Origin of the sequence: Fischerella muscicola PCC 7414 (assembly GCF_000317205.1) — a bacterium.
GTDB lineage: Bacteria > Cyanobacteriota > Cyanobacteriia > Cyanobacteriales > Nostocaceae > Fischerella > Fischerella muscicola.
In genome coordinates this window covers 1-57,671 of sequence record NZ_AJLK01000078.1, presented here as the reverse complement: position 1 = coordinate 57,671, position 57,671 = coordinate 1, and the positions used below count along the sequence as shown (strand labels likewise).

Below are 57,671 nucleotides of genomic sequence, written 5' to 3'. Positions count from 1 at the left end.
TTGACTCTCCAGCAAGATGGAGATTTCAAAATGAGATTAGTTGATTAAATAGAGTACATTCAGATGAAACTTCACCTCAAAGTTCCTAACATGGCTTGTTCTGCTTGTGGAGAAAGCATCACAAAAGCGGTGAAAACAGTTGATCCCGCAGCCATCGTTGAGGCTGATACCAAAACTAAGCTTGTCCACATCGAAACTCAAGCAGCAGAAACTGCCATCACAGAAGCAATTACAGCCGCAGGTTATACGGTTACTGGTAACTATATTCTTTAAAAAGCAGTTCAGACAATCGTTAGGAGGTGTGACAATGGAAAACACGAATCTGAAACTGCGGGGTATGAGTTGTGCCTCTTGCGCTAAAACAATTGAAGATACGATTCGCTCTATTGATGGTGTAAATGAGTGTAGCGTTAACTTCGGGGTAGAGCAAGCCACTGTCACCTATGATCCCAGAAAAACTAACCCAAAAGCAATTTGCGATGCGGTAGATGCGGTGGGATACTCTGCTCAACCCCTACAAGACGATGATTTATTCACCACAGATGATGCAGAAGTGCAAGCACGCCAAGCCGAAAATCGAGCCTTAGTCAGAAAAGTTTGGGTCGGCGGCATTATTAGCGCCATCATGGTCATTGGTTCGCTACCGATGATGACGGGGTTGTCCATTCCCTTTATTCCCATGTGGTTGCATAATCCTTGGTTACAGCTTGTGCTGGCGACTCCAGTTTTGTTTTGGTGTGGTGCATCTTTCTTTGTCAATGCCTGGAAAGCTCTCAAACGTCACGCGGCAACAATGGATACCTTGGTAGCGATTGGTACAGGAGCCGCTTATCTGTATTCCCTCTTCCCTACCTTCTTGCCTGGGTTCTTCACCGAGCGAGGATTACCGCCTGATGTGTACTACGAAGCAGCTGTAGTGATCATTACTCTAATTTTACTGGGACGACTGCTAGAAAATCGTGCCAAAGGACAAACTTCCCAAGCAATTCGTAAGTTGATGGGTTTGCAAGCAAAAACAGCACGAGTCATTCGTAATGGACAAGAGATTGATCTGCCCATTGCAGAGGTAATTAAAGGCGATGTCATTCTGGTGCGTCCAGGTGAAAAGATTCCGGTAGATGGCGAGATCATCAATGGTTCTTCAACTATCGATGAGGCAATGGTCACGGGTGAAAGTCTTCCTGTGAAGAAGCAACCGGGTGATGAAGTGATTGGAGCCACGCTCAACAAAACTGGTAGCTTCAAATTCCGAGCAACACGAGTAGGTAAAGATACATTTTTGGCGCAGATTGTCAAGTTAGTGCAGCAAGCCCAAGGGTCGAAAGCACCAATTCAAAAGCTAGCCGACCAAGTTACTGGCGCTTTTGTGCCTGCCGTAATTGCCATTGCGATCGCTACTTTTATCATCTGGTATAACATCATGGGCAATGTGACGATGGCACTAATTACCACTGTCGGTGTGTTAATCATTGCTTGTCCGTGTGCCCTTGGCTTGGCAACGCCAACTTCGATCATGGTAGGAACGGGTAAAGGTGCAGAAAACGGCATCTTGATCAAAGGGGCAGAAAGTCTGGAACTCGCGCACAAGCTCAAGACTGTTGTTCTCGACAAAACAGGTACAATTACGCAAGGTAAGCCGACTGTCACCGATTTTGTAACTGTCAATGGTACAGCTAATAACAACGAGCTAAATCTTCTGCGCCTTGCAGCATCTATCGAACGCAATTCAGAACATCCACTAGCAGAGGCAGTTGTGAATTATGCTCAATCTCAAGGTGTGGAGTTAACAGATGCACAGGAGTTTGAAGCGATCGCTGGTAGCGGTGTGCAAGGGTACGTGTCAAATCAATGGGTACAAATTGGCACCCACCGTTGGATGAATGAATTAGGCATCGAAACAAGTGCATTGCAGGAACACTGGGAACGCTTGGAGTATCTTGGTAAGACAGTGATCTGGATTGCTGTAGATAGCAAAGTCCAAGGGATTATGGGTATTGCTGATGCGGTGAAACCATCTTCTGTAAACGCGATTCGCACATTGCAGAAAATGGGATTGGAAGTGGTGATGTTAACCGGAGACAATCGCCGCACTGCCGAAGTTATTGCTCGTGAAGTGGGCATCAAGCGAGTTTTTGCCGAAGTTCGCCCAGATCAAAAAGCCGAGACTGTCGAGAAAATTCAGTCGGAAGGCAAAATTGTAGCAATGGTCGGGGATGGCATTAATGATGCCCCAGCACTGGCTCAAGCCGATGTCGGGATCGCAATTGGCACAGGAACAGATATAGCGATCGCAGCTAGTGACATCACCCTGATATCGGGAGATTTACAAGGTATTGTCACCGCTATCCAACTGAGTCGTGCCACGATTCGCAACATTCGTCAGAATCTCTTCTTCGCCTTTATCTATAACGTCGCTGGTATTCCAATTGCAGCCGGAATTCTCTTTCCTTTCTTCGGTTGGTTGCTTAGCCCGATTATTGCAGGTGCAGCAATGGCGTTTAGTTCCGTATCGGTAGTTACGAATGCACTACGTTTACGTAATTTCCGAGCAAAAACAATTGGTTGATAATTTACAAGGAGTAGTAACGATGCTGAATCAAGTAACATTTTTTGCAACCTTGGTAGGATTTGGATTTTTACTTGGAGCTATTTCAGGTGCATTAGCGTAGTAGTGGTCTATCGCAAAAGTTATGAGAAGTTGTGAGGGGTCAGATCCCCGACTTCTTCAAGAAATCGGGGATCTTGTAGCCCAGCAAAATTAATGCGATGAACCACTAGTAGTCTGGCAAGACAACTTTGCTAGGTGAATTAACTTCTCAAATTCTCTTTTTCTCTTGTTATTGGCGCACTTGGCGTCTTGGCGGTTTATGACTCTACCCCACAAAGTTGCCTTGACAAAGAAGTAGTTACATTGGCCAAAGGAGAGGTTTATAGAATGAACAAAATAGCAATCATTGGCAGTGTTGCAAGTTTGGGATTGGTGTTTGGAATTGCTTCTAACAAAGCAGTTGCACAAATGCCCCATGAACAGATGCAACCATCTCAAACGAAGCAAACCAGTCAGTTCCGTCGCATCGAACAACCCTTGTGGGCAAAAGCAGCCGTTACTACTGGCGGATTAGGATTGATAGGACTGGAGTTATGGTGGTTTCTGCTGAGTAAACCAAAGTCGCAAAAAGCACAATCAAAGCAGGGCGTTCAGGAGGTAACAATTACCGTTGATGGTGGGTATGAACCAAGTCAAGTGGTAGTTAACCCAGCTCAACGAGTACGGCTCAATTTCTACCGCAAAGATCCCAGCAGTTGCCTTGAAGAAGTCCGATTTCCTGACTTCCATATTGCCCAACAGCTACCCCTGAACCAAGTTACTCCAATTGAGTTCACTCCCAAGCAACCAGGAACTTACACCTTTACCTGCGGCATGAATATGTTTCGAGGCGAAGTTAAGGTTGAAGCGGGGCAAGTTCAATCTCCAAAGGAGGATGAAATTATGGCAGATACTCAAGCAACAATGACAACACGCAGAAACTAGATAAGTAGGAGTTAATTATGTTAGCCCAAGAAACACTGAAGCAGATTGGTTTAGTTGCTAAAGAAAGTGGCATTCCCATCAAAACAATTCGTTACTACGAAGAACTGGGCTTGCTCAAGGCTTCGGATCGGACTGAAGGTGGATTTCGGTTATTTAACTCAAATGTTTTTGCCCGCCTAAGCTTTATCAAACGTGCCCAGAGCCTTGGATTGAGCTTGTTAGAGATTAAAGAGTTGCTGGATGTGCATGACCAAGGGGACTTGCCCTGTGACCACATTAAAGCAAAACTGAATGATAAAATTGCAGCGATCGCACACCAAATCGAACAGCTACAAGTATTGAAGTTGGAGTTAGAAGGGCTGCTTTCAGGCTGGAAATCGGTTTCTGAAATACCTGAAAATACTATTTGTCCGATTATCGACCCGAGTTAGAAAATCAATTCTATGCAGTGCGTGACGCTAAGTTTTTTGGTTGAGCGCTAGTTGAAGATAACCAACCTGATTTAAATTCCTTTAACCCTTCCCCCTGACTTCTGCTACGAAGTCTAATGTCTTTTGTTTCAATAATACCAGCAGCACTAATTAATTCTACGGTGACGCCTGCTTGTAAATGTTGTAGCTTGAGTACGGAATTTGAATCTAGTTTAGATTGGATTGCAAAAGGTTGTATATGAGCGGATAATCAAGATAACACGATGGTTTTCAGGCATTTTCGACGGTTGATGGTTATCGAAAAAATATAGTATCATTTAGAACTTGTATCCAATGCTAGGAAAAACGCGAAGGTAAAAGGTGAAAGTAAAAAACCTTCCCATTACTTTTACCTTTTACCTTTTACTTTTGACTGATTGCGAAAGCCAGTCTCAATTGCAAGATTTAACCGCATTTCCCGTACCCTCGCAGACATTAGTGCAATTACTTTCACCTCTGACGAGTGGTATAGCACCTAATCGCAGACTACTATATATAATTCTAAATCAGTCAACAGTTATCAATGAAACGATAACTGATAACTGTTAAACCCGCCACCAACGCATTGTGGAATCGCTTAGTTATCAGTCCTGATTTCAGGATTACAAAATCTTCTCCATAAACACAGTACATGAGGCGATCGCTTATTTACTTCAGAGTCCTCTGTAATTATTCAGAAATCAAGACATCCTTCTTTGTATCTTCAATAAGTAATACTTGATTTCGGATAACACTTATGCATTATTACGTTCACCCGTTTCAACTCGAACTCCATAAATTGGAAATGATTTAGTGAGCGTTTTAACGCTCACTACGAACTTAAACGATTAAATACGACTATGAATATTTTAATTTTGGGTAATTCTTCAGATGCTCATGCTGTGCAGGCGGGAGCAACTGTAGATTATTTAGATACTCAAATGTTTCCCAGTCAACTAAAAATATCTTGGGAACCGAATTCTTTTGTTGGTTCTCTCAAATTATCTCCAGAACATCAATTAGATTTTCAAGATATTCACAGTGTTTATTGGCGTAGCTTGGGTAGCGTTGGTATTCCTTCTCTAGAAGATCCCCATCAACAGAACATCGCCTTCAATGATTCTATGAGTGTGCTACGGACATTATTCAAAGCATGTCCAGCGCGTTGGGTGAACTCTTGGGAAGCGTATCAATTTCATAAAGAAAAACCCCTACAACTTCGCCAAGTTCATCTTTTAGGTGTCAAAATTCCCCAAACTCTGATCACTAACGATCCACAAGAAGTAATCAGGTTTGCTAAATCTTACGAAAAAGCCATTTTTAAACCTGTATACGGTGGCGCTCATACTCAAATTTTAACCGCATCTCTGTTAGATCCGAAGCGACTAAATTTAGCTTTGAGTATTGCTCCTGTTACCTTACAAGAGTACATCCCTGGAACCAACATTCGCAGTTACGTAATTGGTAACTCTGTTTATGCGGCGGAGATTCGCAGTCATGATTTAGACTTCCGTACAGATATAGAAGCACAATTAATTCCGGTGGAATTGCCAAAACAAATTCAACAGCAGTGTAAAGACATGGCCAAAGCATTATATCTAGAATGGACAGCGATCGACTGGCGGCAAAATTCTGCGGGTGAGTATGTTTTTTTAGAAGCCAATCCTAGTCCGATGTTTCTCCATTTTGAAAAACAGACAGGTTTTCCAATTACTGAGAAGCTAGTGGAATTGTTGATGATGAGATCGTAGTTAATTGTCAATTGTGATTCGACTATTGAAATGAATCTTTCTTGGTGTCTTGGTGGTTCAAAAATTATCTTTTTCACCACTAAGACACTAAGGATTTAATTTTGTTTTGTGCGAGTTCGTTTTCCACTCCTAAATCAACGCCATCACCCCAGCAGGAGAACCGGAACCATCTCGTAATCTCAAAATTCCAATCACGAGAGTTGTACCCTTGGGTGGTAGTTGATCTAAATTGGTGAGATTTTCTAAGACAATACGTGGTTTTGCTAATACAAGATTGTTGGTTGTAAAATTTGTGTCTTGTCCAGAGTCTACGCCATGAGTATCAATTCCAACTCCGGCAATTTGACGCTCATTCAATAGAAACTCCGTTGCATCGCTGCCGAATCCAGGAAAATGCATGTTTCCTTGAGCATCCTGATTCATGAAGGCAGTGCGATCGCACCATTTTTCTTGCCAGCCTGTGTACAATAACACCAAATTTCCAGGCGAAATTTCACCGTGTTGCTTCTCCCACACCAGAATATCAGCAACAGTGAGGCTATAGTCTGGGTTAATTGCTACTTGCTGTTGGATGTTAATTACCACCGCAGGTATAATTAGTGATTTTGCAGGGTATTGATCAATGCCAGCACCAGAATTATAAAAACTTTTTGGGGCATTAACATGAGTAGCGCTGTGTTCACCTAAACAGAAGCGTCGGAGATAATAGCCGTCTTTTTCTATTTCTGCGACAGTCTCAAACTCCACCGCAGGATCACCCTGCCATTGGGGAATGTTGGTATCTATAACATGACTCAGATGGATGACTCGTGAATAGGTAATAGTTTTTGATGGAGAACATAAAAAAGAATTTTCTCCCCTTTGTCCACCCCACTCCTCACACTCCACCCTGCGGGAAGCCGAAGAAGGCGCGTCTACACACTCATCACTTCCCCACCTCCGACTCAACCTCTCCAGCGTCGCCTCCATCACAGCGCTTGTCTGTCCGGTGACGGTAAATACCAGTGCTTCTCTATAAACGCGCTGTGCAGGATGATGTAAATAATTGGCAGCACCACTAGAAACAGTGACGGCTGCATGAGCAATGCGTGTTGCTAAATCAATTGCCCAGGATCTAAGTTGTAGCTTTTCTAACAATTGAGCATGAGTATTTTTCTGTAAGCGACGAATGGCAGTGCGACAGTGGTTGAGTTCTTGTTGGAAAGCTGTCAAAGCATTAGCGATCGCAGGCAATGATTTTGTCTTTAGGGCAGATTCTATAATATCTAAACCAGCGAAGGCGCAACCTGTAGCTAAAAAGGTGGCACGAAGGACGTTATTTTTATCGTTTTCATGAATCCATCCGACTGGTTTAATGGAAACTACGCGCTCTTGAGGTAGAAAGTAGCTATTTAAGTTGGCTGTGACGGTATTGGTTGATGTCATTGCTGCTAGTTCAGTTGGGGAGGTAAATGTAATCTTGCTTGTTGAGTTTTGGTAGGTATCTTGAAAAGGAACTACGCCGAAAACAGCACGTCCATCGGGAAGGGTAGCAGCAACAATAAAATCATCAAACATTCCCCATCCAGTTACCCAAGGTACGACTCCATCTAATTGATACCCTCCTGGAACGAGTTTAGCTAGCGTTAGCGGTTCACCTCCCCGGCGTAACTGCGAAAAGCCGACACCGACTAAAAGTTCACCTTTACCTATACGTGGTAAATACTCCTGCTTGAGAACAGAATTACTACTAGCAGCTAGCATTGCAGCAGCGCTTTGGTGTTGAGTTTGCAAAAAAGCTAAAGCACCAGAATACCGTGCTACCAGTTCTTGAAAATCACTAAAAGTTTCTTCACTAACTTCTTTGCCACCCCAATTGTGGGGAACACGTAACGCCAGCAAGCCTAAATCTCTGAGTCCTTGCAGTGCCTGCATCAGTGTATCCGGGTTGCTGTCTATCTCGTTAGCTTTGACTGCAACTGAGTTGAGCAAATAAGAATGCGCTATTTCTAAAACAGAATGGTTTTCCTTAGGTGACACTTGGCGATCGCAATCCATCAGCTTTACGCTAGCTTAGCAAAAAAGTATGAAGTATGAAGGACCTTCACCCTTCATCCTTCAAAAAAGAATCCCTCCAAATCCTGTAAGTCACAGGTTTTAGAGGGTTCAAATGTTGCAGCAAAAAGTGAATTAGTAATAGGTTAGCAGCCTCTAAGTTAATTTTTGACTAAGCTTTAATTAAATTTACGTAAAAAGCTGCACTGGTTTACGTACAGTATTAATCCCCTAGAGAAAAATATAATACTTACCAAGCAGTAAAAATCACTATCAGTTCACTCGAGTGAGCTTTCGCTATTAGACCAGTACTTTAGATTGGGACGAGTTATAACAAGTTTATTTAAGATTCTGGCTGCTGCTGGGGAATCGCAACAATGAACTCAGTACCTTGTCCTGGTGCTGAAATACACCTAATTTTTCCTTGATGCTTTTCCACAATAATTTTGTAGCTAATTGACAAACCCATGCCCGTACCTTTACCTACGGGTTTAGTCGTGAAGAAGGGATCAAATAGTTTTTGCCGTACTTCTTCCGTCATTCCTGTTCCGTTATCGGCTATACAAACTAACACCAAACCATCTTTAATTTCGGTGCGGATGCGAATCGTAGGAATTTGGGATTGATGATCAGGAAAAAATAAGGGAGCTAAGGGAGAAATCCTTCTTTGTCCTCCTTGTCCTCCAAGTCGTCCCTCTTCCAAAGCATCGATCGCATTTGCTAACAGATTCATAAACACTTGATTGAGTTGTCCTGGATAACAATCTACCAGTGGCAGATTGGAGTATTCCTTAATAACCTGAATTTCTGGATGATCCGGTTTTGCTTTCAGGCGATGTTGTAACAACAGCAAAGTACTATCAATACCTTCATGGATATCAACCGCTTTCATCTCTGCCTCATCCAAGCGGGAAAAATTACGTAAAGACAGAACAATCTGACGAATGCGATCAGTACCAATTTTCATTGAAGCCAACAGTTTAGGCAAATCTTGACAGAGAAACTCTAGATCGATCGCTTCGATTTCCTCTGCAATTTCTGCTACTGGTTGAGGATAGTGCTGTTGGTAAAGTTCCACCAGATGCAGCAAGTCTTGGGCATAGCTACTAGCGTGAGTGATGTTTCCGTGAATAAAGTTCACTGGATTATTAATTTCATGGGCAATACCAGCAACCAACTGTCCCAAACTCGACATTTTTTCAGTTTGGACTAACTGTGCTTGGGTTGCTTGCAGTTCCTGTAAAGTTTCTTCTAATTGTTGCGCTTTTTCTTGGGCAGTTTGAGCGGCAATCCGGCTTTGTTTGTAGAGTTCTGCTTGATCAATTGCTATGGCAATTTGATCTGTAACTGCGAGTAATAATTCTACTTCACTATCTAGCCAAGCGCGACGATTAATGAACTGGTTGCAAGATAAACCCCCAATTTCACCAGATTGAGTATGAACTGGTAGGATGAGTGCGGCTTTGAAGCCCAAACTCAGAAAAAACTGTCGCGATACAGGATCGGATATTGCTTCGACATCATCAAATCTGATGATTGCTTTTTGCAAGACTTTTTCGGCGATTGGCCCTACTTCTTCTGTAGTAGATCGTAAATTTAGCAAACTTGGTATAGCAGGATTTCTTGCTTCTTGAACATTTTCCCAGTAGGGCGGTTGGGCTTCAGCACGATACCAGCTGAAAATACACATATCAAGCTGTAATAAATTACGAACTTCTGTGACGGCATTTTCCAGAATTTGATTAATATCCAAAGAACCCCGAATCTGACTGGCAAGACGATTCAGCAGTGTTTCTTTGGAAGCCAGTTCACGAAACTGGCGTTCCGATTGCCGCAATGCGTCTTCTGTACGCTGGCGTTGTAGTTCCGCTGTGGCACGGGCAGCAAAAATACTCAGAATTGCTTTAGCCCGTTCCTCTGCTAGTAGCGGCTTTGTATCAAAAACAGCAATGTGACCGATCACTACTCCAGAGGAATCGAGAAATGCTGCTCCCAAGTAGCTTTCTGCCTGCATAGCTGCTATGTCTTGGTTAAGAGGAAAAAGTTGCTGTAATCCACAGGGATAGTAAGCAAAACCCTCCTGAATCACAATTTCGCAAGGAGTATGAGCTAAATCAAACTCAAAATTTTCTTTGAGGTTGTCGTCTATCCAGAATGCTAAAACCCGGGCTTTAGTATATTCTGTGCCAATTTTTTCGGCCACCATCGCATACCGAACCCCTAATGCAGCTGCTAAATGACGTACCAGAACAGGAAAAAATTCTTCACCCGTTACAGAAGCAGTACCAGCAACAAGTGCTTGCAAAGCTGCTTCGGCTTTTTTGCGATCGCTAATCTCGCGGACAATAGCTAAAATTTCATCCTCACCGCTTGGTACTATCCGTGCTTCATAGTCGTGTAGTTCTCCTTCTATTGGCAGCTGGTACTCAAAAATCTGGATACTGCACTGGGTAAGAGCTTGTTCGGTGTAGTACATCGCCTGCTGTGCCAAGTTGGGCGGTAAGAGATCATGGATCGATTTACCGATGATTTCACTGGCAGGTGCTGCTAATTTTGCGTCTTTTGCTGCTACGTAATCTAGATAAATGCCTTCTCTGTTGGAGCGAAACATTAAATCTGGAATCGCGTTGAGCATGGCGCCATTTCTAGCCTCGCTTTTTTGCAAAGCTTCTTCGGCAAGTTTACGATCAGTAATATCTGTGAGCATCCCTAAAGTGCCAACATATTGCCCAGCAGCATCACGGATCGGATTAGTCGCAATCATTGCCCAGACTTCAGAACCGTCCTTGCGGCGGAATTTAAAATCATGTTGTTCAGCAATGCCATGTCGACGACGTTCTAATTGTTCAGTGGCGATCGCTTGCCCTTCTGCATCCATAAAGGCAAACAAAGGCATCCCAATCATTTCCTCTACTGTGTACCCAAGCATTTGGGCCATTTTAAGATTGACAAAACTCGTCTTACCTTCTGTGTCCAGTATCCATATACCCTCTGCTGCTGTCTCAATTAAGCGGCGATATTGGGCTTCGCTTTCACGTAAGGCTGCTTCGGCACTTTTACGTTCTGTAATATCACGGGCTATGCCAATTACGCCGATAATGTTACCTTGAGCATCCCGCCAAGGACTTTTGGTTGATAAATAAGTGCGTACAACTCCGTTATCGGGTATATATTCTTCACGTGTATCAGAAATACCAGTATTGATGATTCTGTTGTCTGCTTCTCGAAACTCAGCAGCAATATCTGCTGGAAAGAAGTCAGTGTCTTTCTTACCTATAATTTCCTTGATTGGTTTTTTCAAAAAATTTGCAAAACTAGAGTTAACCATCACATGGCGTCCCTCTAAATCTTTGGCAAAAATCACATCTAAAGTACTATCAATGACAGAATGTAAAAGACTATAGCTGGCTTGCAAAGCTTCTTCTGCCTGTCTGCGATCGCTAATATCAGTATGGATACCAATTAAACCAATAATTTTGCCGTTGGTGTCTTTGATAGCATCAGCACGCAGGTCGATTTGGATTAATTTACCACTGCGATTTTTCATCGTCAGCACACCACTCCAAGACTTGCCTGTTTGAATCGTAGTGAAAATAGTTTCTGCTTCTGTTACATTGACATAGATAGCGCTACGCCCTCCAACAGCTTGCATATCCTCAACGCTGTACCCGAATAAATCAATAAAAGCTTGGTTGTGATAAATCGGTTTACCTGTGATATCAGCAATCGCGATCGCATCACTAGTACTTTCAATGGCTTTACTAATGCGGATTAATTCTGCTGTCCGTTCTTCAACGCGAGTTTCTAGCTGTTGTTTGGCTTCTTCCACAGCTAGTTCTGCTAGTTTACGCTCGGTGATGTCTAAGAGTGTACCCATCATCCGGGTTACTTGCCCGGTATGATCCCGTAAAACATCTCCTTTGCCTCTGAGCCAGCGCACACTACCATCTTGCCGCACCCGGAAATCAGCATCATAGCTAGTTTTTGAGTGTAAAGTATTCCGAATTGCCCGGCTGACAATTGAGCGATCGCTCTTGTAAACGTAATTGAGAAAAGCTTTGTAGTTTGTAGGTGAATAATTGGGAGTCCAGCCCAAAATCTGCTCTACTTGCTCAGAGCAACTAACCTGCTTGGTTTTAAAATTCCAATCCCAAACTCCTATTTCTGCTGCATCTAATGCTAGCCGCAGTCTGGTTTCACTCTCTATTAAAGAAAACTTTTTTACTGTTACATCAGTAATATCTACACAATAGCCTATGTAACCAACAAAGCTGCCATTTGCTGTAAATCGTGATGTAATAGTATCTAAAATCCAGCGATATTCCCCATCAGTACGACGTAGGCGATACTGTCTGTGAAACTTTTTGTGTCTCTTCAAAGCTGAAATATACTGAGCCTGACACTGCTGTCTATCTTCAGGATGTACCCCTTCCAACCAACCTGTGCCTACTTCCGCCAAGTGCGATCGACCAGTAAATTCTAGCCAAGCAGGGTTAAAGTAATTACAAACTGCGTTACACCCAGCAATCCAAATCATTACAGGTGCTGTATCTGCCAGTACGTACAGCGGTTCTTCAACTCTTGGCATCGCTGTTACTAGCACGTTATCTTCTGCGCTTTTGCTGTGAGCAATGTCATCTTGCAGCTTTTCAGGGAACATTTTTACCTACCTGTAATGATTTATTCGCGAAGAAAGATACATCCCACACCCTTACACCTCCACACCCACTTTCAAGTCGGAAGGGATAAAGTTTTTTATAATTTTTTGTGTAATAAATCACATAAAGGTCTAGTGAATCAGCCTTCCCTGGAATTTTTGTAATTTATTTAACTCTATGATTGCCATAGTAAATTTACGGTAATTCTGGTATTAAGGTAAGGAAATTGACAGGAAAACAATCTAGATTTGAACAACCAACCACTAACCAATGTACAGACGTGCCATGGCACGTCTGGTACAACCAACAATCAACAACCAACAATCAACAACCAACAATCAACAACCAACAATCAACAACCAACAATCAACAACCAACAATCAACAACCAACAATCAACAACCAACAATCAACAACCAACAATCAACAACCAACAATCAACAACCAACCACTAACTAATAAGTACCTTTTCGAGTTAATTTGATTTATGGTGACTTAATTTTGATTAAATAAACTTGTATATGAACCATTCGTCGCAGCCTGTACAAGAATCTTCTGCGATTTGGTCTAACCTACTCCAACAACTACTAGAACGTCAGTCCTTATCTCGCACTCAAGCAGAAAAATTGATGCAAGGATGGCTAAGTGAGGCTATCCCCCCAGAATTATCGGGAGCTATTTTAGCTGCACTGCATTGCAAGGGTGTATCTGCTGAGGAACTAGCGGGTATGGCTGGAGTGTTGCAAGCTCAGTCTCTAGGAGGACACGGGGACAAGGGGACACAGGGACAAGGGGGACAAGGAAGTAATCTTTCTTCGTTATCTCCTCACACTCCCCCCATCTCCTCAACTCCCCTGATCGACACCTGCGGTACTGGAGGAGATGGAGCATCAACATTTAATATCTCTACAGCAGTTGCTTTTGTTGCTGCTGCTGGTGGTATACCTGTTGCCAAACATGGTAATCGTTCGGCATCTAGTCGTGTTGGTAGCGCGGATGTATTAGAAGCTTTAGGTATAAATCTTAGCTGTGATAGTGAGAAGGTAGAAGCAGCACTCAAAGAAGTGGGGATCACTTTTTTATTTGCTCCTGGTTGGCATCCAGCCCTCAAGGCGGTTGCTTCGTTGCGGCGGAGTCTCAAGGTGCGGACTGTATTTAATTTACTCGGGCCGTTAGTCAATCCTTTACGTCCCACAGGGCAAGTGATTGGTGTATTTGATCCTAAATTATTAGCAACAATTGCTCAAGCCTTACAGCAACTGGGTACACAAAAAGCGATCGTGCTGCACGGACGAGAAAAATTAGATGAAGCAGGTTTGGGCGATGTTACTGATTTGGCTGTGCTGTCAAAAGATGAAGTAACATTAACTACGCTAAATCCTGTAAATTTAGGTATAACTACTGCTCCCCTAACAGCGCTCGTAGGTGGTGATGTCGAAGAGAATGCCGAAATCCTGAAGGCGGTGTTGCAAGGTAAAGGGACACAAGCACAACAGGATGTAGTGATCCTAAATGCGGCGTTAGCACTGCAAGTGGGTGAGGCAGTACCACTGTTGGATCACGCTCAAGGCGTGCAATTGGCTAGGGAGATTCTCCAGAGTGGTGCGGCTTGGACGAAGTTGGAACAGTTAGTCCAGTTTCTGGAGGATTGAGTTGCCCAGAGTAGGAGGGTGGGCGAAATTCTACAACATCACGCTTGATTGTGATCTCGTAGTCACCAAAAAAATCGTGTCCCAAAAGTCCTGTTTCTAGTTCTGCGCCAGCGATCGCTACTGGAATTTTGTTGACTGTTACTCCAGCAACTTCTATTGAATTTACGTAACCAATAGGAAATTCCACTGCTTTCGCACTGGCAGTATTTGCTTTTGCTTTCCCAAAAGGCACTATCCCCAGGGCAGTTGCCATACCCTGGGTGATGACTGTACCACTTGCTCCCGTATCCAAAATCATCTCAAATTGCTGATTGCCATTAAAGGTAACATCAATAATGGGCGTACCCCCTATTCGTCGTTTAATAGGGGCGACAAACACCACAGGTTCATGGCGCTGCTGTGTAGTGGGTGCTGCAAATACCTGTTGTTGGTTGTTATTTGGTGGTTGGTAGTTGGTGGTTGTTGGTTGTTGGGTTTTTGGTACAATCGCTGGTTTGGTAGAGGGTTGAGGAACCACAAGCACTATTTTAGAAGGTTGTGCTTTAGAAGCTTGTACCTGTGTTACTACTTGTGGCGGTGGTTCCTTGCGAGAGTAAGCTTGCTGCTGGGCGTATTTGATGCGGCGTTGATATTGAATGATATTATCTTGAGCGCTGGGAAAGTAGGGACTTTGCCGATCTACTTGCTTCATCAACGCGATCGCATCTTGATACTGAGTGACTACTAAATTCCAATCTTCTGTTGATTGAGCAGATTGACTAATTGCATCAGCACTAGCTGCTTTATCTAGTCCCAGTTCAAATGTACTGGGTTGAATTTCAGAAGCTTGGTATTGCTGTGGTTGTGGACTTATTGTTGGTAATGGCGTGTTCTCACCAGAAGCGATCGCACTCTTTTGTGTTGCCTTTGGTTGTTGCTCATGATTCACAACAGCCTGTTTGTCTTCACGACAGGCAACAGCAAAAATCGCCAGTGTGGTGGAAAGAAATATTAGCGTAGCCTGGGATAAAAAAGACTGAAGCATAATTGTTTAGAACGCATACCTTCCCCTACACCCACGATATTTGGAATAGTGCCTGTATCCGGCTGGATAAAGTAGACACTATATCTTTATATAATGCCGTAGCCGATAAACATTCGAGAGCATTTCTATCTTTTGCTATTGTAATGCAAGCAGACAAAGCAATTCAAATAAAGTAGTACAGTACTCGACCAAATAAGTTTTGACTCTTTAGTGAGGCGTCAGATCCCCTACTTTTCAAAAAAGTCGGGGATCTGGCTCACGTATCAAAATCAATTTGGTGAACTAGTAGAAAGCAAAAGGAAAAAGGCTGTCAGAAGATTAACCTAAAATTTTTCTCATGGGAACTCTAATGAAAATACTGGTAATAAAGCTATGAATTACAATTCTTAATTATCTGGTAACGTCATATATAAAATAGACAAATCTAAATTTATGGGATAATGATCCTTCGCAGTGGACAGGATAGTAGTTGATTGTTGATTGTTGATTGTTGATTGTTGATTGTTGATTGTTGATTGTTGATGGGTACAGACGCGATGTTCCTCGCGTCTGTACATTAGTGGTTAGTAGTTGATTGTTGGTTGTTGCTTGCTGGTTTTCTCCCTTGTCTCCCTTGTCTCACCGATCCCCAATCCCCTATTCCTATTTTTTTGACTTATATAATCTATGGCTCTGTTTGAAGCAATACCTGCCTTACTTGTCCTTGCCGATGGAACCACTTATCGCGGTTGGTCTTTTGGTGCTACAGGCACTGCGATCGGGGAAGTGGTATTTAACACTGGTATGACTGGATATCAAGAAGTCCTGACTGACCCTAGTTATTGTGGTCAGATAGTAGTTTTTACTTATCCAGAACTGGGAAACACAGGTGTGAATCCAGAGGATGAAGAATCAAATCGACCCCAAGTGCGAGGAGCGATCGCACGCAATATTTGTACCCGACCTAGTAACTGGCGCTCTTCGCAATCGTTACCAGACTACCTCAAACAGTACCAAATACCTGGCATTTACGGCATAGATACCCGTGCCTTGACCCGCAAAATTCGCATCTATGGGGCTATGAATGGTGGGATTTCTACAGAAATTTTGGACGAAGCAGAACTGCTAGAACGGGTATTAGCAGCTCCTGCCATGAGTGGATTAAATCTTGTGCGTGAAGTGACTACCCAAACAGCCTATGAATGGTCAGAAACTACTGATCCTGTTTGGGAATTTAACCCAGAAGCAAAAGCTAATTCTGATGAAACCTTGACAGTTGTAGCCCTAGACTTTGGCATCAAACGCAATATTTTACGCCGCTTAGCGAGTTATGGATGCCGGGTTATTGTTGTTCCAGCCCACACCCCCAAAGAAGAAATTCTCAAATACAATCCAGATGGAATTTTTCTCTCTAATGGCCCTGGTGATCCGGCGGCTGTCACCGAAGGTATTGAGACTGCTAAGGCTTTACTGTCGGCTCAAAAACCAATGTTTGGCATTTGCATGGGACATCAAATTTTGGGTCATGCTTTGGGGGCAGAAACCTATAAACTTAAATTTGGGCATCGTGGCTTAAATCAACCAGCAGGTTTACAAAAGCGGGTGGAAATCACCAGTCAAAACCACAGTTTTGCTATTAACCCAGACACCCTACCAGAAGCAGTAGTAGAAATCAGCCACCTGAACTTGAATGATCGCACTGTTGCTGGAGTACGTCACAAGAATTTACCTGTATTTTCTGTGCAGTACCACCCAGAGGCTTCTCCTGGTCCTCACGACGCTGATTACCTGTTTGAGAATTTTGTACAGGCAATGCGCGCAGCTCGCCAAACACCAAACAGCTCTAATGAGGTAAAAATAAAGTAAAAATGGAGAAAGCGCGAGATTGGGAACTGGAGACAGCCAACAGTAACTCAGTGAACAGGCAAAGGAAACTGATAACTGATAACTGAATAACTGATAACTGATACCCAATCCCCAATGTAGACAACATCTACCAAAACCATCTATACTTGAGCGTTCAACATAAATATGAGGAGGGAATTATTGCTGAGCCACTGAACCTAACCGTTAGCCTGAGAGGTACTCGTGAAGTCCGGGATAACTGTCAGCTATTCCGCCTCACAGGTTTGTTAGACGCGTTTTCGGAACCGACGTTTCGCAAAGTATTAGGAAGCAAGATTGACGAGGGCCCCAAGCACATTATTTTGGATCTCTCGCAAATCGACTTTGTTGATAGCTCCGGCTTGGGTGCTTTGGTACAGCTAGCCAAGCAGGCACAAAATGCTGAAGGTACTTTGCAAATTGTCACTAATGCCCGCGTAACTCAAACAGTCAAGCTTGTCCGTTTGGAGAAGTTTTTAATGTTGCAGACATCAGTCGATGCAGCTTTAGAAAACCTCAAAAAGCCTTCTTGACTGCTTGACTGTGCCAATAAAATTAGCTATCCGATGTTTTTATCTGGATAGCTTAATTTTTGCCCGAAATATACCAATTTTGGATTTTACCCAACAGGATTTTAACTGTTGACTTTTCGAGAAGACAATCCCAAAAAAACTATGAAGAATGAGATAATGGTGCTTCACAATTTCAAAGTTCATTCTAATCTTAAATAAAGCTGGTCTGAAGGGAGAACACTAATCTGCCTAACAAACTCTAATTGCTCAATCATGCCGAGCAGTGTACAAGCCCCTAAATTCCATAAGTAGAACTAATCCAAAATCCAAAATCGAATGACGCCCTTAGCGTTACTTGATTGTTTACAATAGTTAACAAAAGGTTAGTAACTAACTAACTATAGTTGGATAACAAATTTTCTAGCCTGGATAATGCTTGTCAGAACTGCAACAGAGCCAACGCTCAGAAAAAATGCACCATTTCCCACCTCCCCAATATAGTCTGCAAGGAATCATCGCTTGTGAAATCTAAGGAGGAAATTTTATTGAATGAACAAGGTGAAACTAACGTGTTAGATTCATCTTGTTGGCAGTTTATGCAGGCAACCATAGAAAATTTGTCTCAGCAGCAAATTGACCAAGCACAACTACGACAACTTTCTCCTGCTGCTTTAGCATATTTAGGAGATGCAGTGTATGAACTTTATGTTAGGATGTATTATCTGCTGCCGCCGCAGCGAAGCGAAAGTTATCATCGTCTGGTAGTGGCGCAAGTAAGGGCAGAAACGCAGGCGCTACACTTGCGATCACTTACTCCTCATCTGCGACACAGCGAGTTAGAAATAGTCCGAAGAGGCCGTAACGCCACCACAGGACGTCCCAAACGATTAGATCCCGAAATATATCAACAAGCAACTAGCTTAGAAACTTTAATCGGCTATCTATATCTTACTGATCAGCCACGCTTAGCTGAACTATTACAAAGGCTGCAATTAGAAAAGTAATGACAAAATTGTCTCATGACAGGACAATTGCTTATTTTGTGTTCGGTAAACTATGGTGGTGAAGTTATGAGTTGAATCCGACTCTGACAGCTTATGGACAACGAAAATACTGTCACAGACAAAGCCTAACAACAAGATACCAAAAACCTAAATATGATTAATTTTTTTAGTAGCTGTGATGACGAATAATTTGTCACCAGAACACATGAAAATAATCTTACTTCCTTGTGCCTTCTATTTATTGGATGCCCGATCCTACGTATAACCTCAAAATCTCATGGCAAACAACACAAAAAAAATTATTACTTCTGGTGAAAAGAATCGTGGGCAAACCCTAAAACTTAAGGGCAAGCGAGTCGTTTCTCCTTCTTTTCGTCCTCCGATGAAAAAGGTGGATGGACAAAACCAGCACAAACCAACTCAAGATAGCGATTTGATTTATGGTCGCTATCCAGTCTTGAGTGCCTTGGAAAGTCAGCGCCTGCTGAATCGTATTTGGATTACTTCTCGCCTACGCTATGATCCCCGTTTTCACTCTCTGATTTTACAAGCCAAGGACAATGGCACGATCATTGATGAGGTAGAACCCAAGCGCTTAGATCAAATTACTGAAGGTGGTAATCATCAAGGTGTAGCAGCACAAATTGCTCCCTATGCCTACATCGAATTACACGAGTTGATCGAAAACAGCAAATCTGTAACCAATCCAGTCATTGTTGCTGCTGATGGGATCACTGATCCCCATAACTTAGGAGCAATTATTCGTACAGCAGAAGCGATTGGTGCTCAAGGGTTGATTATCCCCCAACGGCGGGCTTCTGGGATCACTTCTACAGTGATGAAAGTAGCAGCAGGTGCTTTAGAACACTTTCCAGTTGCCAGAGTAGTGAATCTGCATCGCGCTTTGGAAGAATTGAAAGCAGCAGGTTTCTGGATTTACGGTACTGCTTGTGAAGGTAGTGAACCAATAAACACAGTAGATTTTAATGGTGCGATCGTTTTAGTAGTGGGATCTGAAGGAGAAGGTCTAAGTTTGTTGACACAACGTTGTTGTGATGTCTTAGTATCAATTCCCTTACAGGGTAAGACTCCTAGCCTCAATGCCTCCGTTGCTGCGGGGATGGCATTGTATGAAATTTATCGTCGACGCTGGGAAAAAAATACGCTACATTTCGATAAACTACAAAAAACTACTTGGAAAAACAATAGTAACAGAGTATAAAGAAGTAAAAAGAAATGTAAAACCACAAAACAGCAGCAAACGTTTACAACCCAATACAACGTTAAAAAAACTGGCAAAGACCATGAAAACTATTTGGGAACAATCTAGGGAATTTTTGATTAATACATTTCAGACTTTGGGATTGGCTTGGTGGGTTGAAATTGCAACACAGAATCCCAAATGTACATACTACTTTGGTCCATTTCTCAACTCAGCAGAAGCAAAGGCCGCTATTAAAGGCTACGTAGAAGATTTGGAACAAGAAGGGGCCCAAGGAATCATCGTGAATGTAAAACGCTGCAAACCAGATGTCTTGACAATTGCTGAAGACCTGGGGGAACGGATTGACCGCAAAGTACAGCCTGCCTTTAGCGGTCAAATGTAATTACAAGGCTGGTCAAGAGTCAATTGTCAATTGTCCAGAGTTCTTACAAATGACCATTGACCATTGACCATTGTAATAACTATTGACTATTGACTATTTCTGGATGCCCTTCCAACCAACTATCTATATCACTCAATACCTGATCGGGAATTTCCCATGGGAAAAGGTGAGCAGTGTTTGCATAGCACTGCCACTGGCAATTTTTCAGGTGTCGGGCTGTTTCTATACTAGAGTCGGGTGTGATGTGGTAGTCTTGAGAACCTGCTAGTACTAAAGCAGGACATTGGATTTGTTCAAGGTCAGCAAGGCGATTGTAACCTGCTTTGATTGCCGTGTAGAGAGCCCGAGTTGCAGTCGCTGAAGTTTGTAAATAAGCTGACACAGCATCCCTGGCTATGTAGTTATAGGTAGTGGCAGTATGTTGTTGGATCAGGTAGCGAAATAGCGATCGCTTGCCAAATGTCTCAATATTCCACTGCCAACCTGGCTTAATCAAGTTCAAAACAGAAGCAACTCCAGTGTAGAGATTATCCTCCCAAGTTATAGGTGGATGGTTTCCTCTTGGTCTTGCAGCAGTTGCTACCAAAATCAACCCCGTGACACGTTCAGGTAGCCGCAGTGCCAATTCCATCGCTAAAATGCCACCCAAAGACCACCCTAATATCAGACATTTTTTTATCTGAAAACTGTCTATAAGGCTCTCTAAGTCATTTAAATGGTCACTCATATCAAAATTGTCATTAAACCGACTTTTGCCATAGCCACGTAAATCGGGGGCAAAAGTTTTGAAGCGTTTGGAGAGGTGATCGGTGAAAACACAAAGACTAGAACCAGAACCAGGATGACCGTGTAAACAAAGAATGGGGAAGCCTTCACCTTGAATGTAGACATTGAGAGGTATAGCTGGGGAATTTTGCAAATAAGAGCGATCGCTCATGATTACTTAGCCTTACTTTTGAATGACAATTTCAACTCGACGGTTCTGCTGGCGTCCTGCTGGATCATCTGTACCATCAGCTTTAGTATTAGGGGCAACTGGTTGAGACTCCCCATAACCTTTTATGGTCATCCGCGTTGCTGCTATTTCATGCTTTTCACTCAGCCAGCGCTTCACTGCATCAGCTCGACGCTCAGACAAATTTTGATTATAGTCATCATTACCCAAGGCATCCGTGTGTCCATAGATTTTTACAGGATTATTGGGGTAGCGTTTACTAAGAACTTGAGCAACTTGTGTTAATGCTTGAGCTGCATCTGGGCGAATGTTGTCTTTGTCAAAATCAAACAAAACATCAGCCGATAAAGTCAGAATCATTAATTCGTCATTTGCCTGAACTTTGACAGTAGGAACTGTAACTTCTGGAATTTTAACGGTGGGGATCAGTACCGTAGGAACCAATCGAGTCTTATTTATTTGAGTAGGAACCAGTTGAGTCTTATTTGTTTGAGTAGGAACCAGTTGAGTAACAACAGATGAAGTTTTAGATGATGAATTCGAGTCAGATTGATTTGGTGTGACAGAACTACAGCCTACAACTGAAATTGTAATGACTGCCAGTAAACCAGTTGAACTTAGCGATCGCATCTTCAACTCCTCAGACCGATTCTATATATCCTCCTGCATAATTAATAACGCACATCTGCCTGTAAGTGGGGTGAATACCAAAAGCTACCCCTGTAACTTTAAAAGCTGGGCTAAAAATATTGTGGCGATGGCCGCGATCGCCCACTCCATCATCGATAATTAGCTGCATAACAATATCTTGGGCTGTGTGCGAACCATAACTAATGTTTTCAGCAGCAGTACTTTGCCAAGTTCCGTAGCGACTCAGGCGCGTGAAGGGATCGCTACCATCACTCCCATCATGACCTGTTGCACCTGTGGAACCTTGATCTTTGACATGGTCTTTTGCTGCCAAAGACATACCCTGAGATGGCCTCAAAGCACCCACAGGAATGACTGATTTGAGGTAGGCGATCGCTTCATCAACAGCCGCCACACCTTCTTGAGTTTGTAAATAGACATTGTGAGAAATTCGGACTTGATTACCCACAAAGCGACTTTTATACTCTTCGAGTACAGCAACATAACTTTGGGGATCTGTCCTCGCTTGATTCATTTCCACAATTACTTGTTGTTCCAGTCGCGAGAGATAATCTGCCTGTATTTGGGGATCAGAAGTTGCTACAGGTGTCTCAGTAGCTACAGAATAAGGTTGTAATACTGGATTTACAGTACAGCCAGAGATGAGAGAAATAGGAGTAAATATCCAAGACAGCAGCCGATGCATTAATTACCTCAAAACTTGGCGGTGATGCGTCAATAATATTTTGAGATCCACAGAATAAGAGAAACTTTCCGGATTGAGGTTTTGGTGAAATCACACTGTTTGTGGATGCAGGGGAAGAGTTTTTTATCTTGTACTGCACCCAACTGCAAACTGCTATACTAACTCTGGAAAGTTTTTAACCGACCAACTACTAACAATCAACTATCAATAAAATTAACTGGATTTTTCCTGATAGCCACCTGCATAATCAATCACGCACATTGTTCGGTATTTGGCATGGCTTCCATAAGCAACCCCTGCAACTTTAAAAGCGGGGTTAAAGATGTTTTTACGATGACCGCGATCGCTTACTCCATCATCAATAATTATTAGCACGCGCTAAAATATCCTCTAAGTCAGATAGTTGTATAGCACCAGAAAAAGTTTCGCTGTTAATAATAAAAGATGGTGTACCAGAAAGACCTAATTTTTCAGCTAATTGTAGGTCTTGAGCGATCGCAGTATTAGCAATACGCCTATCTGTTTGAAATTTTGCTAAATCTAAATTCAATTTTTTAGCGATATTTACATATAAAGATTCACCTAATTTGTTTTGATTAGTAAATAACGCATCATGATATTCCCAAAACTTGCCCTGTTGTTGTGCTGCCCAAGCTGCTGTGGCCGCTGGCATTGCTTCGGCATGTATTGGAGTTAAAGGAAAATGTTTATAAACAAGCTTGACATCTTTTTGATGCTTTGCTAACAGTTTTTTTAAAGTTTGATGAGCTTCAGCACAGTAGGGACATTGAAAGTCAGAAAACTCTATCAATAGAGTTTTTGAGTTACTGGCTCCAGTTGTGGGAGAATCAGCAATTACTGCTTGAGGATTGGTTTTTAAATCCTCTAAAAATGCTTGCCGTTCTTTTTGTACTTTCTGTGCTTGTTGCTGTTGATAAGCCTGAACAGATTCGATAATGACTTCTGGGTGCTGGCGGATAACTTGTAAAATTTGTTCTTCTAGTTGTGGATTAATGCGAGTAGCAGCTTGTGCAGGCAATGACAAAGCAAGAAGCAGTAACGAGCATAATACCAACAAGGTACGGAGATATCGCAGAACTTGCCCAAATGCAGGTAAGAATTTACTCATAAAGTCATTGTGGTTGAAATTTTTACATTTTAATATTTTCTGGGCTGGGCAAGAGCGATCGCACTACTTAATTAATATCAAGTTTGGCTCATTGCTTACGATATTATGCTCATACCATTTCATATTAATTACAATACATTTAAATCCTGTACCAGACGTGCCATGGCACGTCTGGTACAACACAAATATGTTTCACGCTTAAAGGGAATTGGTATTAGTTGTTGGGCATTAGGCATGGGAAAATCATCAGTATCTTAATTACCAATTACCAATTACCAATTACCAATAGTTAATTTTTGACTGCGTTAATTAATTCCATTATTTTCTCAAACTGAAAGTTTTCAGCTAAATCACTCAGAAAGTTGATCAGCAAAGATTTTTCGGGAGGTATTTGCTCAAGTAAATCTAAAATTAAGTCATCACTACATTGAGCAGCAGCATAATGTACCTTTGTCAACCACTCACTTGACATTTCGGACAATAGAGCAACTATATCAATGGAATTTAAAAGTGTCTCTGTATTTGTTTGCTTTTGTGATAATTTTAAATGACTTTCTTGTTGGTAAAGATATTTCACTCCTAGATATTGGCTAAGTTTTTCTAGTAACAGTTCTTCACGGAAGGGTTTATTAATAAAATCATCACACCCAGCCGAGATCATTGCCCGTCGTTGTTCCTCAAAAGCATTGGCAGTGAGGGCGATGATGATCGTAGGGGAAGAAGATGCACTGAAGTGGTAAGTACTAGACGCAGAGAAATTATCAAAAACATTTCCCTCGTCCCCCTTGTCCCCCGTATCCTCCATACCAACCTGCTGTATACGTGTCCCCTTGTCTTGTCTTTCTCTGCGTTTAATTTCCCTGGTAGCTTCGTAACCATCCATAATTGGCATCCGCATATCCATGAGGATGAGATTGGGTTGCCAGGATTCCCAAGTAGAGATGGCTTCTTTACCATTTGTAGCTTCCCTGACAGAAAAGCCAATAGATGACAGCAATTTTACTAATAGCAAACGACTATCATTGGCATCATCAACTACCAAAATCCGGTACTCAGGTTGATTAGGTGCTATACCAATTACTTGATGATGTACAGAAGTGGTGGTTTGAATTTCATCCACGGAAGCGATACCAATCTGAATATAAAAGGAAAATACACTGCCTACACCCACAGTACTGCTGACGTTGATCTCACCTCCCATTAACTGCACGTACTTGCGGCTAATTGCTAAACCTAGCCCAGTTCCCTGCTGCGATTTTCTACCTGCTTCGGTTTGTCCAAAAGCTTGAAAAAGTAAATCAATTTCTTCTGGGGAAATACCAGGTCCGGTGTCTTGTATCTCGAAGCAGAGGTGGGGCTTCTGTGATGGGATGGTGGGGAGATGGGGAACTCGGGGCCCCCGCTCCCCCAAGGGAGTGGGGATTAGGGGAGGTGGGGTGAAATTTTTCTCCCCATCTCCCAATCCTCCAATCTCCCTATCATCTTTCTTTCCATCTGTGAGAAAAACGCGCAACTTTACGCTTCCTGTTTCAGTAAATTTAATGGCATTGCCCAAGACATTGAGTAAAACTTGCCGCAGTTTACTAGAGTCTGTTCTTACATATCTGGGAATTTCGGATGCATATTCAAATACTAGTTCTAACCCCTTGGCTACAGCACGGATGTGCAACATTTCTTGGAGATTGTCTAGTAGATAAATTAAATCGAAGCTAGACAAATTCAATGTGGTTCTACCGGCTTCGATTTTGGACATTTCTAGAATGTCGTTAATTAAGTTGAGTAGGTGTTCACCAGCACGATTGATAATTGCTAAGTTCTGTTTGTTTTCATTGGAGAGAGTGCTGTCACGACTCATAATTTGGGTGAAGCCAAGAATTGCATTAAGTGGGGTGCGTAATTCATGGCTCATATTGGCAAGGAATTCACTTTTGGCACGGTTAGCAGCATCAGCAGCGATGACAGCTTTTTGTAGTGCGCTAGATTGCTTTTGAGTCTGTGCTAGTAACTCTGCTTGCTGCAAAGCCACTCCCAATTGATTACCAATTTGCACGACAATGTTGATTTCTCCTTTTTTCCATTGTCGAGGACTGGAATTTTGGTAACTTGCAAGTAGTCCCCAAAGTTGATTACCACAAAAGATAGGAACTGTTATGTAGGCTCTGACTTGAAAGCGTTCTAAAAGATTGATGTAACAAGGATCAAACCCAGCTGTATAAATATCTGGTACGCACAGGAAACTTGCACCTCTGGTATACACACCACCTTGGGTTTGTTGCAGATAGGTATCAAGTACTTGGTTATCTCCACTATTCAAAGTTGTGACTGTACAGCGTTCGTTTTGGGTAGTAGTTTCTCTGAGATTAGGTTGATCTTGTTGTTGTTTAATTAGCGATACCCAACCGCCCCCGACTGACTCGGCAACAAAATCGCCACTCCAGTCAGGGTTAAAACGATACACAACGACGCGATCGCAATTCAGCACTTGCCGCAATTCTTGGGTAGTGGCAGTAAAAATTGTTGCCAGATCCAGTGTCTGACGCATTCTTTGAATAACTTGAGCTATGGCTCTTTCTCTGTCTGCACTTTCGCGTAAAGCATCCTCGGCAAATTTGCGTTCGGTAATATCTGTGACTGTGCCAATGTAGCCTTTAAATTCACCATCATCTCCAAATTCTGGTAAAGCTTGACCTATGACCCAAATGACTCTGCCATCGGTGTGTACAAAGCGATACTCAGAATAAAAAGGCTTTTTTGTTGATATTGTTTCTTGCCACTCAGCAAAGACGCGATCGCGATCATCTATATGTATAATTTCATGCCAATACTTATCTAAATCAGCTTTGGAAGCAAGTCCGGTAATCTCACTAAAACGCTGATTTACATACAGGTACTTACCATGAGGGTCAGTGTGGAAAATGCCTACAGGTGAGGCTTCTGCTAAAGTTTGGTAGCGACGTTGACTTTCTTGCAAAGCTAGTTCAGTATGCTTACGATCTGTGATTTCTATCACAACTGTACCTACACTAGCGGGGTGATTGTCCTCTCCAAAAATGGGGAAGTAAGAAGTTAAAAAATGCCGTATAATACCAGGCTGCAAAGGTAATGCTGTACTTAGCTCTATGTTGAGAACAGGCTTACCAGTTTCCAGGACTTGTTTATGAATTGATGCTATCACAGGAGCGACTTCGGGTATTATTTCCCAAAGGGTCTTGCCTATATGCTCACTTTGGGATAGCCCATTAATATCTGCTAGCACTTCGTTGATCTGCACATATCGCAATTGCTCATCTAATATTGTCAACCCTACAGGAGCGCAGGAGAAAAAAGCATTGAGGCGGGCTTCCCGTAAAGCTAATTCCCTTTCTAAAGTTTTACGTTCGGTGATGTCCTTGTGCGTACCTGTCATTCGTAGCGGTTCTCCCGCTTCATCGCGCTCAAATACCTGAGCGCAAGACTGTATCCATTTCCATTCACCGGATTTAGAACGCAGACGAAATTCTACTTCATAAACTGGACTCTCACCACGCAAATAAGCATCCAATTCTGATTTGATTAACTGTGCATCGTCTGGATGCACCAACTCCCCAAAAGCGTGGGAATCATCTGTAATTTCCTGTGGTTCGTATCCCAGCATTTTCTTCCATCGCCAGTCACGATAGACTTTGCCAGTTTTGATATTCCAATCCCACAATCCTAAATCACTAGCTTCTAGTGCCAGTTGTAAACGTTCTTCGCTTCGGCGATGGGCTGCTTCTACCTGTTTACGTTGAATGAGCGCCCCTAGTTGAGCTGCGACAGCACCCACTAAATAGAGCAAACGGCGATCCAAAGCATGGGAGGTGTTTTTAAAAAAGGCGAGTACAGCTACTACTTGATTATCGGCTAAAATTGGCACGGCAAAACCAGCTTTTAATCCGACTTGCGCTGCTTGATGCGTTCGCACAAAAGCTGATCCTGTTAATTGAGAAACATCTTCTATCCATTCTGGCTTTTGCTGGCGCCAAACTCGCCCCAACAATCCCATACCTTTTTCGAGTCTGACAATCTGGGTGTATTGGCAAAATTCTTCTAAGTTGTTGTGGCGTCCATACCAACCTAAGCTATACTCCAAAGCTGTGCCATTAGCATTGGGTATCCACGCTTGAGCAAAATCCCAATCGATAGTAGTACAGATGAGCCGTAGAACAAGGGCTAAGGCATCTTTGACATCTACAGCACGACTGATTGCTTGGGTTGTTACCAACAGCAAACGGCTTTCATTTTCCGCTTGCTTACGTTCTGTGATGTCATGAACAGTACCAAGTAAGTACTGTTGTCCGTCTATTTCTATTAATTCAGCACTAAACAGCGTTGTCTTTAGTTCTCCGTTGGCAGTACGGAACTCAACCTCGTGATTACGAATTGCTTTTGTATGGCGCAGAACTTGGGTGAGCATGGTACACTCTTGTTGATTCACCCAAATCTTTAATTCTCGATAGTTGCGATCAATGACCTGAGAACGAGAATAGCCAAAAAATCTACAAAAGCTATCATTAACTTCTATGTAGCGGATCTCTGGGAAAGTAGTGAGGGCGATGGGATCGGGAGATGAGCGAAAGGCTGAGGCTAGCTTGGCTTCCGACTGTCGCAATGCTGCTTCGGTGCGTAACCTCTCCCGTGCTTCTAGTGCTAAGGAGACTAAATTGCTCAAAGAGCGTGCGAAATTTTGATCTTCTGCTGTCCAATCACGAGTAGTACCTGTGTGTTCTAGACATAACACACCCACTGTCACACCCTCAAGTTTGACGGGTGTGTCAAGTATGGCAGTAATTCCCAGGGGAGTTAAATAGGATTCAGAAAATTCTTTGGTTCTAGGGTCAGTATGGGCGTCTGTGGCTGCAATTGGTTGGTCTTGCTGCAAGGCTTGAAAATAAGATGGATAGTCTGCTGCTACCAGAGAACCGCCATCGCTGTGCCGATTACTACTTTGTTCAAATAAGTCAAGGCATTGGATTTGAGTACGTGTTTCGTCATATAGCCAGATACTGACTCGTTCTACTTCAATATTTTTAGCTGCTGCTTCAGTAATTTTACGTAAGGCAGCTTTTAAATCACCTTGATAAAGTACTTGATTTTTGGCGAGTTGGGTTAATACTAAGTTGTGATTGCGGAGTTTGTCAGCACTTGCTGTTAGCGCTTGTTCTGCGTGTTTGCGCTCTGTAATATTAGTGGCTGTGCCTGTAACGCCGACTATTTTACCTTCTTCATCTTCTACGGCGATCGCATTCAAAATCAGGTAGACTAAGCTACTATCTTGGCCAATGCGGATGGTTTCATACCCAAAAATAGACTCTCCATTGAGGATACACTCAAATGCGGCAAGGTCTTGGGCAAGTTGTGCCGATGGAACAAATTCAGTGAAGCAACGCCCGATCATCTCCTGTTGTTCATAACCAAGAATCTGTTTTACAGCAGAGTTGACATAGGTAATGCATCCGGAAGTATCCACCGACCAAATGATATCCCGGGAGGTTTCTACTAAGTGACGATACTTACTTTCACTGGCTCTTAAGGCTGCTTCCGCGTTGAGGCGATCACGAATTTCTTGCTCTAATTTTATCCGGGCTTGTTTTTCCTGTTCTAGTAGTTTGGCTTGGGCGAGGGCAATTCCCAATTGGGCGGCGATCGATTCTAGGAGTTCCATTTCTTCTGGACTCCAGTCTCGGTAGCGATCACACTGATGTAAACAAACCATGCCATTTGCTTGGCTGTTGTAAGAAGTGCGTACTGCTAGTATGGACTTGATGTTATATTCTCGGCATAATTCTTGAGAATTCTTTAATAAGGGATAAGTATAAACATTATTAACTGCTATAGCTTGATCTTGAGCTAATAACTGTTGAACGTGAGGATTTCCGCTTACAGGTATTTTGTAATGACTTATAGAAGTACACCCAGGAGTCAAAAATTCTGCAAAGATCGGGATTTGAGGAGTCGGTGAGTCTACGTAACTATGAATCAGGGCGCGGCTTACATCCAAAGCCTCACCTATTTGTTTAGCAGCAGTTTTGATAATATTTTCTGTGTCTAATTCCGAACGGATTTTGTTTGTAATTTTTCTGAGAATATTACTACGTTCTAGTTGTTGTTGTAATTCTAAATCTGATTTATAGCGTTCATAGGCTATAGAAATTGCTCCGCCAACTGCTTGTAAAAAAGCGATTTCTGAAGCTTCCCAAAGACGTGATTCTATACAGTTATCAAAGCCAATAAAACCTAAAAATTCTCCCTTAGCAATAATTGGCAAAATTAGAATCGAAAGTATACCTTGCGGTTCTAAAATTGCCCGTTCTGATGCGGGTAATTCTGCGACAATGCCAGAAATAATCTTGCCCTGTGGCAGTAAAGCAGCCCAGCGAGGAAAATATTCTTCATAGGGCAAGTTTTGCAGAATGGGATTATCAATTTCGGGATTGATACCCTCAGCGCACCACTCAGCCCGTTGACTCATCAGCAACTTGCCATCATCTGCATAATGATTCTCAAATACGTAGACGCGACTCGCCTTGGAAGCACCTCCCAGAATTGGCATAATATCTTGGTAGCATTTATTGCTGTCATCAAAGGACAGTAACCGATGCTGCACTTCTACCAGTGCTGTCAGATATTGTTCGCGTAACTGTCGGGCGGCTTCAATACGTTGACATTCTTGCATTTCCAGCAGCAACTGTTCGTTTTGCTTTTTGAGTTGCTGTTGGAGTTTCTGGATAGTAATTTGATTTTCTACACGTACTAAAACTTCTTCTGCTTGAAAGGGCTTAGTAATGTAGTCTACAGCACCAATTTTAAAAGCTTTAACTTTGTCAAAAACATCATGATACACACTGAGAAAAATTACTGGAATATGGTGAGTCACCTCATCGGCTTTCAGTTGTTGACAAACTTCATAGCCATCTATATCTGGCATTTTAATATCAAGCAAAATCAGATCCGGTAAAGCCAATTTTGCTACTTCTAGAACCATTGAACCTGTAATTAAACCCCGGACTGCATACCCATATTGGGACAAAGTAGCAGATAAAGCTTGTAAATGTTCCCAGGAATCATCAACTATGAGGATGCTTCCTTTACTTGTTTGCTGTGAATTGCTGCTACCCATAATTGGTTTTTAATTGACATGGTTTAAAAACGCCACCAGGTTTTTTGCAAGTGACTGAGAATACCTATTGCGATCGCTACCAATAACAACATTAAAATAATTCCTCCAGGAATAAAAGTCAGTAGACCAAATCCCCTTAATACCCAGACGGCGATTGTAATCCCCAGAACAATACCAACAGCTTGGGTTAATCTGCGATTTAATTTAGAAGAAGATTGACTCATATTGCTACCTATTGACTCAACAATTAAGCTTATTCCAAGGATGAAGGATGAAGTGTGAAGTGTGAAATATTAATTACTATTTTTAAACATTCAGTTTTTAGTCTTCATCCTTATTTTGGTTATTCTACCTCTTGTATAAATCTATAAACGAGGGGAAGATTTACTTCCCTCCCTGAGATCATACTGTGTGTACACAAGTTGGATTTACCCCCCTTAATCTCCCCGTCAACAGCGAGATTGAGGAGGGTGGTTTCATACAAACACCAGAAAATTTTATTAGTCCCTTCCCACCCAGAGATATTTATTAACGTAGGCGCGCTAGCGACTTGCCGCAGGCTACCGCAAAGAACACAAAGAACACGCAGTTTCTTAAGGATTCCTGCTTAAAAGTTAAAGTGATTAAAATCACTTTAGCTTGATGAACTTTTGGGCATAATAGCCGAGAAAACAGTATCTCCGGAAATTATATATCTTGAGTTGGAATTAGAATTGATCGGGTAGACTCTATTAGATAAACCGATGAAATAAGTACATATCATAAACTGCGTACGCCAGAACCAAAGGAGTTAAGGATCAAAGGCTGGTAAAGAAACTTGTTCCTTCTGCCCTCTCTCTGCCTTCTGCCTTCTGCGGGGCCCTCACAAATTCGCGATTCGGAGAGCGAATTTGTGGGGAACCCCTTCTGCTTTCTGCTTTCGATGTGTTGAGGAGTGAGTGAAACGTTATGTCTGCATCTTATATTTCAGACTCATTTACCACAGGTTTGCCAATGACTTGGAGTCAAGACAAGCACCAGAAAATCATCCAGGGTGAAATTTTTACAGAAACGCGATCGCATACGTCTTGGGGTGGTTGTGTCACTGCTTGGATGTATTTACCCTTGGTGCGATCGCAAGTATTTTCCCAAATTACAGATTACCCTCGCTGGGTACAGTACTTTCCTGATATTACCAGAAGCGAGGTTTTGCAAATAAAAGGTGAAGCCAAGCGTCTGTATCAAGCAGCACAAAAAGTCTTCTTATTTTTCACAGCCCATGTGGAAATTTACCTAAACGTAATTGAAGAATTAGGACAGAGAGTGCAATTCCGCTTAGATAAAGGTACTTTTCACGACTTTAGCGCTGAGTTATACTTACAAGATTATGCTAGTGGTACTTTGTTGAGCTATACCGTACAAGCTACTCCTAACATCCCCATACCGTCTATTTTTATTCAACAAGCAATGAATTTTGAATTGCCTGCGAATATGCGTAAAATGCGACAAGTTATTTGTAATGCTCAGTAAAATCAATGTCACAGGCACAAGAAATATTAGACTTTTGGTTTGGTAAGCCCGATCAACCTAATTACGGAAAACCACAGGATTTTTGGTTCAAGAAGAAACCAGAGTTTGATGAACAACTACGAAATAGGTTTGTTAAAGATTATCAAAAAGCAGCAGAGGGTTACTTAGATGACTGGATGGAATTTCCTGAGTCTTGTCTGGCACTGATTTTACTGCTAGATCAGTTCCCTCGTAATATGTTTCGTGATACTCCACAAGCCTTTGCCACCGACTGGGAAGCACTTTCAACAGCTCATCATGCTATTGCCCAAGGATATGATCAAAAGTTACTACCTGTACAGCGTTGGTTTATTTATTTACCTTTTGAACACAGTGAAAACCTAGAACATCAGCGTCAAGCAGTCAAGTTGTTTAAACAACTCAGTGACGATCCTGATAGTACTAGTTGTATTGAGTATGCAATTCGTCATATGGAGGTGATTGAACGTTTTGGTCGTTTTCCCCACCGAAACGCAATTTTGGGAAGAACTTCAACTCCAGACGAAAAGGAGTTTTTGAAGCAATCTAATTCGTGGTTTTAACTTAATACCGTTCAGATAAGACTAAAACTTTATTAGGACGGCTATGTAGAGACGCGTTGTTTGCAGCGTCTCTACACATCACTAAATCTCAAACCTTGATTTCTCATCTCACTGGGTAAATCCTAAACAAAGATTTGTATCTCCACCAAACCATGCCAAATCCAGTTCAGTTTCCGTGAAGTTGTAACCAATAGAAGCAGCAAAATCAACTATTTTGGTTTTGTCCCAATCCCAGACACCAAAAAGGCCTTTGTTAGAACATTTGTTATAGTATTGCTCGTAGAGAACTTGATCTGAATTTAAAAGCTGATAAAAAGCATTAACCTGTTCTAGTGACATAAAATCTGGTTTCCAATAAGATTTTGTGAACTGACTAAAATCTACACGGCTTACTAAGGCATTTCCGTTGAGATAGTTTTTATATTCAATGTTTTTGCTTTGCCACAAGGATATATTTTTCAGCAACGCCAATTTTTCCAATGGTCACTAAAACATTTTGTTTCTTAACAACCCACTAGCCAAATCTATCGTAAGGAGGAAAGTCTGGAAGAGATGGGGAACTCACAGGCCCCCACGACCGACAGGGAGTGGGGAGTAATGTAGAGACGCGCTGTTTGAAGCGTCTGGGAGTGTGGGGAGTGTGGGGAGTGTAAGGAGTAGTGAACAACTGCTAACTACCAACCACTAACCACTAACAACCAACAACCAACAACCAACCACCAACCACCAACCAACTACTAACTACTAACTACTGTAGAGACGTGCCATGGCACGTCTCTACAACAAACAACCACCAACCACCAACCACCAACCACCAACAAAATTACCAAGTACGATAATTACGTGCTGTTTTGTCGCAAGGCTGAATTTCGTCTCCAAATACCCAACCTTGTGTGCCATCAGCAAGTCTTACTTGAACAAAGTCTCCCCTTGCTTGAATAAATAAAACTTTTTCACCTAGATTCAATTGTTTTAATGCCCCAACTTCTGTTTGTGGTTCTGGACGCAGTTTTGCTAATAATTTGCCGCCAGAGGGAGATACAAGACGGCACATTTGTGGTTCTTGGGAGATGAGATTTTGTTGGGAATTACCTCTGCTTAAATTAACGGTATTTAATACTATGACACCCGCGATCGCACTCATGAAAGCAGCTGTACCTGTCTTGAGTAGTGGTCGCTGCACTTTTTTGGGAGCAACCGAAACGATAATAGATCGAGGTGGTAGTGAGGGCTTTGCTACTTCTTGGGACTTTTTAAATTGAGATACGCGTATTGTCTTGAGTACAGGTTGTGGTGATGCTAATGTAATTGCAAAACGTTTAGCATATTCTATCGGGGTGTAACCTTCACCATACTCTTTGCAGGTAATATCTTTAACCCTAAAATCCTGTTTGCCCAAACGTATGTGACTACCAACAGCAAGAGCTATTTCCCCTGCTAAAAGCAACTGTCCATCAACAATTGGAGGGTTTTGTTGTCGTAAATTTCGTAAATAAAATCTTTGCTTTTCGGTATGAAAAAATATCTCGGCGTGCAGTCCAGATATTGTCGGATCTGGTAAAACAATATCGCACTCTTGAGGGTTGCGACCGATACGGATTTTACCTATATTTTTACTAGCTTGATTCTCTAGAATTGTACGATATTTAATTTGTCCGTCTTCTATCCACTCTATTGTTAATTGATGTAATTTAGTACTGGCAATTTCTGGTTTCGCTTCAACTTCTGCTGCTTCAGTTTCACCACAATTAACTAATAATTCTCGCAGTGCCTTTAATGCCTCAGTCGCCGTTTGGTAACGGTCTTTGAAATGATAACGAGTCATCTTAGTCAGGACATCAGCAAACTCTGGAGTCACAGCAGCGAGGTCTTGCCAAAGTACTTCTCCTGTCTCCGGATCATCTTGTAGTGTATGCGGGTGTACTCCTGTTAATGCTTGAATACCCATCATCCCCAAAGCATAAATATCACTGCTGGGACGAGGTACACGCCGGATTTGTTCAGAGGGCATATAACCACGAGTACCAACGATAATTGTCATATTTTGCTTTCCTGAACCAATCATCGTTTGGCTGCGCAATTGTTTAATTGCCCCGAAGTCAATTAAAACTAATTGATTGTCACTAGCGCGTCTAATTAAATTATCCGGTTTGATGTCGCGATGAATTACTCCTTGACCATGGACAAATTCTAAAATGCTCAATATTTCGATGAGCATTTTAATAGTCTGTTTTTGTGTCCATTTTTGTCCAACAAAGAATTCTTTACTGAGGGGATGTCCCTCAATAAACTCTTGGACTAAGTAAAATTGTTGGTCTTCTTCAAAGTAAGCTAAAAGCCTTGGTATCTGGTCGTGGTTACCTAACTGTTGCAGGGTTTCGGCTTCTTTTTGAAATAGCCTCCTGGCAATTTCTAAAGATTCTGAGTCCGTACTAGTAGTTTTAAGATGTTTAAGGACACACTTAGGTTTTCCAGGGAGATGTATGTCTTCAACAATATAAGTTTGACCAAATCCCCCCTCACCCAATACTTTAAGGACTTGATAATGTCCTGCGAGTAACTGACCAATCATATTGTAAAGGTGATGATGAAAAAGTTAATCCAAATTTGCTTCACAATTTAGTTGTTTAACTTGTTTTATCCCCCTATTCGTCTAAAGTGCTACGTCAAAAAAATTTTACAATTTGGCAATTACAAGGCGCGTGCATTGACATTTTCTGTCAGCTTTTTTGTCATCAGTAGACATAAATAAAAAGCCTGGTAAATCAATGAATAACAAATCCATAGAGTTTATGTTGCCAAACTGGCAGCTATCATCTAAAACTATTTTTTACTTAAATTTAATGTTTATTTTTTGGGAAATGGCAATACTTTTTGAAAGCTTTATATTTCATAAGTTCTGCTGTTTTTGCTACTAAATTTCCAAGGGAAAAGTTTTTAATTTTAAGACAGCAAAAACTAGATTACTAGTATTAAATTTACTAGCATTGTGGCAAGATTATTTGAATAATTGTTCTATGGAAATAAAAACATTATAAATGTTTCCTAACAAAATAGAGTAAAAAACTTGCAAATATCCAGTAAAGTTGGCGATTTGCTTAAATTTAAGCCAATACGATAACACAGATTCACCGCTGACATCCTCTACCAAGTAGTAGAGATAATTGCTGTAACAATACTAACTATTGTGCGATCGCATACAAAATTCTGTTACAACAAAGCTCACGCTATTGTTACAAAATTTGCAAAAAACTAAACTAATGTTTGCTTTTGCTTTAAAATTAACTGTTTTTAGTTAAAAATAAAAGCAAAATAGAGACTTTTGCTTTGAAATCAACATTAAGACTGTTTTCAACTGGTGCGTATAAAGTTGTATACCTTACAGCAAAAAGAGGAAGAGAGTAAAAAGTTATACTTAATTTTTTATTCCTTTTTGAGAGTAATTTAGATGCGATCGCACCAGTGTCAAATATGAGGGCACTATAAAATTAACCAATGACTAGATTTCCCTACGACCAATTTGCCAAAGATTATCTCAAAGAATTATTACAGCCATTAGGCACCGTGGAAACTAGCCGGAAAGTTGCGGCAGAAATACGGGAAATTGATGTTTACTTTGCACCTTTGCCCCAATCTAGTAGCCATAAAATAGAGTTGGGATTATTAGGCAGACTTGCTGCTCAAACCGCACTGTTTGAACCTTTTAGAAATGCGGCGACCCCTGCGGAAATTCGCAGTTGTATGAATAAATTATTTGATATTTTTGCTGATTTAAAACGTCAAAATAAAGGCGATAGCAATCGAATTTTAGAATCAGAATTACCATTTTTGTGGATTCTTTCGCCTACGGCTTCTGCATCACTTTTAGAGGGGTTTAGGGCTAGCGTAGATGAAGAAAGATGGGGAGTTGGAGTTCACTTTTTAGGCGATTATTTCAGAACAGCAATAGTTGCAATTCATCAGTTACCGCGTACTCAAGAAACATTGTGGTTAAGAATTTTGGGTAAGGGAAGAGTGCAGCAGCAAGCTATAGATGAACTAGAGACACTACCTCAAGATCATCCTTTGCGTTCCAAAGCAATTGATTTATTGTTGAATTTAAAGACTACGATAGAAGTAAATCAAAATTTAGATGAAGAGGATAGAGAGTTAATTATGCGGTTATCACCTCTTTATGAACAAAAGTTAGCGGAAGCTAAACAGGAAGGTATTCAAGAAGGTATTCAAGAAGGTATCCGAGAAGGGATCCGAGAAGGTATCCAAGAAGGTATCCGAGAAGGTATCCAAACAGAACGCCGCACTGTTATAGAGAATTTACTACAAGTTAGATTTGGTTCTTTAGATGAAGAATTAAGAGGAATTATTGATCCTTTGTTGGCATTATCGCCAGAGGAATTCACGCCTTTATTGCTGCGGTTATCTCGTGAGGAATTATTAACTAGATTTCGTTAATCATTTTTAGTCTGCTTTTTGCCATGACAGCAGCCTTGCGATCGCTTATTCTGTACCTTTGCTATAGCAAGATCCCCGACTTTTGAGAAAAGTCGGGGATCTGGGCGATATGATTGTTTACAACTCAAATGGGATTGCTGTCGCAGTATAATATTATTCTGTAATAAATAAAATTACCCTATCAACTAATTTGCCAAGTACCAATGAAATAAGTGAACAGTTATCAAAAGTAATGATAACTGTTCACTGATCACTTCACTGATCACTGTTAAGTCGTCAAGATTTCAGCAGGTAAGCGCTTGAAGGAAAGGCGCTCATTCTCAATATCTACAAAGATGGTATCACCATCATTGAATTCGCCCCGCAAAATAGCTTTGGCAATTGGTGTTTCTAACTCCCGTTGAATAGCACGCTTGAGTGGACGCGCACCAAATACGGGATCATAACCTACTTCGGCTAAAAAGTCAAGGGCAGCATCCGAAAGCTTCAATGATATCTTGCGATCGCCCAATCTTTGCCGTAATCTTTCGACTTGTAACTGCACAATTTCGCGCAATTCCTCTTTCTGTAAGCCGTGGAAGATGATGATCTCGTCAATGCGGTTGAGGAATTCTGGACGGAAGGAATTTCGCATTGCTTCCATGACTCTATGGCGCATTTCGTCATACCGGGATTCATCGCCGGCAACATCAAGGATAAACTGGGAACCGATGTTGCTGGTCATGATAATAATAGTGTTCTTAAAGTCCACCGTATGACCTTGAGCATCGGTGACACGTCCATCATCAAGAATTTGCAGCAGGATGTTGAACACATCCGGGTGGGCTTTTTCGATTTCGTCGAAGAGAATCACGGCATAGGGACGACGGCGAATTGATTCGGTTAACTGTCCGCCTTCTTCGTAACCAACATACCCAGGAGGCGCGCCAATTAAACGCGAAACGGCGTGTTTTTCCATGTACTCAGACATGTCAATTCTGACTAGCGCCTCTTCGGTGTCAAATAGGTACGCCGCAAGGGCTTTCGCTAATTCGGTTTTACCTACACCCGTGGGACCGAGGAAAATAAAGCTAGCAATGGGGCGATTGGGATCTGCTAAACCAGCGCGCGATCGCTGAATAGCGTCAGCAACGGCTGTGACTGCTTCTTGTTGTCCGACTACGCGGCGATGGAGTTCATCTTCTAAGTGCAGTAGTTTTTCTTTTTCAGATTCCACCAACTTGCTGATGGGGATACCAGTCCACTTAGAAATAACTTCGGCGATGTCCGATTCGGTGACTTCCTCCCGCAGTAGAGATTTGCCAGTGTGTTGAGTTTGGGCTAACTCAAATTCTGCGGCTTCGAGTTTGCGGTGCAAATCGGTTAATTTGCCGTATTTTAACTCGGCAGCGCGGTTGAGGTCGTAATCGCGTTCGGCTTGCTGAATTTCTAAGTTAACGCGGTCGATCTCTTCTTTAACAGACTGAATTTTAGTAATAATATCTTTTTCAGACTGCCATTGAGCGTTTAACGCCCGTTGTTCTTCTTTAAGATCCGCTAGTTCTTTTTCTAGTCTTTCTAGACGTTCACGAGAAGCTGTGTTACTTTCTTTTTGCAGCGACAACTTCTCCATTTCTAACTGCAAGATTTTGCGATCGATTTCGTCGAGTTCTTCTGGCTTGGAGGTGATCTCCATTTTCAATCGTGCTGCGGCTTCATCTACCAAATCAATAGCTTTGTCTGGTAAAAAGCGATCGCTAATATATCGACTCGACAGTGTCGCTGCCGCTACTAAAGCATTATCGGAGATTTTCACTCCGTGATGCAGTTCATAACGCTCTTTCAACCCGCGCAGAATCGAGATAGTATCTTCTACACTCGGTTGATCGACATAAACTTGCTGGAAGCGTCGCTCCAGAGCTGCGTCTTTTTCAATATACTTACGGTATTCATCTAAAGTCGTCGCACCGATACAGCGCAATTCTCCCCGCGCCAACATCGGTTTGAGCAAGTTGCTAGCATCCATTGCGCCTTGGGTAGCACCTGCACCAACAACGGTATGAATCTCATCAATAAATAGGATGATATTACCACCGGATTCGGTGACTTCTTTTAAGACTGCTTTAAGTCTTTCTTCAAATTCACCCCGGAACTTTGCCCCTGCAATCAAAGCACCCATATCTAAAGCAATGAGTTTGCGGTCTTTGAGAGACTGGGGTACATCACCAGCCACGATCCGCTGGGCTAAACCTTCGACAATTGCAGTTTTACCTACACCTGGTTCCCCAATTAATACAGGGTTATTCTTGGTGCGGCGAGAGAGAATTTGAATCGTGCGGCGAATTTCGTCATCTCGTCCAATCACTGGGTCAAGTTTACCTTGACGGGCGGCTTCAGTGAGGTCACGCCCATACTTCTCCAGTGCTTGGTATTTGCCTTCTGGATTTTGGTCGGTCACTTTCTGGCTTCCCCGAATTTGCTTAATAGTATCTTTTAATTTTCTTTCGTCTAAACCGAACTCTTGGAATAGACTTTTACCAAAGCGATCATCTTTGGTGTAAGCAAGTAATAAATGTTCTATCGATATATATTCGTCACCAAACTCCTTACAGTAGCCTTCAGCTCGATCTAACAGAGAGTCCAAGCTGCGTCCCAGGTAAACAGAATTGATGCTTCCCGAGACTCTGGGCTGACGTTGGATGTATTGGTCTGTGCGATCGCGTAGTTTTTGCAAATTCACACCTGCTTTCGTCAAAATCGGGCCTGCTAGTCCTTCCTGTTCTAGCAACGCCTTCATCAGGTGTTCGCTTTCGATTTGCTGATGGTGGTTTTGTTTAGCAATATCAGGAGTATGCGCGATCGCTTCCCACGCTTTTTCTGTAAATTGGTTGGGGTTAGTTGGTTGCATAGGCTTTTTGAGGAACGAACAACAACGCGCAAATATAATTTTTGTTCTTATATGGTCATTTTAAAAAGAAGCGGGTCAATAGCTAGATCGGTCTTCACGTCTTTTTCAAGTAGTAATACCGTCTTTTTACCGAATAGCCTTGGAATTCATTCCAAGGCGGTGATGTGACTACCCATTACCCAAAATACAACCACTGCGGGGAGGAAGATTTAAACTTAATTGTTTAGTTTCTCCCTCACCGTACCACTCGATCTCAGCATTACCATATAAAAGCTTATTGAGTTGACTATGCCAGTTAATATTTATACTAGTTTTTGCCGATGCAATACCAGCATTGACTGCAATGATTAATTTTTCATCAGCTAAAGTGCGGGTGAAGACAAAAAGTTCTGCTTGAGCATGTAAAACTTGATAATCTCCTGTACGCAAGCAGGGATAAGCATGACGCAGGGCAATTAATTGGCGGTGGGTATTGAGAATTTCTTGATTCCAGCTTGCTTCTAGAGGAAAACCACGCCGAGAATCGGGATCAAGACGACCAGGTAAACCCACTTCATCACCATAATAGATACTAGGTGCGCCAGGAAAAGTCAGTAGCAGCAGAGTTGCTAGTTCCACGCTAGGAATATCGCCCCCAGCAATAGAAATTAACCTAGCGGTGTCGTGACTCGCCAGCAAATTTAATTGGGTAAGTTGAATTTCCCAGGGGTAAAGTTGTAGTAGTTCCTGCATTTTGGTGGCGTACTCAGCCGCAAATAACGGTGGGTAAGGATGATAGGAACGATCTTGTACTTGTTCGATATCGACGCGATCGCCTGCGGTAAATGCAATTGTTGGTGCAGCAAATAAATAATTCATCACACCATCAAACTGCGTACCATCCAACCATTCGCGGGAATCTCCCCACACTTCACCCACAATATAAGCTTCAGGATTAATGGCTTTGACGCGATCGCGAAACTCTTGCCAAAAACCAGGAGTTTTAATTTCAAATGGTACATCCAAGCGCCAACCATCAATGCCAAATTTAATCCAGTATTCAGCAATTTCCATAATGTACTCCCGTACTTCTGGGTTGTCGTGGTTGAATACTGGTAGGGCGCGATTGTCAGCCCAACCTACATAGTTAGCAGGAAACTCACCATTGTAAGGGGAAAGGGGCCAACCTTCAATTTTGAACCAATTTACCCAAGGCGAATGGGGGCCATTCTCTAAAACATCGTGGAAAAAGAAAAAGCCACGACTGGAATGATTAAACACTCCATCTAAAACAACTTTAATATTGCGGGCATGGGCTGCGTCTAGCAATTCTTTGAAAGCCGGATTACCCCCCAACATCGGATCAACTTGATAATAATCATGGGTATGATAGCGGTGATTACTTGCAGATTGGAAAATGGGTGTAAAGTAAATAGCATTAATTCCTAAATCTTGAATGTAATCCAACTGTTCCAGTACACCCCAGAGATCCCCTCCCTTATAACCTTGGAGTGTAGGCATAGCCTCCCAATCTTCCCAACTGGCGTTACGCAACAATCGCTTGCGTGGTTGCTTGCTTCTAGCAAAGCGATCAGGAAAAATTTGATAGAAAACAGCATGTTTAACCCAGTCTGGCGTACGAATTTCCATGTATTGCCCTCTATTTCTCCATCGCGATCGTTGCAGAAACTGAGTTAATTGTGTCTCACACCTGTGGTAGAAAAATTTGGATTTGCACAGTGCGATTACTCCCTGTTACCACCTCTGCTTTCTCTGTGTCCTCTGCGGTTCATTTGAATCACAATTATTTGTAAAACAAACAATAGACAGTAAAATTTTTATGCTGACTAAAGCAACTGCCCATCAGTTTGCCCACGAATGGATTGCAGCATGGAACTCCCATGATCTCAATCGGGTTCTGGAACACTACACTGATGATTTTGAGATGAGTACACCATTCATCACCAAAATCATGAATGAACCATCGGGAACACTCTATGGTAAAGAAGCAGTGAAAACCTATTGGCAACAAGCCCTGCAAAAAATACCAGACTTACATTTTGAATTGATCGAAGTGCTTTACAGCATCGATAGCCTCTGCATTTACTATAAGTCAGTCTTGGGATTAAGTGCAGTCGAATGGTTGTTATTTGATCGTCATGGTAAAGTCAGAAAAGCGATCGCACATTACAATAACTTTGAACTCCCTTAAATAATTAAATGCACACAGATCAAAAAGAACCTGGTGCATCTTACACTTTACAAAACTTTGCCTTCTGCCTTGACAGTAACCTCACCCCGGCTACGCCACCCCTCTTCTTAGCAAGGAGAGGGGGAGGGGGTGAGATTTTTCATGGCAAAGCTCGTGAAATTTTTTCATCAGGACTGCCCTCTGCCTTTAATATGTAGGCACAGATGGATCAACTTCCTTGCTCCAAGCCAGAATTCCACCCTTCACGTTTGTACCATCAATTCCCGCTTGCTTGAGAATTCCCAAAGCTTTTGCAGAACGCATACCCGACTTACAATGAACAATCAAGCGATGACCGTTCACCAGTTCCTGAACTTTGTTAACACCATCACCATTTTCAATATCAGGCAAAGGTATTAATACAGAACCAGGGATCTTGGCAATTTCATATTCATTTGGGTTGCGAACATCCAGCAGTACAAAATTGTCAGCATCGCTATCCAACAATTGCTTCAATTCCTGCACAGTCATTTCGGGAAGTTCCATTTGCTGTTTAGCCTCCTCTGCTTGCGCTTGTGGAATACCGCAGAATTGTTCGTAATCTATCAACTTTTCTATTACTGGACGTACCGGGTTAGGACGCAACTTCAATTCGCGGAATTTCATTTCTAAGGCATTGTACAACAATAAGCGTCCACTTAAAGTATTCCCCTGACGCATAATGATTTTGACAGTTTCTGTTGCCTGGATGAGACCAATAATTCCTGGTAAAATCCCCAAGACACCGCCTTCTGCACAGGAAGGAACCATCCCTGGTGGTGGGGGTTCTGGGTACAAATCACGATAATTTGGCCCACCCTCGTAGTTAAATACCGTTGCTTGCCCTTCAAAGCGGAAAATAGAACCGTAGACGTTGGGTTTATCCAACAACACGCAAGCATCATTGACCAGATAGCGTGTCGGGAAATTATCAGTTCCATCAACCACAACATCATAAGGTCTAATGATGTCAAGGGCGTTTTCGGAACTCAGACGAGTTTCGTAAAGATCAACCTGACAATAGGGGTTAATTTCGAGAATGCGATTCTTAGCTGATTCAATCTTGGGTTTACCCACCCAAGAAGTGCCGTGAATCACCTGACGCTGTAGGTTAGAAGTATCGACAACATCGAAATCAACAATACCGATACGTCCAATACCCGCCGCCGCCAGGTATAAAAGTAACGGTGAACCCAGTCCACCCGTACCAATACACAGTACGCTAGCAGCTTTGAGGCGCTTTTGTCCTTCTACACCTACTTCCGGCAAAATTAGGTGTCGGGAGTAGCGTTCGTAATCGTCTTTTGTTAGCTGGATTTCATCCAAATTCGGATTTAGCATAGCAGTTAGATGAGGAAGCGCGGACTTTATATCCTACCCAAAAACGATACCCTTTGTGTCTTTGTGTCTTGGTGGTTTTTAAAGTAACTTTTCAATTGTCTCTGGTTGGAACTGGTGGTGATCATCAAGACACCAGCTGTTAATCTCACCAGCTTTGCCATTTTCCACAGAAACTATTATGTAAGAGTATTCTTGCCAAGCACAGAGTCGATCAAATTCGGAAGGAATTGCTGGATAGTCAGGATGAGAGTGATAAATACCTATTATATCGATAGAGCGTGTCCGTGCTTCTTTTTGTGCTTGTAACATAACTTGGGGTGCGATCGCATACCTGCGCTGCTTCTCGTGGATGATTTCATCACCAGGGAAATCTGCCGCCGCTTCTGCACTCCAAGCATTTTGCGTGGGCATAATTTCGATTACAGTTTTGCCATCATCAGCTAGATGACCGAAAATAATACCGCAACACTCCTGTGGGTAAGTTGCTTCGGCGTGACTACAGATAATTTGCAAATGTTGGGGAGTGAGTTTAATCATTGCGTTATTGTTCATTGTTGGTTGTTGGTGAGACCAGCCCCCCAAAAAGGCGGTCTCCGTCACGTAGACGCGTAGACGCGAAGCGGCTTCCGCAGGTAGCGGCTTAAGGTAAGGGTAGGGGGACTGGCGAACCCGAAGGGTTGTTGGTTGTCAATGATTCCAAACAACAAACACCAAACAACCACTAACTACTAACTATCTATGGCTCAGCTTATCAATGAACAATTCCAATAGTTCTTTTGCTTCCACTGTCTTGCTAACCAGGCGATCGTAATCAGCAGAATCGAGCATATCCAATTCATAACACAGCAAAAGATAATACTCTACCTCAATTGCTGCATCCATTGCCATTTCCAGAAAATTAACTTGATCTTCTCTGTCTTCGCGATTGCATCCCTGGGCTATTTTCACGGGGATTGCGGAACAGGCTAAACGTATTTGTTGCGTTAACCCCAGTAATTCCTCTTCAGGGAAAGACTGCGTGGCTTCATAGACTGCAACTGTTAACTCATGGGCTTTTTCCCATTCTCTGAGTTCTCGAAAGTCTGTCATTTTGATTTTATACCCCTGAAAAATAGTAGGGTGGGTACTACCCACCTTACTACTATGCCACTCGATGGGTGTTTAGTGTTTATTATTTCTGATTTGTGAGAATTGCAAAGCCCAGATCCCCGACTTCGCAGGACTTGTCGGGGATCTTGTCTGTCACAAATGATTTAGGAATGCGCTATAGCTACGCTAAGGTGTTGATAGGAGCCTGATGCGATTTATTAAAATCAGGAAAATAAACCTTATTTCCCAACAATTATTTATTTCTAATATCGAAATCACATGCCACCTTTACCTACATACACTCAACAACCTTGGAAAGAAACCTACAGTGAAATTATTGACGTTCGCTCTCCTCAAGAATTTAGCGAAGATCACATTCCTGGCGCAATTAATTTACCTGTACTATATGATTCCGAACGCGTAGAAGTAGGAACAATATACAAACAAATTAACCCTTTTCAAGCCAGGAAAGTAGGTGCGGCTTTGGTAGCAAAAAATCTTTCTGAGCATATCACTCAACATTTTGCTAACAAAGAAAAGCAATATCATCCTTTGGTGTATTGTTGGCGGGGTGGACAGCGTTCTTTAAGTATGGCTTTGGTACTTAGTCAAATCGGTTGGCGGGTAACACTACTGGAAGGCGGCTACAAAACTTATCGCGCTTATGTACGTCAGCAAATAGAAGAATTGCCCAAAAATTTTACCTATAAAATACTATGTGGTTTCACTGGTAGTGGCAAAACCCACATTTTACAGAAAATGCGTGAACGTGGCGCTCAAGTATTAGATTTAGAAAATCTAGCTCAGCATCGTGGTTCTCTGTTAGGCGAAGAATGGCAAGAGAAACTTTCACCCCAGCCTTCACAAAAGTACTTTGAATCATTACTTTTACAACAACTACAAAGCTTTAATCCTAATCAACCCATTTGGATAGAGTCAGAAAGTATGAAAATAGGTAAAATTTATTTACCCAAGTCTTTATGGGAGAAAATGAAACAGGCTTGTTGTATAGAAATTCAACTACCAATCACTGCCAGAATTAAGTTTCTTTTACAAAAATATTCCCATTTTGTAGAATATCCTGATATTTTAAAATTAAAATTGGAAAAACTCAAATATCGTTATGGCTGGGAGAAATTACATCAATGGTATCAATTAATTGATGCTGAAAAGTGGGAAGTATTTATAAAAGATATTTTACATAGTCACTACGATCCAACTTATCGCAAATCTATTCAACGAAATTTTAGTAATATCAAACAAGTGAGATATCTATACGATTTATCTAATGAAAGTATAAATGCTTTATTAGATTTAAGTTTGTAGTAGTGCGTTAATGTTGACTTACCGAACAGCTACTTGCCATGTTTTTTCTTTCTGCTTGAGTACAAAAATTGTACTCGACTTTAAAAATTTAATAAAACCACCACTAATCTGTAAACTTTTAATTTGCTCAGTAATTGGTTTCCCGTATTGCTGATTAAATTTACTACCTAAAGTACCAATATCAATGTAACTTCCAGGAGCTTTAATAGTTAAATTAATTATAATTTGTTTGAGTGCCTCTTCTAAATCAGTTTTAGATTTAATCTGAGACATTAAACATGAGGGGATATTATTTTCCTGCACTGTCTCCATACTATCTAATTATTGGCTGTCACCAATTTCAAATAGTGCCACATATAACTCAGATTTTTCATCAATTTGATGAATGACAAATTCATTAGGATAGTTGATAAAAATATCTCTTGCTCTTTTCCCAGGGAAATGCTTATATACCACTTCGCTAATACTTATTTGATATTGATTTTTAAAACTTTGGGAAATTTTAGCTAGTTGAATCCAATAACTATTTGTGCGTTTTTGTTCGGCTTTGATGATTTTTTTAAGTTGTTTAATAAATTTGTCCAGTGACGGTATATTTGCTATAAAGTTAATAATTTTACCTGTATTACTATTCAATACAGTGAGAGTTTCTCCTTGTTTACTCACCCTATATACCGTCAACCCATTTTGCTGAAGATGATTGCAGAGATTTGTCATCACATGATCTGTTGAACAAACTAAGATTTCTTTCGCTTTTGGGTAACGCTCATAAATTGATGAACCAAAAGCGATCATCTTACCATCAGCATTGTCTCTTCCTGGTGGAACATGAATTAATTCATAACCACGTTCATGCAGTTCAACATCAAATTTTCCGAGACTACGCCAATTCGCAAAGGCAATTTTAACTTGTAGGGAGCAAGCACAAATCGTTGTTAAAAATTTTTCTACTTCAATATTTATTTGTAGATTTTCTGCATCTAACAGTAAAATAGCTATACCTACATTTTGCAAATTTTGAGTGTGATTAATAACTGAAATTTGCTTTGATAATTCTGGGTTTTGAGGAAGCAATGAGTTATCTGATTCTGTGTGATGAGAGTATAATTGACGAATTGTATCTAGTAAGTTTATTAATATAGATGAATTGAAAGACTCGGGAGTAAGGAGAACTTTCAAAAATCTTTGCAGTTCTGAAAATAAGGCATGGTGAGCGTAATTTGAATTGAGTAATTCTGTTAATTTTGCTGTAAATGCAGATTGATTGCGACTACTACGCCAGTCTATATTTCTATACTTTTCTAGCAATAACTCTGGTTGTTGTTCTTGAATGGTAGCGATCGCTTGGTAAACGTAGTTACTGATCTGATTAACCAGGGTAGTCTCATCAGCATTCTGCAAAATGTTGTCATTGGGCATACTTAAACACTGTAGGGAAGCATCCTAGCTCAAAATGGGTGTAAGAGTATAGGGGTGTAGGAAGAGTTGTATTTTCATGCTTGTTATGAGATTTTCTTGTGGTTATCTGTTGTGACAGACAGTAATTCTTCTATGTTATATCTAAATCATCAACTATCTGAAATCCGCAAAACTACTGAGGATAAATCATTTTTCATAGGCTACGCTATGCATGGATTATGCGAAAAGTTTCTACACGCGTAAGCGTCCTGGAGAGAGCCTCAAAGCTTTTCACATGGGAAAATCCTACGAAACAAGTATGAAAATTTTGATCTTCACCCTACACCCATTTTCAAGATAGATTGAGAATCTTTACCAAAAATAAATAATTTAGTTAAATAACGCATGACTAAATCTTAAAGTTTCCTTCTGCCTTCTGCCTCCTGCCTTCTGTTTACACCAATCCCAACTGCTGCTTTAAAGCTTCTGGCACATTTACCGCTTTATCTAAACCACGCACATCTTCCCACTCTAAATTTTCATTCCAAGTCACTTTTTCTAGGTTAGCGTCGCTAAGGTCTGCACCGCCTAAAATCGCATAACTCAGGTTTGTATAGCTGAGGTCTGCACCACTGAGAATTGCACCACTCAAGTTACTACCACTGAGGTTAGCGCTGCTGAGGTTGGCGTAACTAAGGTCAGTACCAAAGAGAATAGCATCGCTGATGTCTGCACCACTAAGATCAGCTTCATTGAGAACCACGCCACTGAGATCGGCTTCGTTGAGAATTACATCAGTCAGATCTACACCACCCAGGTCTGCACCCAAAAGAATTGCACTTCTGAGGTTAGCACCGTTGAGTTTAGCACCGTTTAGTTTGGCGTAGCTGAGATCGGCGGCGATGAGAATAGCATTTCTCAGGTTTGTGCTAAAGAGAATGGTGTCGCTGAGGTTACTACCTTTAAGATCAGCATGATTGAGGTCTGTACCGCTGAGGTCGGCGCGGCAAAGGTCGGCATAGCTGAGGTTAGCACCGTTGAGGTTCGCATCACTGAGATTAGCACCGAAGAGAATCGCGTGACTAAGATAGCTACTGCTGAGTTTTGCATCTCTGAGATTGGCACTAGTCAAGTTAGCGTGGCTAAGATCAGCACCGCTGAGATTAGCGCTGCTGAGGTCAGCGTGACTGAGGTCAGCACGGTAAAGATCCGCACCAGCCAGGTTAGCACCACTGAGGTTGGTACTGCTGAGATCAGCACACCTAAGATTAGCATCAGTCAAGTTAGCACCACTGAGGTTAGCATCGCCAAGGTTAGCATCGCCAAGATTAGCACCACTGAAGTTAACACCAGTCAGGTTTGCATCCCCAAGATAAGCACTAGTGAGGTTAGCACCGCTGAAGTTAACACCAGTCAGGTTTGCGTCCCCAAGATAAGCACCGCTAAAGTTATTGCCTTGAAGGAATTCCCCAACAACACTACAAAAATTACCTATTTCGATCGCATCGCTATAATTGATGACACGCAGGAGTTGGGATGTAAAAAAATTATCTTTGTGCCGTTGACCAGAGGGATAGAAAATTATTTGGGCTTTGAGGTCATCTCGCTGTTGGGCATAGCGATGCAACTCCAACAGTAAAATCAACACATTTAGTCCTGCATTGATGTCTACCTGTCGTAGTCCGATCGCAATATTTTGCGCTTGCAACTGCAACATCTTTTTTTGGGGTAAATTTTCACTAGGTGCTGCATCTACAAATACCCCCTCACACCAACGCCGATAAAAATCTTCTAAACGCTGAAATAACAGTACAGGTCGAAAATCATTACTAGCAACCAACCTCTGCATTACTGCTTGCACAACTTCAATTTTTAATGCAGTATTTCCTAATAAATCATAAATGTTCTCATCTAATTGGCGATCGCTGATTTTAATATTCAATGAATTGTTATTTTTTGTCCATTCTGCCAAACTTTGTTGCAATTGTTCAGGTGATAGCAATTCTCTTAAATTATTTTGAGGATTATTAATTTTTACTAAAGGGAAAACCCCTTTGAGTTCAAGACCCGTTAGATTTGATATCTCTTGTTCTTCTGTTCTTCTAACATAAGTTATCAAACGCTTCCACACTTTATATAATAGTGTCATATATGTATCCGTTAATACTATTACACCAGCTGATGATTTAGTTATATGTACAGGACTTTTCTCCAGCCAGACAGTTGTCGAATTTCCGAAAAAAATGTATTTAATAATACATAAGTTTATTTAAATTTGACATCAATTTGACAAATAATTGTCACAGATAGATTTACAGAATCTATACCCAGATAAAGTGTCCCAATCGAAAATAGTATGACTCAACTTCTCCTCCGATTTCCCCAAAAATGTCTGCTTAAAAAGTTTTTTGTTTTTCACTAACCTCCAACTATCTGATTGAGTTGTGACACTATCCTCGCAGTATCTTTAATTTGGTCAAATCTAAAAATAATAGGTACAGTTTGCTACAGACGCAGTTGTTAGCAAAAATACTACAGTAAAACATTGCAATAAAGCTAAAAAATGTCAATGATAGCTAACATAAAAGTTTATTGCCTGATATCAGGCGGTTGTAGGGATTGTGATCTGCCAATAGTCTAAGCTTGTGCGGGAGAAGAACTTTGACATACCTTGACACTCAGCCAATAGTAAGAACAACAGTGAAATCACAGCAGCTTTGCCTTGCAAGTATTAAAAATTAGATAATGAACGCAGCCAGGGACATTTCGGATGAAGAGACTAACTTTTTATGTTGTTGCTTTACATAGTTTGTTTTTAGGAATAGTAATCGCTAACGCCAAGACACTGGCTGTAGAAGTAGGGAATCAGAAGAGGGAAACAGCCTCCGTGTCTCCCAGTGTTTCCATCCCCATGTCTTCTCCTCTACCCTTATCCAAAGTTTGGGTAATCAACAATCAAAAATCCCAGCACCAGTCTTTTATTTGGGTACAAGATACTAAAAAAACTGGACAGCAGCCTTTTCTACTGATAGCGAAAGACTCCGAAAAGCCAGATAAGGATAAGCCAGAAAAGCCAGACGAAAAACCTGATTCTACTTCCAAACCATCAAAAAAAGATGATTTGGAAGACTTTAACGAAGTTATCAAAGATACTCAAAAGCAGCAAGGTTTATTTACTCTGTACCGCAACAAAGACGAAAATAAGATATATCTAGAGATCAAACCAGAACAACTAAATAAAAACTTTCTCGCCACAGCAACCTTAGAATCAGGGATTGGCGAAGCTGGCATCTACAGTGGTATGCCTTTGCAGGATTTCTTATTTTATTTCCAACAGGTAGATAAAAAATTAAATTTTGTTGTTCGCAACGTCAATTTTCGTACCCGTGAAGGAGATCCACAGGCGCGATCGCTGGCCCGATCCTTTAGTGATTCAGTTCTCTACTCCATAGAAATTAAAAGCATTCATCCCCAACGCAAATCTATTTTGATCGATCTCAGTGATTTGCTACTTACAGATCTAGCAGGATTAACCTCCAGCTTGGGATTACCGGGAAGCGCCGATGAGTCTTATTTTGGCAACGCCAAAGTTTTCCCGCAAAATGTCGAAATTGAGTCGGTGATGAATTTCTCTGGCAGTAGTAGCGACGACGAAGACGAAGAAGACAGCGACCAAACACTAGGCTTTATCAGCGTACCCGATAGCCGTGGCTTTACCTTGCGCGTCCACTACAGTCTTTCTCAACTCCCAAATAACAATTACCAACCCCGGCTAGCAGACGATCGCATCGGCTATTTTATCACCGCCTACCAAGACTTATCCAACGACGAGCGTAAAGAACCCTTTGTCCGCTATATCAACCGTTGGCATCTGGAAAAACAAGACCCCAACGCCCCCATTTCTCCTCCCAAAAAACCGATAGTATTTTGGATAGATAACGCCGTACCCCTAGAATACCGCTCTGCCATTACTGAAGGCGTCTTGATGTGGAACAAAGCCTTTGAGGCGGCTGGTTTTAAAGATGCCATCCAAGTCAAACAAATGCCAGATAACGCCAAATGGGAGCCTGCGGATATTCGTTACAACACAATTCGCTGGATCAACACCATCGATGGATATTTTGCCATGGGGCCTTCCCGCGTTAATCCTCTGACCGGAGAAATTTTGAACGCCAGCATTTTAGTAGATGCCAGTTTTATCCGCGCCCTCAAAAGTGAATATCGCCAAATTATCCAACCCAACGAAAACGAACGACAAACCAGGACTTCCCTCACAGCATTCATGCACAATCGCTTGCTTTGTGCCAACGGTTTAGAAGCGAACAAAAACCAAACCAAGCGCAAGCTATTTGCCAAACATTTATCAAAATTAGCTGGAGAGTATGATCTTTGTTACGGAATGGAAGCTGCTAACCAATTTGCCTTTGGTTCTCTAGCAATGAGACTCCTGCAACCAGCACCTCCTAGCAGTGAACAGGTGAAAAATTATATCCATCAATATTTAAGGTTAATTATTGCTCACGAAGTCGGACATACTCTGGGGTTACGCCACAACTTCCGCGGTAGCACTATGCTGACACCAGAACAACTAAACAATACAGATATTACCCGTAATAGGGGCCTGGTTTCCTCAGTAATGGACTATATTCCACCCAACATTGCACCCCAAGATCAAAAACAAGGAGATTATTTTCCTCAGATGGTGGGGCCTTATGATGACTGGGCAATTCAATACGGCTACACCCAATTTCCAGCCACAACTCCCGTAGCTGAGAAACCCTTTTTGAATAAAATTGCCGAAAAATCTGACCAGCCAGAATTGACTTATGCCACAGATGAAGATATGTATGACCTAGATCCCACTGCCGACGCTTGGGATAACAGCAATAATGTCTTGCTTTATTCTCGGTGGCAGTTAGAAAATGCCCGGATCATGTGGGATCGTCTGAACAAACGCCCTCCTATGGATGGCGATAGTTATAGCGATATGAGAGAACAGTTTGGTACAGTACTGGGAAATTATTTCCAAAACATTTACTACGCGACAAAATACATCGGTGGACAGTCTTTTTATCGAGTTCATCCTAGTGAGAAACAACAAAAACTACCGTTTAAAGCAGTGCCAGTAGAAAAACAACGGCAAGCATTAGCGCTTTTGCAAAAGTATATTTTCGCTGAAGATGCCTTTAACTTCTCACCAGATTTACTGAACAAATTAGCACCATCGCGTTGGCGACATTGGGGTAGTAGCCCCCGTATCGGTCGCCTAGACTATCCAATTCATGATTTGGTATTGTTCATGCAGAGTCTGGTATTGTGGGATTTGCTTTCAGGCGATCGCCTCTCCCGTCTCAAAGACATGGAATTCAAAAATAAAGCCGAAAATTCCCTGACATTGCCTGAATTATTTGATACACTCCAAAATGGCATTTGGACAGAAGTATTAAAACCCGAAGGCAAAACCATCACAATTTCTAGCCTGCGTCGAGGCATACAACGCCAATACGTGGAAACTCTCAGTGAAATGGTGTTGCGCAAACAATATGTCCCGGAAGATGCTCGGACTCTAGCTTGGTATAAACTTAAACAATTATCTGAGAAACTGGATAATGTCCGTGCTGAAGATGAATATACCAAAGCACATTTACTAGAGACACGCGATCGCATCAAGAAAGTCTTAGATGCACCTTTGCAGGGGAATTAGCTCTGAATGTATCGCAAACATTTTTTGAATCGGTATAAGAGTTACGTAAATATATTCATACAATGATGTTGAAGACATGCCTTCCACAAGTTTAATATTAGGTAGATACTCATAAGCTACTGTTATGCAGTCAAGGCGATCGCGAATAGCACTAACTTCCGGTTCATCTAAACCAACTATCAGCACACGTTCCTTCTGCATACAGTTTAAATTCCTTAGTTTATTTGCTGTTTGTAATACAATAAATTCTAATATTACAAATGTAGATTTTGCAGCAGCGAACTCCAAAACTTTACTGAGAATAACAACGATAGACAGAACCAATCTATCTAATACCAATTCAATTAATGATTGCAACACATCCTTGGATAAAGACGCGATGAATCGCGTCTCTACAAGATGGCCTATCTGTCGCATTCTTTTGGCAAATTAGTATAACTTAGAAATTCGGAAAAACTTTGCGAACCTCTGCGCCGACTCTGCGTCCCTCTGCGTTTAAAAAAGCACCTCTAGATGATTATTTCTAGCTTTCCTACAGCCTCACAACAAATCAGTCAAAGAAAACTGCCGTTGTTTATCTAACTCTTGCAACCGCAACTTCTCTGCATAAAAAGCTTGATAATAAGATTGCCATCTCTGGGGTTCTGTCTGTGGATCAGTTTGTTCCCATAACTCCAAGAAATGACGATAGCGTTTTTCTCTCAAAACCCTCTCCATACAAGCAGTAGTCGCCTGTACAACTTGGGGAGTACGTAAGATTTCTTTTTTACTTCTTTCGTTGAGTTGAAACAAATGGGAAACCAACGCCATTTCCTCAGGAAACTCCAAGCATCTGTCTTGTACCGTTGAAATTAAATCATCCTCTAAACTCTCAGATGCAAGTTCTAAAATTTGTCGCCACAAAAACCGATGATGAGAAAGACTAAACTGCAAATCTCGTTCTTCTAAAGCGTCATTTATGGCTTGACGGTGTTCCGGACAATGCAGATATATTCGCAGTAACAAAGCTTCTGCTTGTTCTAACAAACTCTTTTCTGAAGTAGCAGGAGTTTTTGTACTTGTCTGTTTATGTAATTCTGGAGTTGGTTTGTAGTGCGATCGCGTTATACCTCTAATATTATTTTGAGGTGAAACTTGAGTCAAAAGATTCTCAACTCGCAAGGGTACTAGCCTAGCGTCTCCTAAAGCTAAAATTTCCGCACAATAAGAAACGTAATAGTTTAGCGTATCAATATTACTAATGTTCTTCAGTAATTTTACTAATTGCTGCGAGACTTGTTGAAAATCTGTAGCCTGCTTCAAGTCTCGATCTTTAACAATTTGCTGAATCTGCCAATTCAGCCACAAAGGTGCTTTCGCTAACAGTTGTTGATAATCTGCGGATGTATGAGTATGCAAGTATTCATCGGCATCTTTGCCATCAGGCAAGTTGAGAATTTTAAGTTGCACTTCGCCCTTATACGCCAGTTCCGCAATTTCCCCAATCGCCCTTTCGGCAGCTATATTACCAGCTTTGTCAGCGTCAAAATTCAGTATTAGTTGTTTAGAGTCAGTGTAGCGTAATAGTATCCGTACTTGGTCTATACTGAGGGCAGTACCCAAAGAGGCAACAGCATTATTGATTCCAGCTGCGTGGAGGGCGATCGCATCAAAATATCCCTCCACCACCACAGCTTGATCCATTTGCGAAATACCAGCTTTGGCTTGATGAAGGGCAAATAAAGTTTTACCCTTATTAAATAGCTCAGTTTCCGGTGAATTCAGATACTTCGGTTGCTCATCCCCTAAACTTCTACCGCCAAAAGCAATCACCCTTCCCATGACATCGTGAATCGGAATCATCAAGCGATCGCGAAACACATCATAATAGCCACTGCTTTCTTTGCGGGGTTTAATTAACCCGGCTTTCTCCACCAACTGTACCGGATAGCGTTTATCTTCAACTAAATAACGGTAGAGAGTTTCCCAAGCCGCAGGAGCGTAACCCAAGTTAAACTGCACAATAGTCTCATCTTGCAATCGCCGCTTTTGTTGCAGATACTCAAGGGCAACTTGTCCTTGGGGTTGCTTGAGGGCATGTTGATAAAATTGGGCAGTAGAAGCGAGAATTTCGTAAAGTTGCGATCGTTCCGATAATTGCCGTTGTAACTCCTGTCTTTGTTCTGGTTCGAGAGTTTGCACAGGAACTTGGTAACGCCGTGCCAAATCCAGCACCACTTCCGCAAAAGAATGCTTGTGCAAGTCCATCAGAAACTTGATCGCATTCCCCCCCGCTTGGCAGCCAAAACAGTAGTACATTTGCTTGGTGGGGCTGACAGTAAAACTGGGAGTTTTTTCATCGTGGAAAGGACACAAACCCACAAAATCTTTACCACGCCTGCGTAAAACAACGTATTCCGAAATGACATCATAAATGTCAGCCCGTTGTTTAATTTCCTCTATAGTATCTGGATGTAGGCGGGGAGTGTACATATTTAGCCAGTAGGTTAGTGGATAGTAGTTAGTGGATAGTAGTTTAATGGCTATCAACCCACAACTAACTACTAACTACTAACTACTAACTCCTCATATCTATTATATTCTTGTTCCCAAGCCAATAATGATGTATTCAATTACTTACACTGAGATTTTATCAGAGGAAATACTGTAAATGGGACGTATTTTTCTTTCCGCAGCCCACGGAGGCAAAGAAACAGGTGGAATTGATCCAGGTTCAGTTGCAGCTGGGACGACAGAAGCCAGAGAAATGATTTTATTGCGCGATTTAATTGTGACAGAACTGAGGGCGCGAAGTTTTGAAGTTTTATCGGTTCCCGATGACTTGAGTGCCAAGCAAACAATCGAATGGATCAATTCTCGTGTGCGTCGCGGTGATGTCGCCCTAGAAATTCATACTGACGCTGCTAGCAGCCCTTCTGTGCGTGGGGCTAGCGTCTTTTACATTGCCAACAATGATGAACGCAAAAGCAATGCACAATTGGTATTAATGGGGTTGCTACGCCGTGTGACGCAACTACCTAACCGAGGGGTGAAACCAGATACAAATTCAGGCTTAGGTAGTTTAGCATTTTGCCGCCAAACAAAAGCGCCTGCTTTGTTAATGCAAGTTGGTTTTTTGAGTAATCCAGAAGATCGGACTTTGCTACAAAACCGCCGCCGTGATTTTGCCTTAGGAATAGCTGATGGACTTGCTGCTTGGAGTCGTACTGTTGACTCTGGTTCAGAAGGGGAGGAAGCAACATATCCAGCAATTAATATTAACATTAACGGACAAAAATATTCCGAGCAAGGGATATTAGTTGACGGTAATGCTTACATCCCCATTGACTTAGTAGATCGCTTACAAATTGATCTGTCCAAAGCACCCAATGTCCGCCGTATTACCTATCGGCGAATTGTTTATGTCAAAGCAATTGAACTGCGAGAATTTAATGTTTCTGTCAGTTGGGATAGTGCCAGTCGTACTGTATCTTTACGTTCCAATTTATTAATTTGCTCTGGACAAATTGACAAAATCATGTCTCATGGTAACGCTTCAGAAGTACAGTTACAGATATTTCTCAAAAATAATAATGAAAATGCTTTAGTGCGGTTTCCTGACATCGCCAAACTCTACCGCGAAGAAGCCGCGATCGAGGGAGTTAACTATGATATAGCTTTCTGCCAAATGTGTGTAGAAACTGGTTTTTTACGCTTTGGCGATGATATCAAACCAGAGCAAAATAACTTTGCAGGATTAGGGACAATTGGCGGAGGTAGCCAAGCAGCAACTTTTGAGAGTGCCAGAATTGGAGTCAGGGCGCATGTCCAACACTTGAAAGCTTACGCCAGCTTAGAACCTCTGGTACAGGATGTAGTAGATCCAAGATTTCGCTTCGTCACACGTGGTATCGCCCCCCTGGTAGGTCAATTATCAGGACGGTGGTCAGCAGATTTAAATTATGGTGACAAGATCATGGCAATGCTTAAACGCCTGTATGAATCAGCAGGATTGATGTAGAAGAATTATGAATTATGAATTATGAATTATGAAAATTTGAGTATGCATTATTTCCAGAATGGCAGAAGGATACCGATGATTCGTTGGGTTAGCAGTAACTACTTCTCTTGTGATTTGACTCCTTTTGTGCGTTGTCAGCATGTAGCATACAGATTTCAAAAGAATTACGACAATGGAAGTCTTAAAAATATTATTTCTGGGACACTCCAGAATTATCCTGTAGTTTGTGCTGCTGTGAGTAGAAATGATGATTGCACAAGCGACACTTTGTTGTTCACTCTCAAGCGTGGCACTAATGCTAGACAGGCTGTGGAAAGCTTATTAGACCGTCGTGCTTTAGCGGCTGGAAAAATACAACAGCAAAGTGGCGATGATACACAGATTTTAGTTGATTTTAATATTTATCTGAACAGCTTACCAGAGGAACCATAAGACTGAACCTCACCCTCGCTTTTTGCTAGGCAAAAATCTTTCCCTCTCCTTGGCTACCGCCGTGTACACACAAATGATCAAATCACTCCAAACCTCGAAA

At 41.7% G+C, this 57,671-nt stretch carries 43 protein-coding genes and 1 pseudogene; 20 read left to right on the top strand and 24 right to left on the bottom strand.

All coding sequences use genetic code 11. The annotated features are described in order from the left end of the window. Positions 1–63: 63 nt before the first annotated feature. The 5 genes from UYI_RS0111785 (at position 64) to UYI_RS0111760 (ending at position 5,732) form a co-directional block, all read left to right on the top strand. On the top strand, positions 64–273 hold the full coding sequence (locus UYI_RS0111785) for a heavy-metal-associated domain-containing protein (protein WP_016866869.1): 210 nt from the start codon (positions 64–66) through the stop codon (positions 271–273). Between the two features lie 34 nt (positions 274–307). Then, positions 308–2,566 carry a heavy metal translocating P-type ATPase gene (locus UYI_RS32445; protein WP_016866868.1) on the top strand — a complete coding sequence of 753 codons (2,259 nt, stop codon included), beginning with the start codon at positions 308–310 and terminating at the stop codon, positions 2,564–2,566. Positions 2,567–2,935: 369 nt separating this feature from the next. Next, on the top strand, positions 2,936–3,532 hold the full coding sequence (locus UYI_RS0111770) for a cupredoxin domain-containing protein (RefSeq protein ID WP_016866866.1): 597 nt from the start codon (positions 2,936–2,938) through the stop codon (positions 3,530–3,532). A 17-nt stretch (positions 3,533–3,549) separates the two neighbouring features. Continuing rightward, positions 3,550–3,963 (top strand): heavy metal-responsive transcriptional regulator, encoded by a 414-nt coding sequence (locus tag UYI_RS0111765; RefSeq protein ID WP_016866865.1) that lies wholly within the window; start codon positions 3,550–3,552, stop codon positions 3,961–3,963. Between the two features lie 878 nt (positions 3,964–4,841). Then, complete coding sequence (locus UYI_RS0111760) at positions 4,842–5,732, top strand: hypothetical protein (RefSeq protein WP_016866864.1); 891 nt, start codon at positions 4,842–4,844, stop codon at positions 5,730–5,732. Between the two features lie 129 nt (positions 5,733–5,861). Here the strand turns inward: UYI_RS0111760 and UYI_RS0111755 are convergent, their stop codons facing one another. After that, entirely contained in the window at positions 5,862–7,769 is a 1,908-nt protein-coding gene (locus UYI_RS0111755) for a cyclase family protein (RefSeq protein WP_016866863.1), read from the bottom strand. Between the two features lie 340 nt (positions 7,770–8,109). Further along, positions 8,110–12,426, bottom strand: coding sequence for a PAS domain S-box protein (locus tag UYI_RS0111750; RefSeq protein ID WP_016866862.1), 4,317 nt, complete (start codon positions 12,424–12,426; stop codon positions 8,110–8,112). 268 nt (positions 12,427–12,694) lie between these two features. On the opposite strand from UYI_RS0111750, the gene UYI_RS32440 reads away from it, so the two are divergent. Then, positions 12,695–12,907, top strand: coding sequence for a hypothetical protein (locus UYI_RS32440; RefSeq protein WP_016866861.1), 213 nt, complete (start codon positions 12,695–12,697; stop codon positions 12,905–12,907). A gap of 37 nt (positions 12,908–12,944) precedes the next feature. Next, positions 12,945–14,075 carry an anthranilate phosphoribosyltransferase gene (trpD, locus tag UYI_RS0111740; protein ID WP_016866860.1) on the top strand — a complete coding sequence of 377 codons (1,131 nt, stop codon included), beginning with the start codon at positions 12,945–12,947 and terminating at the stop codon, positions 14,073–14,075. On the opposite strand, the gene UYI_RS0111735 is transcribed toward trpD, so the two are convergent. Continuing rightward, positions 14,005–15,099: a retropepsin-like aspartic protease family protein gene (locus UYI_RS0111735; protein ID WP_016866859.1), complete on the bottom strand. Its 1,095-nt coding sequence runs from the start codon at positions 15,097–15,099 to the stop codon at positions 14,005–14,007. The genes trpD and UYI_RS0111735 overlap by 71 nt on opposite strands. A 386-nt stretch (positions 15,100–15,485) precedes the next feature. Then, positions 15,486–15,656 carry a hypothetical protein gene (locus UYI_RS36760; RefSeq protein WP_157226329.1) on the bottom strand — a complete coding sequence of 57 codons (171 nt, stop codon included), beginning with the start codon at positions 15,654–15,656 and terminating at the stop codon, positions 15,486–15,488. A 109-nt stretch (positions 15,657–15,765) separates the two neighbouring features. On the opposite strand from UYI_RS36760, the gene carA reads away from it, so the two are divergent. From carA to UYI_RS0111710, 5 genes are all read left to right on the top strand, one after another. Next, positions 15,766–16,944 (top strand): glutamine-hydrolyzing carbamoyl-phosphate synthase small subunit, encoded by a 1,179-nt coding sequence (gene carA / locus UYI_RS0111730; RefSeq protein WP_016866858.1) that lies wholly within the window; start codon positions 15,766–15,768, stop codon positions 16,942–16,944. Positions 16,945–17,090: 146 nt separating this feature from the next. Continuing rightward, positions 17,091–17,495, top strand: coding sequence for an STAS domain-containing protein (locus UYI_RS0111725; RefSeq protein ID WP_016866857.1), 405 nt, complete (start codon positions 17,091–17,093; stop codon positions 17,493–17,495). Between the two features lie 500 nt (positions 17,496–17,995). Continuing rightward, the gene (locus UYI_RS0111720) at positions 17,996–18,478 is read left to right on the top strand and encodes a Mini-ribonuclease 3 (RefSeq protein ID WP_016866856.1); all 483 of its coding nucleotides are present in this window, start codon (positions 17,996–17,998) and stop codon (positions 18,476–18,478) included. 277 nt (positions 18,479–18,755) lie between these two features. Continuing rightward, positions 18,756–19,700 carry a 23S rRNA (guanosine(2251)-2'-O)-methyltransferase RlmB gene (gene rlmB / locus UYI_RS0111715; protein WP_016866855.1) on the top strand — a complete coding sequence of 315 codons (945 nt, stop codon included), beginning with the start codon at positions 18,756–18,758 and terminating at the stop codon, positions 19,698–19,700. Between the two features lie 82 nt (positions 19,701–19,782). Continuing rightward, positions 19,783–20,085 (top strand): DUF1816 domain-containing protein, encoded by a 303-nt coding sequence (locus UYI_RS0111710; protein WP_016866854.1) that lies wholly within the window; start codon positions 19,783–19,785, stop codon positions 20,083–20,085. A gap of 79 nt (positions 20,086–20,164) precedes the next feature. Here UYI_RS0111710 and UYI_RS0111705 read toward each other — a convergent pair whose 3' ends face one another. From UYI_RS0111705 to UYI_RS0111680, 7 genes and pseudogenes are all read right to left on the bottom strand, one after another. Then, positions 20,165–21,022, bottom strand: a complete 858-nt coding sequence (locus tag UYI_RS0111705; RefSeq protein WP_016866853.1) for an alpha/beta fold hydrolase — start codon at positions 21,020–21,022, stop codon at positions 20,165–20,167. Positions 21,023–21,034: 12 nt separating this feature from the next. Continuing rightward, the gene (locus tag UYI_RS0111700; RefSeq protein WP_016866852.1) at positions 21,035–21,670 is read right to left on the bottom strand and encodes an OmpA family protein; all 636 of its coding nucleotides are present in this window, start codon (positions 21,668–21,670) and stop codon (positions 21,035–21,037) included. Positions 21,671–21,680: 10 nt separating this feature from the next. Next, entirely contained in the window at positions 21,681–22,376 is a 696-nt protein-coding gene (locus UYI_RS0111695; RefSeq protein WP_016866851.1) for a CAP domain-containing protein, read from the bottom strand. A 213-nt stretch (positions 22,377–22,589) separates the two neighbouring features. Next, positions 22,590–22,745 (bottom strand): annotated as a pseudogene (locus UYI_RS34780) (CAP domain-containing protein); the annotation flags it as partial. Continuing rightward, on the bottom strand, positions 22,735–23,505 hold the full coding sequence (locus tag UYI_RS0111690; RefSeq protein WP_016866850.1) for a DsbA family protein: 771 nt from the start codon (positions 23,503–23,505) through the stop codon (positions 22,735–22,737). The pseudogene UYI_RS34780 and the gene UYI_RS0111690, both read right to left, overlap by 11 nt. Positions 23,506–23,794: 289 nt before the next feature. Next, positions 23,795–30,643: a PAS domain S-box protein gene (locus UYI_RS0111685; protein WP_016866849.1), complete on the bottom strand. Its 6,849-nt coding sequence runs from the start codon at positions 30,641–30,643 to the stop codon at positions 23,795–23,797. A gap of 23 nt (positions 30,644–30,666) precedes the next feature. Beyond that, entirely contained in the window at positions 30,667–30,867 is a 201-nt protein-coding gene (locus UYI_RS0111680) for a hypothetical protein (RefSeq protein WP_016866848.1), read from the bottom strand. 724 nt (positions 30,868–31,591) lie between these two features. Between UYI_RS0111680 and UYI_RS0111675 the strand changes: the two genes are divergently transcribed. Continuing rightward, a complete protein-coding gene (locus UYI_RS0111675; protein ID WP_016866847.1) occupies positions 31,592–32,152 on the top strand; it encodes an SRPBCC family protein in 561 nt (186 codons plus the stop codon). Between the two features lie 5 nt (positions 32,153–32,157). Further along, entirely contained in the window at positions 32,158–32,733 is a 576-nt protein-coding gene (locus tag UYI_RS0111670) for a DUF924 family protein (RefSeq protein ID WP_016866846.1), read from the top strand. Between the two features lie 108 nt (positions 32,734–32,841). Here the strand turns inward: UYI_RS0111670 and UYI_RS0111665 are convergent, their stop codons facing one another. The 3 genes from UYI_RS0111665 to UYI_RS0111660 form a co-directional block, all read right to left on the bottom strand. Continuing rightward, a complete protein-coding gene (locus UYI_RS0111665) occupies positions 32,842–33,072 on the bottom strand; it encodes a Nif11-like leader peptide family natural product precursor (protein ID WP_026085900.1) in 231 nt (76 codons plus the stop codon). Positions 33,073–33,247: 175 nt separating this feature from the next. Next, on the bottom strand, positions 33,248–33,400 hold the full coding sequence (locus UYI_RS36755; RefSeq protein ID WP_157226328.1) for a hypothetical protein: 153 nt from the start codon (positions 33,398–33,400) through the stop codon (positions 33,248–33,250). 156 nt (positions 33,401–33,556) lie between these two features. Continuing rightward, on the bottom strand, positions 33,557–35,305 hold the full coding sequence (locus tag UYI_RS0111660) for a protein kinase domain-containing protein (RefSeq protein WP_016866844.1): 1,749 nt from the start codon (positions 35,303–35,305) through the stop codon (positions 33,557–33,559). 923 nt (positions 35,306–36,228) lie between these two features. Between UYI_RS0111660 and UYI_RS0111655 the strand changes: the two genes are divergently transcribed. Further along, positions 36,229–37,185, top strand: coding sequence for an RpnC/YadD family protein (locus UYI_RS0111655; RefSeq protein ID WP_016866843.1), 957 nt, complete (start codon positions 36,229–36,231; stop codon positions 37,183–37,185). A gap of 268 nt (positions 37,186–37,453) precedes the next feature. Here UYI_RS0111655 and clpB read toward each other — a convergent pair whose 3' ends face one another. Both clpB and UYI_RS0111645 read right to left on the bottom strand, forming a co-directional pair. Continuing rightward, the gene (clpB, locus tag UYI_RS0111650) at positions 37,454–40,072 is read right to left on the bottom strand and encodes an ATP-dependent chaperone ClpB (protein ID WP_016866842.1); all 2,619 of its coding nucleotides are present in this window, start codon (positions 40,070–40,072) and stop codon (positions 37,454–37,456) included. A 168-nt stretch (positions 40,073–40,240) separates the two neighbouring features. Continuing rightward, a complete protein-coding gene (locus tag UYI_RS0111645; RefSeq protein ID WP_016866841.1) occupies positions 40,241–41,701 on the bottom strand; it encodes a glycoside hydrolase family 13 protein in 1,461 nt (486 codons plus the stop codon). Between the two features lie 190 nt (positions 41,702–41,891). On the opposite strand from UYI_RS0111645, the gene UYI_RS0111640 reads away from it, so the two are divergent. Continuing rightward, positions 41,892–42,263: a nuclear transport factor 2 family protein gene (locus UYI_RS0111640; RefSeq protein WP_016866840.1), complete on the top strand. Its 372-nt coding sequence runs from the start codon at positions 41,892–41,894 to the stop codon at positions 42,261–42,263. Positions 42,264–42,449: 186 nt separating this feature from the next. On the opposite strand, the gene moeB is transcribed toward UYI_RS0111640, so the two are convergent. The 3 genes from moeB to UYI_RS0111620 form a co-directional block, all read right to left on the bottom strand. After that, the gene (gene moeB, locus UYI_RS0111630; RefSeq protein WP_016866838.1) at positions 42,450–43,622 is read right to left on the bottom strand and encodes a molybdopterin-synthase adenylyltransferase MoeB; all 1,173 of its coding nucleotides are present in this window, start codon (positions 43,620–43,622) and stop codon (positions 42,450–42,452) included. Between the two features lie 78 nt (positions 43,623–43,700). Further along, positions 43,701–44,159: a Mov34/MPN/PAD-1 family protein gene (locus tag UYI_RS0111625; RefSeq protein WP_026085899.1), complete on the bottom strand. Its 459-nt coding sequence runs from the start codon at positions 44,157–44,159 to the stop codon at positions 43,701–43,703. Between the two features lie 195 nt (positions 44,160–44,354). Continuing rightward, positions 44,355–44,711 (bottom strand): four helix bundle protein, encoded by a 357-nt coding sequence (locus tag UYI_RS0111620; RefSeq protein ID WP_016866836.1) that lies wholly within the window; start codon positions 44,709–44,711, stop codon positions 44,355–44,357. Positions 44,712–44,990: 279 nt separating this feature from the next. Between UYI_RS0111620 and mnmH the strand changes: the two genes are divergently transcribed. After that, positions 44,991–46,037, top strand: coding sequence for a tRNA 2-selenouridine(34) synthase MnmH (mnmH, locus tag UYI_RS0111615; RefSeq protein ID WP_016866835.1), 1,047 nt, complete (start codon positions 44,991–44,993; stop codon positions 46,035–46,037). 18 nt (positions 46,038–46,055) lie between these two features. Here mnmH and UYI_RS38915 read toward each other — a convergent pair whose 3' ends face one another. From UYI_RS38915 to UYI_RS0111605, 3 genes are all read right to left on the bottom strand, one after another. Continuing rightward, positions 46,056–46,340: a hypothetical protein gene (locus tag UYI_RS38915; protein ID WP_235147939.1), complete on the bottom strand. Its 285-nt coding sequence runs from the start codon at positions 46,338–46,340 to the stop codon at positions 46,056–46,058. An 18-nt stretch (positions 46,341–46,358) separates the two neighbouring features. After that, positions 46,359–47,456, bottom strand: a complete 1,098-nt coding sequence (locus UYI_RS32435) for an NYN domain-containing protein (RefSeq protein WP_016866833.1) — start codon at positions 47,454–47,456, stop codon at positions 46,359–46,361. Positions 47,457–47,889: 433 nt separating this feature from the next. After that, a complete protein-coding gene (locus UYI_RS0111605) occupies positions 47,890–49,584 on the bottom strand; it encodes a pentapeptide repeat-containing protein (protein WP_016866832.1) in 1,695 nt (564 codons plus the stop codon). 621 nt (positions 49,585–50,205) lie between these two features. Here UYI_RS0111605 and UYI_RS0111600 point away from each other — a divergent pair. Then, positions 50,206–53,139 (top strand): zinc-dependent metalloprotease, encoded by a 2,934-nt coding sequence (locus tag UYI_RS0111600; protein ID WP_016866831.1) that lies wholly within the window; start codon positions 50,206–50,208, stop codon positions 53,137–53,139. Here the strand turns inward: UYI_RS0111600 and UYI_RS0111595 are convergent. Together UYI_RS0111595 and dnaG are read right to left on the bottom strand one after the other, a co-directional pair. Beyond that, the gene (locus UYI_RS0111595; RefSeq protein ID WP_016866830.1) at positions 53,113–53,556 is read right to left on the bottom strand and encodes a hypothetical protein; all 444 of its coding nucleotides are present in this window, start codon (positions 53,554–53,556) and stop codon (positions 53,113–53,115) included. The two genes, UYI_RS0111600 and UYI_RS0111595, sit on opposite strands and share 27 nt — an antisense overlap. Before the next feature lie 123 nt (positions 53,557–53,679). After that, positions 53,680–55,611: a DNA primase gene (gene dnaG / locus UYI_RS0111590; protein ID WP_016866829.1), complete on the bottom strand. Its 1,932-nt coding sequence runs from the start codon at positions 55,609–55,611 to the stop codon at positions 53,680–53,682. A gap of 178 nt (positions 55,612–55,789) precedes the next feature. Between dnaG and tftA the strand changes: the two genes are divergently transcribed. Continuing rightward, positions 55,790–57,139: a hormogonium tapered terminus morphoprotein TftA gene (tftA, locus tag UYI_RS0111585; RefSeq protein ID WP_016866828.1), complete on the top strand. Its 1,350-nt coding sequence runs from the start codon at positions 55,790–55,792 to the stop codon at positions 57,137–57,139. Positions 57,140–57,160: 21 nt separating this feature from the next. Continuing rightward, positions 57,161–57,571 (top strand): COP23 domain-containing protein, encoded by a 411-nt coding sequence (locus tag UYI_RS32430; protein ID WP_235147938.1) that lies wholly within the window; start codon positions 57,161–57,163, stop codon positions 57,569–57,571. Positions 57,572–57,671: the final 100 nt, after the last annotated feature.

Coding starts and splice junctions, on each gene's coding strand:
- UYI_RS0111680 (WP_016866848.1), bottom strand. CDS start 30,867: ATGAGTCAATCTTCTTCTAAATTAAATCGCAGATTAACCCAAGCTGTT.
- UYI_RS0111760 (WP_016866864.1), top strand. CDS start 4,842: ATGAATATTTTAATTTTGGGTAATTCTTCAGATGCTCATGCTGTGCAG.
- UYI_RS0111750 (WP_016866862.1), bottom strand. CDS start 12,426: ATGTTCCCTGAAAAGCTGCAAGATGACATTGCTCACAGCAAAAGCGCA.
- UYI_RS0111655 (WP_016866843.1), top strand. CDS start 36,229: ATGACTAGATTTCCCTACGACCAATTTGCCAAAGATTATCTCAAAGAA.
- trpD (WP_016866860.1), top strand. CDS start 12,945: ATGAACCATTCGTCGCAGCCTGTACAAGAATCTTCTGCGATTTGGTCT.
- UYI_RS0111705 (WP_016866853.1), bottom strand. CDS start 21,022: ATGAGCGATCGCTCTTATTTGCAAAATTCCCCAGCTATACCTCTCAAT.
- carA (WP_016866858.1), top strand. CDS start 15,766: ATGGCTCTGTTTGAAGCAATACCTGCCTTACTTGTCCTTGCCGATGGA.
- tftA (WP_016866828.1), top strand. CDS start 55,790: ATGGGACGTATTTTTCTTTCCGCAGCCCACGGAGGCAAAGAAACAGGT.
- dnaG (WP_016866829.1), bottom strand. CDS start 55,611: ATGTACACTCCCCGCCTACATCCAGATACTATAGAGGAAATTAAACAA.
- mnmH (WP_016866835.1), top strand. CDS start 44,991: ATGCCACCTTTACCTACATACACTCAACAACCTTGGAAAGAAACCTAC.
- UYI_RS0111735 (WP_016866859.1), bottom strand. CDS start 15,099: ATGCTTCAGTCTTTTTTATCCCAGGCTACGCTAATATTTCTTTCCACC.
- UYI_RS0111755 (WP_016866863.1), bottom strand. CDS start 7,769: ATGGATTGCGATCGCCAAGTGTCACCTAAGGAAAACCATTCTGTTTTA.
- UYI_RS0111665 (WP_026085900.1), bottom strand. CDS start 33,072: ATGTCACTAGAACAGGTTAATGCTTTTTATCAGCTTTTAAATTCAGAT.
- UYI_RS0111645 (WP_016866841.1), bottom strand. CDS start 41,701: ATGGAAATTCGTACGCCAGACTGGGTTAAACATGCTGTTTTCTATCAA.
- UYI_RS0111620 (WP_016866836.1), bottom strand. CDS start 44,711: ATGACAGACTTTCGAGAACTCAGAGAATGGGAAAAAGCCCATGAGTTA.
- UYI_RS0111700 (WP_016866852.1), bottom strand. CDS start 21,670: ATGCGATCGCTAAGTTCAACTGGTTTACTGGCAGTCATTACAATTTCA.
- UYI_RS32440 (WP_016866861.1), top strand. CDS start 12,695: ATGTACAGACGTGCCATGGCACGTCTGGTACAACCAACAATCAACAAC.
- UYI_RS32430 (WP_235147938.1), top strand. CDS start 57,161: ATGAATTATGAAAATTTGAGTATGCATTATTTCCAGAATGGCAGAAGG.
- UYI_RS0111765 (WP_016866865.1), top strand. CDS start 3,550: ATGTTAGCCCAAGAAACACTGAAGCAGATTGGTTTAGTTGCTAAAGAA.
- UYI_RS0111605 (WP_016866832.1), bottom strand. CDS start 49,584: ATGACACTATTATATAAAGTGTGGAAGCGTTTGATAACTTATGTTAGA.
- UYI_RS32435 (WP_016866833.1), bottom strand. CDS start 47,456: ATGCCCAATGACAACATTTTGCAGAATGCTGATGAGACTACCCTGGTT.
- UYI_RS0111785 (WP_016866869.1), top strand. CDS start 64: ATGAAACTTCACCTCAAAGTTCCTAACATGGCTTGTTCTGCTTGTGGA.
- clpB (WP_016866842.1), bottom strand. CDS start 40,072: ATGCAACCAACTAACCCCAACCAATTTACAGAAAAAGCGTGGGAAGCG.
- UYI_RS0111695 (WP_016866851.1), bottom strand. CDS start 22,376: ATGCATCGGCTGCTGTCTTGGATATTTACTCCTATTTCTCTCATCTCT.
- UYI_RS0111675 (WP_016866847.1), top strand. CDS start 31,592: ATGTCTGCATCTTATATTTCAGACTCATTTACCACAGGTTTGCCAATG.
- UYI_RS36760 (WP_157226329.1), bottom strand. CDS start 15,656: ATGTACAGACGCGAGGAACATCGCGTCTGTACCCATCAACAATCAACA.
- UYI_RS0111685 (WP_016866849.1), bottom strand. CDS start 30,643: ATGGGTAGCAGCAATTCACAGCAAACAAGTAAAGGAAGCATCCTCATA.
- UYI_RS0111625 (WP_026085899.1), bottom strand. CDS start 44,159: ATGATTAAACTCACTCCCCAACATTTGCAAATTATCTGTAGTCACGCC.
- UYI_RS0111595 (WP_016866830.1), bottom strand. CDS start 53,556: ATGCGACAGATAGGCCATCTTGTAGAGACGCGATTCATCGCGTCTTTA.
- UYI_RS0111660 (WP_016866844.1), bottom strand. CDS start 35,305: ATGATTGGTCAGTTACTCGCAGGACATTATCAAGTCCTTAAAGTATTG.
- UYI_RS0111670 (WP_016866846.1), top strand. CDS start 32,158: ATGTCACAGGCACAAGAAATATTAGACTTTTGGTTTGGTAAGCCCGAT.
- UYI_RS0111710 (WP_016866854.1), top strand. CDS start 19,783: ATGAAAACTATTTGGGAACAATCTAGGGAATTTTTGATTAATACATTT.
- UYI_RS32445 (WP_016866868.1), top strand. CDS start 308: ATGGAAAACACGAATCTGAAACTGCGGGGTATGAGTTGTGCCTCTTGC.
- rlmB (WP_016866855.1), top strand. CDS start 18,756: ATGGCAAACAACACAAAAAAAATTATTACTTCTGGTGAAAAGAATCGT.
- UYI_RS0111690 (WP_016866850.1), bottom strand. CDS start 23,505: ATGAGTAAATTCTTACCTGCATTTGGGCAAGTTCTGCGATATCTCCGT.
- moeB (WP_016866838.1), bottom strand. CDS start 43,622: ATGCTAAATCCGAATTTGGATGAAATCCAGCTAACAAAAGACGATTAC.
- UYI_RS0111770 (WP_016866866.1), top strand. CDS start 2,936: ATGAACAAAATAGCAATCATTGGCAGTGTTGCAAGTTTGGGATTGGTG.
- UYI_RS0111640 (WP_016866840.1), top strand. CDS start 41,892: ATGCTGACTAAAGCAACTGCCCATCAGTTTGCCCACGAATGGATTGCA.
- UYI_RS0111600 (WP_016866831.1), top strand. CDS start 50,206: ATGAAGAGACTAACTTTTTATGTTGTTGCTTTACATAGTTTGTTTTTA.